This window comes from Ornithinicoccus halotolerans (assembly GCF_009602535.1).
Taxonomy (GTDB): domain Bacteria; phylum Actinomycetota; class Actinomycetes; order Actinomycetales; family Dermatophilaceae; genus Ornithinicoccus; species Ornithinicoccus halotolerans.
This window is the reverse complement of record NZ_WIQI01000005.1, coordinates 1-54457: the sequence shown is the minus strand read 5'-3', so window position 1 is coordinate 54457 and position 54457 is coordinate 1. Positions and strand designations below refer to the sequence as shown.

The window sequence follows — 54457 nt, the reverse complement described above, 5'->3', positions numbered from 1 at the left end:
TGCGGGTCCACCCGATCCCGATCACGCTGGGCACCCTCGCCCTGTTCACCGGCATCTCCACCGGGATCACTGGCGGTAGTACGCAGTACGGCACCGGCACCCTTGGTTTCCTCGGTCGCGGCACCCTCATCGGGGTCCCGGTGGCCTTCCTGACCCTGGTGGGGATCGTCGTGGCGCTGCACTACCTGACCGTGCGCACCCGGTTCGGCTTCCGGATGTACTCGGTCGGTGCCTCCAGCCGCGTCAGCCGCTACGCGCGGTTGCACGTCGAGCGCGTCCAGGTCCGCACCTACGTGCTCAGTGGGCTCATCGCCTCGACGGCGGGGCTGATCATGTTCGCCAGCACCAACGCGGCCAACGTCTCCTTCGGTTCCTCCTTCCTGATCCAGGCGATCCTGGTCGCGGTCCTGTCCGGCGTGAACCCCTACGGTGGGCGCGGCCTGGTGGTCGCCGTGCTGCTGGCCGTCGCGGCCATGCAGCAGGTGCAGACGGGCATCAACCTGGCGCTGGGCCGGTGGAGCGGTGCCAACTTCGCCGCCGAGTTCGCCTGGGGCGTCTTGCTCATCGCCGTGCTGGGGCTCAACACCCGGGCGCAGCAGCGCAAGCGGAAGACCGTGCCGCGGCAGCCGAGTCCACAGCAGGAGGCGTCTGCTTAGCACGTCCGTGGTCGCTCCTGGCCTTCGGCGCCAGCCACTACCGGGGTGTCGCGGCGGCTTGGCAGGATGACGGGGTGGCTGGGGACCGGGCAGCAAGTCCGCTGCGTCGCACCGTCCACCTGCTGATCGGGGGTGCGGTCGGCCTGGCCTGCCTGCTCGTGGCCAGTGCGGTCTACGCGGTGACCGCCCCGTCGACGGATCCGGTCCCGACCGGGTTCCTGCTGCTGGCGCTGGTGCTGGCCGTCGGCATCGGCCTGCTGCCCGGGGTGCGCGAGCTGCAGGTCGCCGGTGCCCGAGACCTCCTCGGCGTGGGGCGGTCAGCGGTGGTCACGCCGCAGCCGCTGCGCTGGGCCGACCGGTGGCGCACCGCGCTGTGGACGCTGCTGCACCAAGGGGTCGGCTTCGGGGTGGGTGCGCTGCTGACGTTCGTCATCGTCGCGCCCGCGCTGCTGGTGACCCTCGCCCTGGGCCGCGCGTCGCTGGACCCGGTGCTCCCGCAGAGCCGGCCCGGCTCCGCCCTCGGCTGGGCCGCCGTGGTCGCGGCCACGGTCGGCGGGATCGCCCTCGCGGTCCTCCTGGTGCAGCTGGCCGGACGGGCGGCCGCCTGGTCGGCGCCGCTGCTGCTCGGCCCCTCCGGGGAGGACCGGCTGGCCGAGGCGGAGCGGGCGCTGGCCACCGAACGGCGCTGGCGGCGGGTTTCCCGTGACCTGCACGACGGGGTCGGTCACTCGCTGAGCACCATCTCCCTGCAGGCCGCGGCCGCACGGCGGGTCATCACGGCCGGCAGCGGCACCGACCAGCGGGAGCGAGCCGCCGCGGCGCTGGCGACCATCGAGCAGCTGGCTGGTGACGCGGTGGCCGAGCTGGACCGGGCACTGCGGCTGCTCCGGGACGGCGAGGCGCCCCCCGCGGCCGGCTCCCTGGCGGACCTGCCCGGGCTGGTCGAGCGGCAGCGCGCGCTCGGCACGGAGGTGCTGGCGCGGCTTCCTGGCGGCCACGACCTGACCGGCCTGCCGGCCACGGTGAACGCGGTCGCCGCCCGGGTGTGCGCCGAGGCGCTGGCCAACGCCGGCAAGCACGGCGGCCCGGGACCGGTGCTGCTGGAGGTCCGCCGCGAGCGGCGAGGGCTGCGGGTCCTGGTCGAGAACCCCCGGGCTGAGCAGCCGCACCGTCGGCCCGGCGTGGGCGGGCACGGTCTGGCCGGCCTTCACGAGACGCTGGGGCTGCTCGGCGGCCGTCTCGAGGCGGGCCCGCAGGGGTCCCGGTGGCGGCTGGAGGCCTGGCTGCCGGCACCGACACGGGAAGGAGCCTGATGAGCACGACCGCACCGCCCATCCGCGTGCTCGTCGCCGACGACGAGCCGCTGGTGCGGCAGGGGCTGCGCACCATCCTGGAGACCGAGCCCGACATCACCGTGGTGGCCGAGGCGGCCGACGGGGCCGAGGCGCTCACCCAGGCACGCCGCTACTCCCCCGACGTGGCGTGCGTGGACGTGCGGATGCCCGGCGTGGACGGGATCCGGGCCACCGAGCGCCTGCTGGCGCTGGACCCGGCGCCGCGGGTGCTGGTGGTGACCACGTTCGACGCCGACGACTACGTGTTCGCGGCGCTCCGGGCCGGGGCGGCCGGGTTCCTGCTCAAGCGGTCCACCGCCGAGGCGATCGTGACCGCGGTGCGGACCGTGGCCGCCGGTGAGCACCTCGTCTTCCCCGAGGCGGTGCGCGCCCTGGCCTTGCAGCACGCGCCGGAACCGCGACGGTGGGCCGGCCCCGCCCTCACCGAGCGGGAGCAGCAGGTGCTCGAGGGGGTCGCCCGCGGCCTGTCCAACGCCGAGATCGCCGGCGAGCTGGTGCTGGGCGTGGAGACGGTGCGCACCCACGTCGCCCGGCTGCTGGCCAAGCTCGGTGCCCGCGACCGGACCCAGGCGGTGGTCATCGCCTACCAGTCCGGGCTGGTGCCGCTGCGCTGAGATCACCCTCGCGGGGTGCGGAATCACCCGCACGGGTGAGGCCACCGCCTCGGGCCCGCGGCGACGCTGCTGCCATGACACCGAACACGGATCTCAGGACCGCACCCACCACCGACTCGCCGGCCCGCCCGGTCGCCGGTCCGACCCTGCCCTGGCTGCCTCCGGTGGGCGCCGCCCTCGGGCTCGGGACGGCCGCCATGGCCGGCCCCGTCCTGCTCGGTGAGCAGCCAGTCTTCACCGCGGGGGGCGCGAGCCTGTTCGCCGACCCCACGCAGGCGCTGCTGCGCAGCTGGCTCAGCCCACAGGCCACCGCCGGGGTCGCCGTCAGCACCGGAGCGGTAGCGGCGGTACTCGGCCTCGCCGTCCCCGGGCGAGGCGACGGGCGCCGCCGGCCGGTGCCGGCGCTGCTGGCCGGTGCGGTCGCCGTCACCGCGGGTCTGGGTCTGCTGGGGATGACCGCCGTCATGGCCGTCGGCTACGCCCTGGCGCTCGCGCTGCCACTCCTGCTGCTCGCCGTGCCACTGCTGGGAGTCGCCGGCCGGATCGCTGCCGCAGCCACCGCCGCCGCGGCAGGTGGCCGTGGCCGTGGCCGGGTCATGGTGGCGCTGTGCTGCCTGGTCGGCCTGGTCCTGGTCGCCGTCGTGGCCGGGCTGTACCGGGCAGACATCACCGCCGCGCAGTGGTGGGTCTCCCTGGTGGCACAGGTCGTGGCCGAGGTCGGTCCGCTGCTGTGGCTGCTGGCCACCAGTGTCGCCTGGGCGGTCCTGGCGCTGGGGTGGGCCCGGGTCGAGGTCACCGCGGCGGGTGGCTGGGTGCACCGCCACCGGCGCGGGCTGACCGTGGCCGCCGCGCTGGCACCGGCGCCGTACGTGCTGGCCCGGCTGAGCTGGCTCACCCCGTGGCCCCTCCTGGCGCCTCGCGGCGGCCACACCCTGGAGACGGTCGCGATGGGGACGTTGCTCGGTGCGGCCGCCGTCGTGGGCGCGGTGCTGACGCTGGGGCTGGTGCAGCGCTGGGGCGAGCGGTTCCCGCGGTGGGTCCCGGTCCTCGGAGCGCGTGCGGTGCCGGTCGCGCTGGCCGTCGTGCCGGGGGCGTTCGTGGCGGTGGCGCTGTGCGCGGCGGCGGTACCGATGCCGCTGGCCTTCGCCCAGACGGACGGCAGGCTGGGGCTCGGCAGCATGGTGCTGCTGCCGTTCTGGGCGTGGGGTCCGCTGCTCGCCCTGGCGGTGTGCGGTTACGCGCTGCACCGGCGAGCCATGGCCCCCGGGCCGGCGGTCGCCGCCGGCGAGCCGGCGGCCTGAGGCCTGACCCGGAGATGAGTGGAGGGGTGGTGGCGGCGCGCTTCGTCGGCGGTGCACTCGACATCGCCGCGCCGCGGCGCGACGATGAAGGCGAGTGCTCCTGCCGTGGCGACCACGCCCGCGTGGAGCGAGCACGGAAGCGACGATGTGATGAGTGCGATGGTCTCGTTCGCGGCGCTGTGCGCAGCGCCGGCGCTGACCTTCTACGCCCTCGACCGGGCGCTGGTGTGGTGGGCCACCCACGAGAGCCCCGCCGGCCTCGGCGCCGTCCACCCCCTGCAGCGCGACCACCCGGCGCTGGAGCGGCTGGTGGCCGACCTGCGCCGGCTGGAGCAGGAGTCCGCCCGGGTGGAGGGTTCGGACGCCCCCGCCAAGGCCCACCGGCTGCGGGTGCTGGCGCTGGCCTACGACGACGTGCTGGCCGAGTGCTGCCAGGCGCTGCAGCTGCCGCCGCCGCGGACCCGGCCGATGAGCAGCTGGGACCGCATGCAGACCCAGCTCGAGCTCGCCCGCCACGGCCTCAGCTGGTAGCCGCACCCGGCCAGCCACGCGCCGGTCGAACGCCGGCGGCTCGCGTCCCGGGCACCTCAGCGGCTGCGGATGCGGGCCGTCCCACCCGGTCCTACGGTGCTTCCCTACGGTGACGCGGGAGGAAAGCGGTGACGGGTCACGCCTTCGTCGTTCCTGGGCGCATGGAGATCATGCCGTGGGACTGCGCCATCGTGCCCACGGACTCGGACTTCAACATCGAGCACAGCAACTGGTCCGGTGTGCTCGGCGATGTCCACGTCGACTCGCTGCGGCCCACCCGGTGGCGGGAGCAGCAGCCGTTCGGCCGCGCCGCGACCCGGGATGACATCTGGTTCCTCGACGTCACGGCCCCTCACACGCGGCATCCGGATGAGCTGATGCGCGACCTGCTGGCCACCCTGGAGGACATCGCCGCACGGATGCCCTCGCCCCGGAGGGGGCGGGTCAAGCCGCTCATCGCGCTGCCGGTGCTCGGGATCGGTGCGGGCGGGCTGCGGACGGACTCCGGGGACATCATCCGCCGGCTGCTGGAGACCACGATCTCCTTCACCCGGGAGCGCGACCTCGACGTGGTGGTGGTCGCTTCCCGCCGGTCGGCCTACGCCGCCCTGCAGGCGCAGCGGCGCCGCACCGGTGACTTCGCCCCGCTGGACGGCCGGCTGCTCAGCCAGGCCCGTACCCTCGGCGGCTACGCCCGGGAGGGAAGGCTGGCGCTGCTCATCGGCGGCGGCGTCAGCATCCCGGCGGGTGGCCCGTCGTGGCGGCAGCTGGTGGAGGAGATGCGCACCCACGCCGAGGACGCCGCTGTCCGCGACGGCGAGGCCTTCGGTCAGCTCGCGGCGCTGGAGCAGGCCGAGCTGTTGCAGCGGGAGCTGCGGGGCACGCTGACCGAGCTCGTCGCCGACCGCATGCGCCAGCTCGACAAGCCGGCCATCTCCCACGTCCTGCTGGCCGCGCTCGGCTGCCGGGAGGTGGTGACGACCAACTACGACCGCTGCTTCGAGGCTGCCGTGTCCGGGCAGGACGGCGACATCTCGGTGATGCCGTGGGAGGAACCGACGCCGGACCTGCCCTGGCTGCTCAAGCTGCACGGGGACCTGGAGCACCACGAGTCGATCGTGCTCACCCGGGGGCAGTTCGTCGGGTACGACGCCCGCTGGCGACCGGCCGCCTCGCTGTTCCAGGCGGTGCTCCTGACCAGGCACCTGATGGTCGTCGGGGCCTCGCTCACCGATGACAACATCCTGCGGCTGGCGCACGAGACCACGGAGTTCCGCCGTGCCCACGGGGTCACCACCAGGTTCGGCTCCGTCCTGGCCCTGGACGAGGAGCCGCTCAAGTCTCGGCTGTGGCGGGATGAGCTGGACTGGATCGGTATGGGCGGCGAAACCGAGGAGGAGCAGGCGCGCCACCTGGAGATCTTCCTCGACGCCCTGGCCACCCACGCCTGTCGCGACGCCTCCTTCCTGCTGGACCCGGACTTCCGCTCGCTGCTGTCCGAGCCGGAGCAGCAGCTGGCCGACGTCGCCGGGTCGATGGCGTTGCGGGCCACGTCGTTCGAGCAGGACGGCTGGGGCGACCTGGTGAGCGCGTTGCGTGCGCTGGGGGCCCGAGAGGAGGCCGGGACGGGGGGCGATGGGAGCCGGGCCGCCGGCGACGGGAAGGAACCGAGACAACCTGGCCCACAGCCGTAGACGTCCGCCCCGGGCCTCACCCAGAGACACCCGGCCGGCGACCGGGCACGCGCCGGCTGCCGGGCGCCTGCTGCGCCGTGCGCACGCGGCGAAGGACAGGAGCGCTCAGACGGGGCGCTCGAAGGTGACCAGGATCCCCTCCACCCCGCCGGGTCCGATCCGGCCCTTCACGTCCGCTGTCGTGATCGCCTTGACCTGCCAGCCCTTCCCGGCGTGGTCGTTCAGGACCTTCTCCAGCTTCTGCCCTGACATCTTGCCGCCGAGCAGCCCCTCGCGGAGCTCGACCACCTTGTACTCATAGCGCATGCTCGATCGTAGCCTCAGGCGGCGCGCACCACTCCGGGGCGGTCCACGGACTCACGCACCTCGGCGTCGGCCGGCACCACGGTGTCGGCGGCCAGGCTCACGCCGGCGGCCACCGTGGCTCGTGCCCCGATGCGGGTGCGCGCCCCCACGCGGACGTCACGGCCCAGGGCGGCCCCGGGGCCCAGGTGCGTGGCCTCGGCCATCGACACGTGCTCGCCCACGACCGCGTCGCGGTCCACCCAGGCGCCCCGACCCAGCCGGGCCCCGGCCTCCACCCGCGCACGGGGGTCGACGTAGGCCGAGGACTCCAGGTAGGCGCTCGCCTCGACCTGCGCGGTCTCCTCGACCATGCCACCACCGTTGACGTGCGGGAAGTACCGCAGCACGGCGTCGCCTTCCTCGATCTCCACGTAGTTGCGACGCTTCCTGGCCACGGCAACTCACCTCCTGCTCAGACCACCGTGGAGTGCGGGTCCTCCCGGCCCGCACTCATGTACACCAACGTCCCACGCGTCACTGCTGTTCCCAGTGGTGTCACCGGGACAGCACCATGCGGGGGTCCCTCCCCCCGGAGACGCAGCAACCCCCGACAACGGTTGGGATGCTGGATGTATGCCCACGCTGTCCGTGCAGGTCGCAGCCGAGCTGTGGTTCCTGCTGCCGCGGCCCCGGCGCACCGGCGAGGTGACCGCACCGGCCGCCCCGACCGATACTCTCGGGCACGTCGTGCAGTCCCTCGGCGTGCCGCTGACCGAGGTCGGACAGCTGCGGCTGGACGGGCGCGCGGTCCCACCGCAGACGCTGGTCGGCGACGTCACCCCCGGGCGCCGCGACAGCGGCCCGGAGGCGGTCCTGCAGGTACCGGACCGGCCGCGCCCGCAGCCGACCTCGGTGTGGCCGCCACGGTTCCTGCTCGACGTGCACCTGGGATCGCTGGCCCGCCGGCTGCGGCTGCTGGGCGTCGACACCGGCTACCGCACCGAGGCCGCGGACGCGGACCTGGTGCGCTGGGCCGCCACCGAGTCGCGGGTGCTGCTGACCCGGGACCGCGGCCTGCTGGCGCGGACCGCGCTCCCGGAGGGCGCCCTGGTGCGGCACGACTCCCCGGAGGACCAGCTGGTCGACGTGCTCGACCGGTTCGCTCCGCCGCTGGCGCCGTGGACCCGGTGCGGCCGCTGCAACGGTCTGCTGGCGCCCGCCAGCCACGCCGACGTCGCGGCCCGGCTCGAGCCGGGCACGCGCCGCAGCTACCAGCAGTTCGCCCGCTGCCGGGGCTGCGGGGCGGTCTACTGGCGGGGAGCGCACCGCCGCCGGCTCGAGGCGGTCGTGCGGCGCGCCGAGCAGGTCGTGGCCGCCCGCCAGGGAGGGCGTGGCCGCTGAGGTGCCCGCGCTCAGCCCTCGCAGCTGGCCAGCAGCATCGGGACCAGCAGCGAGTTGAGGTCGGGCACAGTCGCACCGGTCAGGTCCCGCCCGGTGACCCCGATGGAGAGCTGGCGGGAGCCGTCGGCCGAGGTCAGCGCGATGCTCAGCGTCCCGAAGGTGGCGCCGTCGTGGCCGTACAGCCACGGCTCCTGCCCGGGGGCCGGGCACGGGTCAGGCAGCCGGTAGACGCCCAGGCCGTAGTCCAGCTCCTCGAACGACCGGGGCGTCACCATGTCCTGCACCAGCGCGGGGTCGACCAGCTCGCCGGTGATGAGGGCCTCGGTGAACGCGTTCAGGTCGGCCGTCGTGCTGACCGCCGCGCCGGCGGCCTGGAAGACGTCCGGGTCGAACCCGGCCAGCGACTGCCAGCCGAGACCGCCGTCCTCCGGTACCCCGGTCCAGGCGGCTCCGACCAGGAACGGGCCGTTGGTGCCCGGGTCGACCGGGTAATCGGTGTGCCGCATCCCCGCGGGCTGGAACACCCGCTCCTGCAGCAGGTCAGCGAGGTCCTCCCCGGTCACGGTCTCCAGCAGCAGCCCCAGTGCCACGTAGCCGGCGTTGGAGTAGGAGAAGTCGGTGCCGGGTTCGAACAGCCAGGGCACCGCGTTGACCACCGAGAGGTAGTCCTGCGGCCCGTAGTCCTGCCCGAGCGCCTGGAAGAACTGCTCCCAGTCTGTCGGGTCCGACATCCGGCTCGCCAGGACCAGCCCTTCTCCGGTCTGGGCACCGGAGCGGTGGCTCAGCAGGTGCTCCACGGTCACGTCGGGGTGGGCCGGGAACATGCCGGGCACCACCTCGTTCACCGGCGTGTCCAGGGTGAACGTGCCCGCCGCTACCTCCTGCATCACCAGCGTGGCCACCATCGACTTGGTGATGCTGGCGACGCGGAACCGGTCCTGCGGCCGCGCCGGCGGGCGGCGGTCCAGCTCCCGCGCCCCCGCGGCTCCGCGCCACACGCCGTCGGGCCCCTCGACGCGGGCGGTGACGCCGACGGTTCCCTCGGTGTCGGCCAGCTGCCGGGTCGCGGCGTCCAGCGCGGCCGCCTCCTCCCCCTTCAGGGGCGGGCCACCGTGCCCTTGCGGGGCGGCCTGCCGCTGCGCGCTCGCCTGCCGGGCCGCCTCGGTGACCTGCTGAGTCACGTCCAGGTCGATGTCGGTGGGGCGGTCCTCGGGACCGGCCCGGTCAGGGCCGGCCAGCGCGGCGTTGACCGGCAGCACGAACGCTGCGACAGCGGCGACGGTGAGCATGGTCGGACGGCGCACGGGTTCCTCCCCCTGCCTCGAGAACAGTGACGTCTCCAGGCTGGCCGACCGACGGGTGCCAGTCATCACCCGCGAGGGTGAGATCGCTTCGGCGACTCCGCCCGCAGTCGGACCTCAGCCGGTGCGGATCTCGATGAGCGCTGGGCCCGGGTGCTGCCGGGTCTCGCGCAGGGCACGCGCGAAGCTGTCCGGCCCGTCGACCAGGTGGCCGGGCGCGCCGTAGGCCTCGGCCAGCGCGGCGAAGTCCGGGTTGGTCAGGTCGGTGCCGCTGACCCGGCCCGGGAAGCGGGCGTCCTGGTGGGCGCGGATCGTGCCGAGCCGGCCGTTGTTGACCACGACGACGGTCACGTCGAGCTCGTACCGCACTGCGGTGGCCAGCTCGTGCCCCGTCATCAGGAAGCAGCCGTCGCCCGCCCACGCGACCGCCGGCCGGTCAGGGTGGACCAGCGCCGCCGCGATCGCCGCCGGCAGCCCGAACCCCATCGACCCGGACTGGGTGCCCAGCTGGCTGGGGTAGACGCTGAACTGGTGGTACCGCTGCGGCCAGCGGGTGTAGGCGCCCGCGCCGCCGGACATGACGGTCCCGGCCGGGAGCACCTCCCGCAGGCCACGCAGGTAGGCCGCGGGCTCGCCCCGGTCCTGCGCCAGCTCCTCCTCGTAGCGGCGGCGCAGCTCGGCCGCCCACTCCGACGGCGGTCGCGGCTCGGCCTGCTCCGCCAGGACGGCGAGCGCCGGCGCCACGTCGGCGGTGACGGCGACGTCGGCGCGGTAGACCCGCTGCGGCCGTGCCGGCTCCGGGTGGACGTGCAGGACCCGCTGGTGCGGGCTGGGCGCCGAGAGCCAGCCGCCGTCGGCGGCCGTGAGCGGGTCCGGGTCGGCCCCGAGCAGCAGCACGACGTCGCAGCCGGAGACGCGCTCGCCCAGGCCCGGGGTGGTGTTCAGGCCGAGCGTCCCCACGTAGGAGGGCGAGGCGTTGTCGAGCAGGTCCTGCTGCCGGACGCAGGTGGCGACCGGCAGCCCCTCGCGCTCGGTCCAGGTGCGCAGGTCGGCGACGGCCTCCGGGGTCCAGCCGCTCCCGCCGACGAGCACGAGCGGGCGCTCGGCCGCGCGCAGCTGCTGCGCGACGCCGGCGAGCTGGGCGGGGTCGGGCACCGCCTGCGGGCGGGGACGAGCCGCGACGACCGGGGCCGCGGTCTGCTCCTCCAGGAGGTCCTCGGGCAGCTCGACGACCACCGGGCCGGGTCGCCCGGCCACCGCGACGGTGACAGCCCGCGCGACCTGCTCGGGTAGCCGGTCGGCGGACCGGACGGTGACGACCTCCTTGACCAGGCCGCCGAACATCTGCCCGTAGTCGACCTCCTGGAAGGCACCGCGGCCCAGCGCGGTCGTGGGCACCTGGCCGACCAGCAGCACCATCGGCGCCCCGTCCTGGGAGGCCACGTGCACACCGCTGCTCGCGTTGGTGGCGCCCGGCCCGCGGGTGACCAGGCACACGCCGGGCCGGCCGGTGAGCTTGCCGTACGCGGCGGCCATCATCGCCGCCCCGCCCTCGTGGCGACAGGTGATGAGCCGCAGCCGGTCCTGCACGTCGTGCAGGCCGTCCAGCACGGCGAGGTAGGACTCCCCCGGCACGCAGAACGCCAGGTCGACCCCTTCCTGCAGCAGCTGGTCCACCACGGCGTGCCCACCCAGTCGCGCGCTCATGAGGCCTCCCGCACCGGCTCCCACCGGTCCAGCAGGGCAGCGAGCGCCTGCCGGTCGGCGTCCGGCACCCGGCTGATCGGGGCACGGACGTCGGCCCGGCACAGGCCGAGCTGGGCCAGGCTCTCCTTGACGACCGAGACGTTCAGCTCGGACCCGTCGCGGGCACGCAGCTCCTCGAACTCCCGCAGCGCGCACCACTGCGCGCGAGCAGCGGGCATGTCCCAGGCGTGCAGGGACTCCAGCAGCCGCAGGCTCCGGCCCGGGTCCACGTTGACGAGGCCGGAGGTGAAGCCCTCGGCCCCGACCGCGGCGAACATCGGCGCCCAGTGCTCGGCGAGACCGCACAGCCAGGTGACCGGGAACTCGCTCAGCTCGTCGACGACGGCCCCGAACCGGAGAGGGTCCGGCACCGCGTACTTCACGGCGACCACGTCGGGGCACCGTCGCAGCAGCTCACGGAGGGTGTCGACATCGATACCAGCATCCTTCACGTACGGCACCAGGGGAAGGCCTGGTACGGCGTCAGCGATCGCCAGGTGGTACTCCAGCCAGCCCTGCCGCGTGCGGAAGGGGTGCACGGGCTGGTGGACCATGACCGCTGACGCGCCGGCCTCCTGCGCGTGCCGGGCGTCGGCGACCGCGGACGCCACGTCCAGGCCCACGCCGGGCACGACGAGCACCCCGCGGCCGGCGGCCGAGACCGTCAGGTCGACGCACCGGCGCCGCTCCTCCGGGCTCAGCGCGTAGAACTCGCTGGTGTTCCCGTTGGGTGTCACGGCGGTGACGCCGCCGTCCACCAGCCGGCGCACCAGCCGCCGGTAGGCCCCCGGGTCGACGGCGCCGGACTCGTCGAACGGCGTGACGGTGATCGCAACAACGGTCCGCAGGGCGGTGGCGAGACGCTGACCGGCCGTGGGCTGCTGGCTCATGGGGTCCTTCCTGTTGGGGGCTGCGCGCAGCGGGCCACCTCGCTGGCCCGTGCAGCAGCTGCCGCCCCGGTGAAGCGGCGCGGGCCGGTCAGTGGGCCTGGCTCACCGTCGACATCGTGAAGTCGGGGATGCGCAGCGCCGGCGCGACCGAGCGGGTGAACCAGTCGTTCCACTCCCGGCACAGCGTGTGCTCGGCGCGGCTGGCCTCGGTGACGCGGCCGAGCAGGTCGATGGGTGACTCGTTGTAGCGGAAGTTGTTGACCGCCGCGACGACCTCGCCGTCCTCGATGAGGTAGACGCCGTCGCGGGTGAGGCCGGTGAGCAGCAGCGTCTGCGGGTCCACCTCACGGATGTACCACAGGCAGGTGAGCAGCAGCCCGCGCTTGGTGGAGCGCACCATCTCCTCCAGCGTCGCGGTGCCGCCCGCGTCGACGATGAGGTTCTCGCTCGGGAACGGCAGCGGGCCCTCCGCGCCGGCCCGGCGCATCCCCGCGCGGGTGCGCACCAGGGCGGCGAGCTCGCCGTCCCGCAGCCACTCCACCCGGCCGACGGGGGCGCCGTTGTCGAACACCGAGGCCATCCCGGGCGCGGAGCTGGGGACCACCGCGAACGGCGCGACCGGCAGCCGCGGGTCGTGCGGGTCGCTGGCCATGGTGACCGGGAGCGGCGAGAGCCGCTCCCCGACCCGGGTCCTCCCCCGCTGCCGGCCCGCGTAGACGTTGCGCCCCTCCTCGGCGTCCCGGGCGCTCATCGTCCAGTACGCGTAGACCAGCAGGTCCACCACCGCCCCCGGCGGCAGGATGGTCTCGTACTCCCCCGGCGGCAGGTCCACGCGGCGCTGGCCCCAGCCCAGCCGCTGCTCCAGCTGGTCGTGCATCGCGGCGACATCGACGTCGGCGAAGTCGTTGCTCTGCGCACCCACCCAGGCGGAGTTGACCAGGTCGGGCGCCTTGGCGTTGACCTCGAGCCGGCCCATCGGCTCCACCGCCCGCCGTCGCAGCCCGACCGAGTTGCCCAGCCAGGTGGTGGTGCGGCGGTACTCCGAGAACCCGTACAGCAGGTGACCGGCCGCCTGCGCCCGCTGGAACGCCCGGCCCAGCTGCCCGGCCAGGGCAGCGAAGTCCTCGGGCCCGACCCGCTCGGCCGGGGCCGCGAAGTCCTCGTCCACGACGGACTCCTCCTCCGCGCTGCCCACCAGCGGCGTCGCCTCCTCGTCGGCGGGTGCCCCGGTAGCGGCCCGGTCGGCCTGCCGCACCAGCCGCAGCAGGTCCTCGCCCTGGGCCAGCGGCCCGGAGACGGAGACGGCCGAGACCCCGCCCTCGACCTCGGCGGTGCTGATGACGGTGGCCTCGCGCTGGGTCATCGTGCCGTTGGTCGTCAGCGCGTTGCCGGCCCACCGGAGGTTGACCTCGTGCGACTCGCGGACGAGGACGGTGCAGTCCCGGGCGGTCGAGGCCGCCAGCGCCTCCTCCAGCCACCGGGTCACGGGTGCGTCGGTCATCAGTGGCTCCCCTCCGCGCTGGTGTTGAGCACGTTCACGTCCCGGAAGCGGGCAGCCGGGCTGCCATGGCTCACCGGCGCGCCCTGCCCGGGCTGGCCCTTGCCGCAGTTGAACGTCCCGGCCAGCAGGTAGGTGCTCGGCCCGCCCACGGCGTCCATCGATCCCCAGAACTCGGTCGTCGTCGCCTGGTAGGCCACGTCCTTGACCTGCCCCGCCAGCCGCCCGTCCCGGATCCGGTAGAACCGCTGCCCGGTGAACTGGAAGTTGTAGCGCTGCATGTCGATCGACCACGACTTGTTGCCGACGACGTAGATGCCGTCGTCGACGTCGGAGATAAGGTCCGCCACGTCCGGGCCGTCGGGGTCGGCCTGCAGCGAGACGTTGGGCATCCGCTGCAGCGGGATGTGACCGGCCGAGTCGGCGTAGGCGCACCCGTTGGAGCGGCCGAAACCCTTCTCCTGGGCCATCTGCCGGTTCAGCTGGTAGCCCACCAGTACCCCGTCGCGGATGATCTGGAAGCTCTGCGCCGCTACCCCCTCGTCGTCGTAGCCGACGGTGGCCAGCCCGTGCTCGGTGACTCGGTCGCCGGTGACGGTCATGTGCTGGGACCCGTACTGCAGCGACCCCAGCTGGTCGAAGGTCGCGAACGAGGTGCCGGCGTAGGCCGCCTCGTAGCCCAGCGCCCGGTCCAGCTCGGTGCCGTGGGCCACCGACTCGTGGATGGTCAGCCACAGGTTGCTCGGCTCGATCACCAGGTCGTAGCGGCCGGCCTCGACCGAGGGCGCCGCGGCGTGCTCGGCGAGCCACTCGGGCAGCCGCTCGACCTCGTCGTCGAAGTCCCAGCCCGCGCCGGTGAGGTACTCCCAGCCTCGGCCAGCCGGCGGGGCCACGGTGCTCATCGTGACGAAGCCCTGCTCGCCCACGTGGACCGCCTCCAGGCTCGGCTCGACCCGGACCCGCTGCTGGGTGGTCGAGGTCCCGGCGAGGTCGGCGTAGAAGGTGTTCTCCTGCACGGCCAGCAGGGTCGTGGTGGCGTGGTGCACCGGGTCCGCGGCCAGCAGCCGCTCGGACAGCTCGGTGAGCCGGCCCAGCCGGTCGCTCTCGGGCACCTCGAAGGGGTTGACCTGGTAGGAGGAGACCCAGATCCGGTCCGCGTGCACCGGCTCGGGCGCCAGCTCCACCGGCCGCTGCACCAGCGGGCGCGCCACCGTGGCCATCGCGACGGCCTGCTCGGCCAGCCGGGCCGCCTCCTCCGGGGTCAGCACGACGCCGGCGGCGAAGCCCCAGGAGCCGTCGTGCACCACCCGCACGCTCAGCCCGAGCTCGGAGCGGTCACCGCTGGACTCCAGCCGGCTGTCGCGCAGCACCCGGTGCAGCACGTTGGTCCGCATGACGCGCAGGTCGGCGTGCGAGGCGCCCAGCGTCCGCGCCCGGTCCAGCGCGGCGTCGGCCAGCGCCCGCAACGGCAGCGCGGTGAAGGTGGGGTCCATCTCGGGCATGCCCAGGACACTACCGCCGCGCCCGCGCCACGCCACGCACGCCCCGGGCCCCCCGCCCGCACCTCGCCGGAGGACGACTCGCCGTAGGGCAAACGGTGCGCTCGAGCGCACTCGTTGTCCTACTCAGCCAGCGTTGCCGTTCGACAAGCGACGACGTGTACCGGCCGGGCGGGCCGGCCCGAACCTGGCGTGCACCGCGGGCGCGGCGTGCGCCATCGGCTCGGCCGCCGGCTCCGGCAGCCCCGACCACAGCAGCGGCGCTGTCAGGTCGCCGGTCACCGTGGCGTGGTGGAGCGGCCACGGCTCGTGCTCGACCGGCGTGTGCCACAGCACCCGGGCCCGGCGGTGGTAGGCCCACCAGCGACCGGTGACGCTGTCCAGCAGCGGCGTGCGCTGCTGCTCGGGCAGCGGCTGGCCGACCTCCACCTGTGCGGTGAACCACCGGTCACCCCGCCGGTGCAGCCACCCCGGCGTCCCGAAGCGGTAGCTCCACCGCCGCTCGTCGGCGTCCATCTCGCAGTTGGACAGCTGGTACGGCAGCCCGAGGCTGCGTAGCGTGGCCAGGAAGCTGGCCCGGGGCACCAGCATCCCGAGGAACCAGATCCCGTCCCGCCCGTGCTGGTCCCGCACGTAGGCGCGCACGTTCAGCTCCGGGAAGGCGTCCCAGCCCGGGGGCGGTGGCAGCCCGGGCAGGCGGACATCGCTCATCCGGAACGGGGTGATCCCGACCCAGGTGGCCCCGTCCCACTCCTGCACGGTCAGCCCGTCCGGCAGCAGCGGCTGCACCGTGGCCGCGTCGTAGCGCCAGTGCAGGAAGGTCAGCTGTTGCCAGGTCTGGTAGTTGACGGGGCGGCGCACCACGTGGTCGGGGTCGCGGCCGCTCATGGCCTCAGCGTAGGAACGCCGGGGCGGCCTCGCGCGTCACGCCGCCTGCGACGGAACTGCCTGCTGACCGGCGCTGACTGGGGCACCGCGGTGGCATGGGCGCGCACCCCGCCGCATCCTGGGGAGATGAATGATCCCGGTTCCGACCCGGTGCGCAGGGCCCGGCCGGACCACCACGACCCCACCGGTGGCCTCGGTGGAGCGGCACCCGCGGCGAGCGCGCTGACGCTGCGGCTGGTGCTGGCGACCTTCGGGCTGCTGGTGTGCGCCGGTGGCGCGCTCTGGTCACTGGCCGTGGACGGCCCGGTCTGGATCACGGTCGGGCTCGCGGTGCTGGCCGTCGTGGCGGTCGTCGACCTGGTCGTGGTCGCCCGGCGTAAGTCCCGCGGCGAGCCCGGCTGAGCCGGGCTGGCGCGCGTAGGGGATCGTCTGCGGGCCCTCCGGCAGCACGCACACGCGGGCACCCGGCCCGGCCGCGGCGAGCGCCTCCCGCACGGTGGCGCCGATGTCGTGGGTGTGCTCCAGGTGGGCCTTGGCCAGTTCCTCCTCGGCCAGCCGGGAGGTGTGCATGACGATCCGGGCGCGGGTCTGCAGCTTGGCCTGGACCTGCACCTGCCACTGGTCGGGGAGGGCCTGCGGCCGCGCCTCGATGCCGGCGAGCAGCGCCTGCGGGGAGTCAGCGCTCTGCAGCACCTCGCGGTAGCCGCCGTGGTCGGGGAAGCCGTCCCGGCACTCGGCCGCGCAGATGATGGTGCCGCCGTCGGCGAGCACGGTCGCCCCCGCGGAGATGCCCTTGACCGCCTGGTAGAGGTTCTGGTCCAGCGGGTACCCGGAGTTGGTCGTGACCACGACCTCGTAGCGGCCGTCGACCGGCGCCATCGCCAGCTCCCTGGCCGCCTCCCGGGCGGCGGCGTGCATGGCGAACAGCTCCCCGCCGAAGGCGTCCACGATCTGCTGGTCGCGGTTGAGGACGACGTCGAGGGCGAAGTCGACCCGGCCGGTGGCCGCGACGACGGCCCGGATGTCGTCGTGCACCGGGTTGCCCTCGCAGACCGCCCAGGTGGCTTCCGGGCTGCCGATCCGTCGGGCGTCGTGGAGGGTGAGCACCGTCTCGAGACCGGCCAGGCCGGGCACGACCAGCTTGGGGCCGCCGCTGAAGCCGGCGAAGAAGTGCGGCTCGACGAAGCCGGTGGTGATGCGCACGTCGGCCTCGACCCACGCGCGGTCCAGCCAGACCGGCACGTCCTCACCATGGGTCCCCATCCACACCAGCGTGGACTCGTCGCGGGCGTCGTGGTTGACGACGCGGACCCGGTCGGCGACGTCGCCGCCGAGCATGGCCCGGATCTCCTCGTCGGTGTTCCCCCGGTGGGTGCCGGTCGCCACCAGCACCACCACGTCCGCCGGGTCGACGGTGCCCTGCAGCTCGTCCAGGACGGCGGGGATCATCAGGTGCCGCGGCTGGGCGCGGGTGCCGTCGCACATCGAGATCGCCACCGTCTGCCCGGGCCGCACGATCTCACGGAGCGGAGGGCCGGAGACCGGGTGCCGCAGCCGCTCGCGCAGCAGCGCCCGCGGGTCGGGCGCTCCGGGCTGGTACCGCGGCTCGACCACCGTCGTGACGTCCTCGGGCAGGTCGACCACCAGGCCGGTCTCGCCGTACGCCAGTCGGACCTCCACGAGGCTTCCCTCCACTCTGCTGCTGATCGGTGCTGGTGAGCCTACCCGTGGGCAGGCCCTCGGTGCTCGTGGGCCAGCACCGACATCAGCACCGCGTCGTGCCACTCCCCGTCCCAGTGCAGTGCCTCGCGCAGCACGCCCTCGCGCCGGAAGCCCACCCGCTCATAGGCCCGAAGCGCACGGGAGTTGAAGTCATAGACCTCCAGCCCGACCCGGTGCAGCCCCACCGTGTCGAAGGCATGGTCCAGGACCAGCCGGGCGGCCGCGGATCCGTAGCCCTGGCCGGTCCTGGCCAGCCCGTGGAGCGCGATCCGGAAGCCGGCCGAGGCGTTGCCGGCGTCCAGGTCGTTCAGGGCGCACTCGCCCACCTGCTCCCCGGTCGCGCGGTCGACGATCACCCAGTCGCAGCGGTCGCCCTGCTCCTCCCGGGTGGCCACCCAGCGCTCCAGCTGCGCCCGGGTGAACGTCGCGTGCGTGCCGGTCAGCCGGCGCACCTCGGGGTCGAGGTCCAGCCCGGAGCGGATGAAGACGTCCCCGTTCGCCGGCGTCAGCGGGTCCAGCCGGACCCGCTCGCCGGTGAGGACAGGGGTCTGGCGCAGCGCATCGGGTGGGAGCACAGCCCGGAGCCTAGGCGAGGGCCCGCGCCCGCGCGCCGGTCGCCGCCAGGGCCGGCCGGGTCTGCTCCCCGACCAGCGCGGATGGCCGACCCAGAGGTGACCCGCGCCGCTACCTCACCTTGGGCAGCCGCTGGTCGTGGTGCAGCACCGGGCGGAACAGGTCCCCGACCTCCTCGAGCCGGTCGGGCAGGCTACGGATCGTCCACCGGTCCGGCCGTAGGTCGGGGTCGTCCAGCTCGTCCCAGCTGATCGGCACCGAGACCGGTGCACCCGGTGCCGGCCGGGGGCTGTACGGCGCGACGAGGGTCTTGTTGACCGCGTTCTGGGTGTAGTCCAGCCGCGCCCGTCCGTTGCGCTCCTTCAGCTGCCACTTCCAGCTGATGAGGTCGGGCAGCACTGTGCCGATGCTGCGGGAGACCTTCTCGGCCCACTCCCGCGTCTCGTCGAAGGAGGGTCCCGGGGCGATCGGCACCCACACCTGGATGCCGCGCTTGCCGGTGACCTTGGGGTAGGCGCGCACCTCCATGTGGTCGAAGGCGGTGCGGTGCAGCCGTGCCAGCTCCAACGTCTCCTCCCAGCCGGTGCGCTCGCCGGGGTCGATGTCGAACAGCACGTAGCTCGGCCGGTCCGGCGCCTCGGTCGGGGAGGTCCACGGGTGCCACTCCAGCGCCCCGTAGTTCGCCGCCCACACCAGCGCCGCCGCCTCGTCGACCACCAGGTAGGTCTGCGTCTCCCCCGGGTCGGCGTCCGGGTTGTCCCACCGAGGCAGCCAGTCCGGCGCGTGGTCGGGCAGCTCCTTGTGCCAGAACCCCTTGCCGCCGGCGCCCTGCGGGTACCGGTGCATGTTGAGCGCCCGGCCGGCCAGGTACGGCACCACCACCGGGGCGATCGCGGCCGCGTACCGCAGCAGCTCCCGCTTGCTGACCGGCTGCTCCCCCTCGCGCGCCGGGAACAGCTCCTTGTCGAGGTTGGTCACCCGCACCGTGCGGCCGAACACCTCCCAGTCGCCCTCCTCCCCCAGCGCGTCGAGCGCCTCCAGCTGCTCGAGGGTAGGGGCCTCGGGCGCCTCCGCCCGCAGCTCCACCGCGGCCTCGGCCGCCGGCAGGTCCGAGCGCCAGAGCCGGTCGGGGTCGGCCTTGACCTCGGCGTTGGTGCGGCGGGTCAGCACCGAGCGGGGGTGGTCCTCGGCGTCCCACCCTTCCACCGCGTGCTCGTCCTTCTTGTGCAGCAGCATCCACTGCTCCTTGTCCCCACCCGAGTCGCCCTTCTCGGTGCGCACCAAGACGAACCGGCCGGCCAGCTTCTCCCCGTGCAGGTCCAGGTGCAGCTCGCCCTCCCGGACCCCCGTGGCGGGGTCGTCGGGCTTGACCGGCTCCCAGCTCCCCATGTCCCACACGATCACGTCACCGCCGCCGTACTCCCCCTCGGGGATCACGCCCTCGAAGTGCAGGTACTCGATCGGGTGGTCCTCCACGTGCACCGCGAGCCGCCGGGCGCCGGGGTCAAGGGTCGGCCCCTTGGGCACCGCCCAGCTCACCAGGACGCCGTCGATCTCGAGCCGGAAGTCGTAGTGGCGCCGGGTCGCCCGGTGTCGCTGCACGACGAACCGCCGGTCCCCGTCCTCGGGCTCCGGCCGCTCCCCGCTCGGCTCGGGCGTCCGCGCGAAGTCGCGCATCCGCCGGTAGCGCTCCAGCGGGTCCTCGCCACCACGGCTGGCCATGCCGCCATGCTGGCAGCATTCGCCCGGTGATGCCGTGCGCCACTCGACGGGCACGCTGCGTACGGCACGGCCTGGCTGTGGCAGTCTTCCTCCCGGAGGGCGACCGGGGGGCGGCCTTCAGCCGCGCCCACCGGCACCCCCTCGGTCAGGATCAACGGTTCTCGCCGCTGCGGCGGGACGCGAGGGAGGTCATGCATGTCGGCGTCGGAGGAGTCACCGGGCCACGCCGGGTACCAAGCCGACGGGCGGCTCGGACCCGCACCGCGGCCGAGCGGGCGGAGCTCCGGTGCGCGACATGCGGTGCGAGGCATCCTGGCCGCCGTCCTGGCGCTCGCCGTCGTGGGTCTTCCCGCCGGGCAGGTAGCGCTGCTCGCCGTGTTCAGCTGGACCGGGTGCTTCATCGAGTGCGGCGACCCCGAGCCCGTCGTGGGCCTGATGTGGGCGGGACTGTCGATGAGCCTGTTCAGCGTGCCGGTCGTGGTGGGCCTGCTCGTCGCCGGCAAGCCGTTCCGGCGGATCTGGCCCCGGCTGCTGGTCGTGGCGGCCGTGGTGCTCGGCGGGCTGGTGCTGCTCCAGCGCGTGGCGTGATGCCGCTGCGCCCCGCTCCGCGCGGCAGGGTGGTCGGCGCGGCACGGTGATCGTCGCGGGGCACCCGGGTCTGCTAGGTTGATGAGGGAAAGCGCATTCCCAACTGGAGGGCACTCGTATGCCGACCGCGCCTCCCCGTCCCGACTCCGCTCCGCTCCGTGCCGGGATCGTCGGCACCGGGGGGATCGCCGCCGCCCACGCGCGGGCGCTCCGCGCCCACCGGGATGACGTCGAGCTCGCCGGCGTGGCCGACCTGGACCGCGGGCGCGCCGAGGAGTTCGGCCGGGAGCACGAGGCGGCCGCCGTTGCCGGGAGCCTGCAGGAGCTGCTGGCCAGCGGGGACGGCCTGGACGTCGTGCACGTGTGCACCCCGCCCGGCACGCACGTGGCGCTGGCCGCGGAGGCGCTGGCCAGCGGGGTGCACGTGCTGCTGGAGAAGCCGCCGGCGCTGTCGCTGGCGGACTTCGACCGGCTGGTCGCGGCCCAGGACGCCGCCCCGGCCGACCGGAGAGGCCGGCACGCGCGCGCCGGCGTGGTCTTCCAGCACCGGTTCGGCGCCGCCGCCGAGCGGCTGCGCCGGTGGCTGGGTGACGGCACCCTGGGCCGCTCGCTGCTGGCCACCTGCCACACCCAGTGGTACCGGCCGCCGTCCTACTTCGAGACGCCCTGGCGCGGGACCTGGGACGCCGAGGGCGGGGGCCCGACGATGGGCCACGGCATCCATCAGGTCGACCTGCTGCTGTCGGTGCTCGGCCCGTGGCGCGAGGTCCGCGCGGTCGCGGCCCGGCAGGCCCGCGACGTCGACACCGAGGACGTGTCGATGGCGCTGGTCACGATGGCCGACGGCACGCTGGTCAGCGTGGTCAACTCGCTGCTGTCCCCCCGGGAGAGCAGCGAGCTGCGGTTCGACACCGAGCACGCCACGGTCGAGCTGCACCACCTGTACGGCCACGGCGAGTCCGACTGGCGGCTCACCGCCGCACCCGGCCACGAGGAGCTGACCACCCGCTGGGCCGACGAGGCGGGCCGCAGCGCGCGCGACACCGTCGACCCCGTCGACCCGGTCGATGACGCCGACCCCGCCGAGGCGGCAGGGGCGGAGGTCGACCGCACCAGCCACCGCGGGCAGGTCGGCCGGGCGCTGGCCGCCATCCGGACCGGCGGGCCGCTGCCGGTGCCGCTCCCGGACGCCCGCCGCACCCTCGAGCTGAGTGCCGCCATCTACGCCTCGGCGTTCACCGACCGCACCGTGCGGGCCGGCGAGATCGCCCCCGGCCACGCCTTCTACGACCGGATGGACGGCGACGGCACGCCCTGGCCGGCCGCCGGCGCCGACGGCACGTCCAGCCGCCCCTAGCCACGCCGCTACCGACCCGGAGGAGACCCGCCCATGATCGAGCTGGTCGAGCACGACGAGGCGCTGGAGGCACGCAGCGGCGGCCGGCTGCTGTTCCGCTACGTGCACCGGCCCGCCGAGCCGCAGCTGGAGTCGCCCAAGCCGTACCTGCACCCGATCCACGACCTGGCCGGTCAGCTGGTCACCCTGTACCGGCCGCACGACCACGTCTGGCACAAGGGGATCTCCTGGGCGCTGCCGGTGGTCGGCCGGCACAACTTCTGGGGCGGCGGCGACTACGTGCCCGAGGTCGGCGGCTACCTCCAGCGGGACAGCAACGGGTCGATGGAGCACCAGCGCTTCACCCGGCTGGGCACCGACGGCGGGGCGCTCGCGGTCGAGGAGGAGCTGGTGTGGCGCACCCGGGCCGGCGCCGAGGTCGTGGCCGAGACCCGGACGCTCGGCGCCCGCGTGCTGGACGAGGCGACCTGGGTGCTGACCTTCACCTCGAGCATGCGCAACAGCAGCGAGGAGCCGCTGCCGATCGGCAGCCCCACCACCAAGGGCCGGGAGAACGCCGGCTACGGCGGGCTGTTCTGGCGCGGGCCGCGGTCGTTCACCGGCGGGCAGGTGCTGTCCGCGGGCGTGGCCGGTTCGGGTGAGGACGTGCGCGGCAGGCGCGCGTCCTGGTGTGGCTACAGCGGCCGGCACGACGGCACCGGGACCAGCTCGGGCATCGTCATGGTCGACGGGCCCGGCAACCCGGCTTGCCCGCCGCAGTGGTTCGTGCGCAGCGAGCCGTTCGCCGCGCTGTGCCCCGCACCGTTCTTCAGCGAGGAGGTCGGCTTCGACCCCGGCGCGACGCTGACGTTCCGCTACGGGGTCGCGGTCCATGCCGGCGCGCTGGACACTGGGACGTGCCAGGACCTGGTGCAGCGGGTCCACGACGTGCTGGAGGGCGGCGATGGCTGAGTCGGGCTTCCCGGGGGCGGTGAACGTGAGCCACCTGCAGGTCTACGACTTCCCGGTGCCGGACGCCGACCACATCCTGGCCGGCGAGCTGGGGAGCGGCCCGGGCGCCGGGACGGCCCTCGACTGGGAGCTGGTGGGTGGGGGGACCCCGCACCTGCACACCGTGTCGGCCGAGGCCTACGTCGTGCTCGCCGGCAGCGGCGCGGTGCAGACCCTGGACGGTAGCGGCGCCGGCCAGCACGCCCTCGCACCCGGCGAGGTGTTCTGGTTCACCCCCGGCACGGTGCACCGGCTGGTCAACACCGGCGGCCTGGAGATCGTGGTCATCATGCAGAACCGCGGCCTGCCCGAGGCCGGTGACGCCGTGCTGACCTTCCCGCCGGACGTGCTGGCCGATCCCGACCGCTACCAGCAGGCGGTCCGGCTGCCCTCGTCGGACGCCGGCCCGGACGCCGTGGCCGAGGCCGCCCGCCGCCGGCGGGACCTGGCCCTGGAGGGTTACCTCGTGCTCCGGGACCGGGTCGAGCAGCACGGCCCGGAGGCGCTGGAGCCGCTGCACCAGGCCGCCGCGGTGCTGGTGAAGCCCCGGCTGGAGGAGTGGACCGAACGGTGGGAGCAGGGCGCCCGCGCCCAGGCCGACCGCACCGGCCAGCAGCTGGCCCGGCTGGCGGCCGGTGACGCCAGCTACCTGGCCGACGCGCGTCACGACCACGCCGAGGGGCACCCCGGGCCGCGGCGCGCCGGGATGTGCGGCTGGCTGCGGACGTTCCCGCTCGGGCCTGGCTGACCCGCGGACGGCGGGCAACCGGGCAGAGGTAGCGGCCGGGCCGGGTGACCGGTCAGGCCTCCGGTGGGTCGCCGGCCGGGCCGCACAGCACCTCGCCGTGCAGCAGGCAGAACCACGCGTCCGGCTCCCCCGCCCACTCCCGCCAGCCGTCGGCGAGCGCGGCCAGCTCGTCCTGGTCGGCCAGGCCCCGCTCCAGGGCCGTGCGGGCGAAGGTGCCGGCAGGGTCGCTGACCCGGTCGGCCCACAGCTCCCCCCACCACCGGGCCTCCTCCCCCACGTGCAGCCAGGTGCTGGTGCTGGGCACCACCCAGGCCGCGCCGGCGGCCCGGGCCCAGGCGTACAGCGCCCGCCCCGCGTCCGGGTCCCCGCCGCCGGCGCGCGCGACGCTCTGGTAGAGGCGCATCCAGCGGTCCAGCGCCGGGTGGCGCGGGTACCAGGCGAACGCGGCGTAGTCGGCGTCCCGCGCCGCGACGACGCCGTCCGGGCGGCACACCCGGAGCATCTGCCGCAGTACCGCGACCGGGTCGGCCACGTGCTGCAGCACCTGGTGGGCGTGCACCACGTCGACGGAGTCGTCCGGGAGCGGCAGGTCCGTGGCGTCGCCCACCAGCAGCCGGGGACCGGCCACCCGCTGCCGCTCCAGCTCGGCCCGGGTGAGCGCGAGTGCGTCCTCAGTCCGCTCCAGCGCGGTGAGGTGCTCCGGGCCCACCAGGCGGGCCAGGTCGGCGGTGATGGTGCCCGGCCCGGAGCCCACGTCGAGCAGCCGGTGGCCGGGGCGCAGGTAGGGCAGCAGGTAGGCCGCCGAGTTCTGCACCGTGCGCCACCGGTGGGAGCGCAGCACCGGTTCGCCGTGGCCGTGGATGTAGGTCGCCGCCATAACAGACCTGTGTACCGGATGAGCCACGTTGTGTACAGAACTTGGCAAAATCCCGACGGCTGGGGTTGACGGTCGCCTCTTTGTATACAAGCCTTCGGTGGGTCCGACCACGAAGGGATCAACGATGACCCACCAGCGCGCGGTGCCGCCCGCCCGTGAACCCATCTCGCGACCGCTGCTGTGGATCCTGCTGGCAGTGGCCATCCTGGCGGGAGTCCCCTGGTACGTCCCTGCCGGGACGGTGGACCCGTTCGTGCTGGGCCTGCCCGCCTGGTTCTGGGTCTCGGTCCTGGCGGCCGTGGCGCTGTCGGCGATCACCTGCTGGGCCTGCCTGACCCAGTGGCGGCTGGAGGACGTCGAGGACGCCAGCGGCCAGCAGGGTGGGGAGGGGGACCGGTGAACCTCACCTTCGGAGGCGCCAGCGGTGTCATCATCCTGCTGGTCTACGCCGCGATCATGCTCGCCCTCGGCTGGGTCGCGGGTCGCCGGCGGCCCCGGGCCAAGGAGTCGCTGGCCGGCTACTTCCTGGCCGGCCGGGACCTGGGCCTGGTCGCCCTGTTCTTCACGCTGTACGCGACCCAGTACAGCGGCAACTCGGTCGTGGGCTACGCCCCGACCGCCTACCGCACGGGGTTCTCCTGGTGGATGTCGGTGCCGTTCATGACCGCGGTCGTGGTCGCGTACCTGCTGTTCGCGCCGCGGTTGTACATGGTCGCCCGGCGCCACCACTTCGTCACCCCCATCGACTGGATCCACCACCGGTTCGGCTCCCGGGCCCTCGCAGGGGTGGTGACCTTCCTGCTGCTGTGGGGGCTGGGCAACTACCTGCTGGAGCAGCTGGTGGCCATGGGGCAGGGCATCAGCGGGCTGACCGGCAACACCGTCCCCTACCAGGTGGGCGTGATCGGCTTCGTGCTGGTCATGCTCACCTACTCCTGGGTGGGCGGGATGCGCGCCGTTGCCATGACCGACGTCATGCAGGGCATCGCGCTGCTGCTGGGGGTGCTGGCGCTGCTGCTGGGCGGCCTGTACCTGGCCGGCGGCACCCCGGGCGCGGTCACCGAGTACCTGCACACGCAGGCGCCGGACAAGATCGCCACCCCGGAGTGGCCCGGCCTGGTCGGCTGGCTGTCGATGATCGTCATGGTCGGCCTCGCCGCGGCGATGTACCCCCACGCCATCCAGCGCGTCTACGCGGCGCGCAGCGAGCAGACGCTGCGCCGGTCCCTGGCCGGCATGGCCTGGATGCCGCTGGTGACGACCGCGTTCGTGTTCGTCATCGGGATCATCGGCATCACCCTCTACCCCGGGCTGACCGAGGGCGAGTCCGAGCAGCTGGTCGGCCGGATGGCCAACGACGTCGCCGCCCTGCACCCGGTGATGTACCTGCTCATGGTGGTCTTCTTCGGCGGCGTCGTCGCCGCCATCGTGTCCACCGCCGACTCGGCCCTGCTGGCGTTCGGCTCCATGATCTCCCGCGACGTCTTCGGGCAGACCGCGATCGGCCGCCGGGCCGACGAGGCGACCCAGGTCAAGGTCGGCAAGTGGGTGAGCGTGGCGGCCGTGGCGGTGCTGCTGATGATCGCCTGGAACCCGCCGGGCACCCTCTACCAGATCTTCGTGCTCAAGCTGGAGCTGCTGGCCCAGATCGCACCGGCGTTCATGCTGGGGCTGTACTGGAAGCGGATGTCCGCCACCGGCGCCCTCGTCGGGGCCGCGGTCGGGGCGGTGCTCGCGGGCGGGCTGACGTTCGCCGGCTACGAGAGCCCGTGGGGCCTGCCCAACGGCATCATCGGCCTGCTCGCCAACGTGGCCTTGGTCGTGGTGCTCTCCTACCTCCGGCCGGACCCGCGCACCCCCGACACCGCCCCCGTGCGGACCGAGCAGGTAGCGGCGTGAGCCCGACCTCGACGGCCGAGAGCTACCAGCGACTGCGCGAGCTGGTGCTCTCCGGGATCTGGGGGCCGGACGAGCCGCTGCGGGAGGAGAGCGTGGCCCAGCTGCTCGGCACCAGCCGCACCCCGGTGCGCGACGCGCTGCGCCGGCTGGAGAGCGACGGGCTGGTGCGGATCACCCCGCGTCGCGGGGCGCGGGTGGTCTCGCACTCCGCCGCCGAGGTGGACGCGATCTTCGACCTGCGGGCACTGCTGGAGGGCCATGCCGCCCGCCGGGCCGCCGAGACCGGCGGCTGCGGCGACCTGGCCGAGCTGGAACGGCTGGCGAACGCCATGGAGGAGGAGCTGGCCGCCAACGGCCCCACCGCGGAGGTGACCCGGCTGAACCTGGCCTTCCACCGCCACATCCACGACGGCTCGGGCAACCCGCTGCTGACCCACCTGCTGGAGAGCGTCATCGCGACCAGCCTCGTCCACAGCGCCTTCGCCTCCTACGACGCGCAGGAACGCGAGCGCAGCGTCCGCCACCACCGTGAGCTCATCGAGGCGATCCGGGCCCGGGACGGCGGCTGGGCCGGGTCCGTCATGGCCGGCCACATCCGCGCCGCCCACCACGTCATCCGCCGCACCCGTGAGGAGGGCCCCACCCCGTGACCACCACCCCCGACACCCCTGCTCCCCCCGACTCCGGCCCGCTGGCCGGCATCCGCGTGGTCGAGATGGGCACCCTCATCGCCGGTCCGTTCTGCGGGCAGCTGCTCGGCGACTTCGGCGCCGAGGTCGTCAAGGTCGAGGACCCCAGCTCCGGTGACCCGATGCGGCGCTGGGGCGTGGAGGAGGGCGGCGACACCTCGCTGTGGTGGCCGGTCATCGCCCGCAACAAGAAGTCGGTCACCTGCAACCTGCGCACCCCCGAGGGCCAGCAGCTGGCCCGGGAGCTCATCGCGCAGGCCGACGTGCTCGTCGAGAACTTCCGGCCCGGCACCCTGGAGCGCTGGGGGCTGGACTACGACACCCTCGCCGGCGACAACCCGGGACTGGTGATGGTGCGCGTCACTGGCTACGGCCAGACCGGGCCGTACGCCGAGCGGGCCGGCTTCGGCTCGGTCGGTGAGGCCATGGGCGGGCTGCGCTACATCACCGGTGACCCGTCCGCGCCGCCGAGCCGGGTCGGGGTCTCGATCGGGGACTCGCTGGCCGGGCTGTTCTCCGCGCTCGGGGCCACCATGGCGCTGGTGCAGCGCTCCCGCTCCGGCCAGGGCCAGGTCGTGGACACCGCCATTTACGAGGCGGTGCTGGCGATGATGGAGGCGCTGGTCCCGCAGTACGCCCACGGCGGCGTGATCCGGGAACGGACCGGGTCCATCCTGCCCGGCGTGGCCCCCAGCAACGTCTACCCGACCGCCGAGGGCGACCAGGTCGTCATCGGCGCCAACCGCGACACCGTGTTCGCCCGGCTGGCGCAGGCCATGGGGCGGCCCGACCTGCTCACGGACGGCCGCTACCGGGACCACGACGCCCGCGGCCGGCACCAGAGCGAGCTGGACGAGCTCATCACGGAGTGGACCTCCGCGGTCCCCACCCAGCAGCTGCTGGGGCGGCTCCACGAGGAGGGCGTGCCGGCGGGGCTGCTGTACACGGCCAGGGACATGCTCGGTGACGAGCACTTCCGCGCCCGGGAGGCGATCACGACGCTGGTCCACCGGACGCTGGGCGACTTCCCGCTGCAGAACGTCACCCCCCGGCTGTCCCGGACGCCCGGCCGGCTGCGGTGGCTGGGACCGGAGCTGGGTGAGCACAACGACGAGATCTGGGGTGGGCTGGTGGGCCTGGACGAGAGCCGCCGGCAGCGGCTGGCAGCTGAGGGAGTGGTGTGAGATGGCCGCTGACGTGGTGCAGCTGGTCGAGGTCGGGCCGCGGGACGGCCTGCAGAACGAGCCGGAGCACCTCTCCCCCGCGGTGCGGGCGGAGCTGGTGTCGCGCCTGGCCGGGACCGGGCTGGGCCGCATCGAGGTGGGCAGCTTCGTCAACCCGAAGCGGGTGCCGCAGATGGCCGGCGTCGAGGAGGTCATCGCCACCGGTCACGCGCCCGGCGTCACCCGAGGCGCTCTCGTGCTCAACCCGCGCGGCTACGAGCGGCTGCGGGAGGCACCGGTCGAGGAGGTGCACCTGGCGTTCTGCGTGACCGAGACGTTCAACCAGCGCAACCAGGGCCGGCCGGTCGAGCAAAGCATCACCGAGACCAACGAGCTGGTAGCGGCCGCGCGCGCCGACGGCAGGCGGGTGACCGTCACCCTCGCGGCCTCGTTCGGGTGCCCGTTCGAGGGGGCGGTCGACCCGGGTCTCCCGCTGCAGGTGGCACACCGGATCGAGGGCGCCGACGAGCTGCTCTACGCGGACACCATCGGCGTCGGCACGCCTCGCCAGGTCCGGGCGCTGCTGCGGGGGTCCCAGGACCTCGGCGTGCCGGTGGGGCTGCACCTGCACAACACCCGCAACACCGGGTACGCCAACGCCTACGCCGCGCTGGAGGAGGGGGTGGCCGTGCTGGACGCCTCCGTCGCCGGGCTCGGCGGGTGCCCGTTCGCGCCCGGGGCCACGGGCAACATCGCAACCGAGGACCTGTGCTACCTCCTGGAGAAGGAGGGGGTCGAGCACGGTGTGGACCTGGACGCGCTGCTGGCGGTCGCGCGCTGGGTCACCGGCGTCCTCGGGCGAGACCTGCCCGGGCAGCTGGTGCGGGCCGGCCGGTTCCCCGGCGCCTAGCCGCAGCCGGTCCGTGCCGCTACCGGCGCGGGGTGCGCCGCGCGGCCTCCTCGACCAGCGCTGCGATCCCGGGCCGGTCCAGCTCGGTCTCGTCGTGGAACCGGATGTGGCGCGCCCGCTTGCCGGTGCCCTCGAGCAGGCCGTGGCGGTCGACCTCGGTGAGCTCGGCGCCGCGTGCGAACAGCAGGTTCACGTGCGTGGTGTGCGGCACGACCGCCACGATGAGGCCGTCGGAGGTGCCCGGGTGGTAGGTGAAGGCCAGCAGCCGGGCCGTGGTGTCCACCTCCTCCTGCGCGTCCGGCAGCAGCGAGGCGACCAGGTCCTGGATCCGCACGGTGAGGTGGCGGACGCGCTGGTTCAGCCCGGCCAGCAGGAGCTCCGCCTCCGAGGCGCTCATGGAGCGAGCCTAGCCCCGCGGCGAGACCACGCGGGAGGTCATCTGCCGCCGTGGTCGTCTCCCACTACGGTGAGGCGAGACGGGTACCCGAAGGAGCCTCGATGCCCACCTCGCCACCACGTCCCGTGCTCGCGGGCGCGGTCTGCCGTGGTCAGCGCCTGACCGGGCCGGGCCGATGAAACGGCTGCTGGTGGTCCACCACTCCCCCACTCGCGGGGTGCGCGCGCTGACCGAGTCGGTGCTGGCCGGCACCCGCGACGACCTCATCGAGGGCGTCGAGGTGCTCGAGCGAGGAGCCATCGCGGCCAGCGCGGAGGATGTGCTGGCCGCCGACGGCTACCTGCTCGGGACACCGGCCAACTTCGGCTACATGTCCGGGGCCCTCAAGCACTTCTTCGACAGCACGTTCCTCCAGGTCGGTGGCGCGCTCTCGGCCAGCGGAGCGGCCGACGAGTCGGTCGGGGCCACGCACGGGCGCCCGTTCGGGCTGTACGTGCACGGCCGCTACGACACCGCTGGCGCGGTGCGCTCGGTCAGGTCGATCGTCGGCGCGCTCGGCTGGCGGCAGCAGGCCGAGGTGCTGGAGGTCGTCGGCGACGTCACCGACGAGCACCGGGAGGCCGCCTACCAGCTGGGCGGCACGCTGGCGGCACTGCTCGCCGAATAGCGGCCGCCGGCCGGCTGACCTGCACGGAACCTTCACAGTTCGCTCGCTCTCTCCGTCCCGCCTCGGACCTAGCGTTCCAACCATGATCAGCGTGCGATCCCTCAGCAAGCAGTACGGCAGCGTGCGGGCCGTCGACGGCGTCTCCTTCGACGTCGAGCCGGGCAAGGTCACCGGTTTCCTGGGGCCCAACGGGGCGGGCAAGTCGACGACGATGCGGGTGGTGATGGGCCTGGACCGACCCACCAGCGGCACGGCCACCATCCATGGCAGGCGGTACGTCGACCTCGCGGCACCGCTGCGCGAGGTCGGGGCCCTGCTCGATGCCGGGGCGATGCACCCAGGCCGGACCGGACGCGCCCACCTGCGGATCGGGGCGCGGAGCAACGGCATCGCGCGTTCCCGGGTCGAGGAGGTCATCGCGGAGGTCGGCCTGGGGAAGGCCGCCGGGCGGCGCATCAAGGGCTACTCGCTCGGGATGCGGCAGCGGCTGGGGATCGCCGCCGCGCTGCTCGGCGATCCGCCGGTCCTGCTGTTCGACGAGCCGGTCAACGGTCTCGACCTCGACGGCGTCCGCTGGGTCCGCACGCTGCTGCGTGGCTTCGCCGACGAGGGGCGCACCGTGCTGGTCTCCAGCCACCTGATGAGCGAGATGCAGCTGATCGCCGACCGCGTCGTCATCATCGGCCGGGGACGGCTGATCGCCGACGCCGACATCGACCAGGTGCTGCGCGGGCTGGGCGGGCAGCGGGTACGGGTCAGGACGCCACGGGCCGACGCGCTGGGTCAGCTCCTGGCCGACCGTGGCGTCGTGGAGCGCACCGCCCCGGGAGAGCTGGAGGTCACCGGCCTGCCCGCCAGCGAGATCGGCGACCTCGCCCACGCCCGCGGTGTCCCGGTGCACCACCTCGCCGAGGTCGAGCAGTCACTCGAGCACGCCTACCTGTCCCTCACCGAGGACAGCGTCGACTACCACGGCCGCCCGGCCGAGCCGATCGCGAACGGAGCGACCCGATGAGCACCGTGACCGTCCTCACCCGCACCGGCCGGGCCGAGTGGGGCCGGATCTGGAGCGTCCGCTCCAGCTGGGCCTTCGTCGGTGCGATCACCGTCGCGGTGGTCGGTGTCGGCACGCTCATGGGCTACGACGCCTCCGGCGACCCCGCGGGCGTCCCTCCGGGCGCCAGCGCCTGGGACGCCGGCCGGCAGACTGCCATGTTCGCGCTCTTCGGGATCACCGCGATGTCCGTGGTCACCGGCGCGGCCGACGACGGCACCGGTGGCATCGTGCCGACCCTGCAGTGGACGCCCCGGCGTGGTGTGCTGCTGGCCGCCCGAGCCGGTGTGATCGCTGCCACGGCGAGCGTGCTCGCGCTGGTCCTGGTGGCGTCCGCGAGCGTGGTGGTGTGGCTGTTCGTGCCCGAGTCCGGGTTGCCGGTGAGAGCGGGCGCGGAGATGCTCGCCGGGCTGGGGCTCGTCTTCGGCTGTGGCGCGCTGCTGGGGGTCGGGCTGGCGCTGGTCACCCGCAGCACCGCGGCCGGCCTGGTCAGCGTGCTCGCGCTCATGCTGGTGCTCCCGCTGCTGCTGGCGCAGCTGGGATACCCGTGGGCCGTCACCGTCGCCGCTCACCTGCCCGGAGCGGGCGCGCTGTTCCTGGTCTTCGGCGAGGGGCCGAGCGACGACATGACCACGACGTCGGCACGGCTCACCCTCGCCGCGTGGGCGGTCGCGGCGCTGGCCGGTGGCGGGTGGCGCCTGCTGCGCACCGACGCGAACCGGTGAGCACCCACCGTCGCCTGACCCCCAGGCCGCCACCTCGCCACCTCGCTGAAACGACGCCTGGGGTCCGGGGCCGCCAGCTGGCCGGCGACGACGCGCACCGGCTGCTGGGCCGAGCCCGGCGGCAGCGCGTTGCCGCCCCGGCCCCGGCACCGCCAGACTGACCGGATGAGCACCCGCCCAGCCGCCGCCCGTCGGCTCCTCAGCCGAGTCAGCGGCCGCGGCGGCTAGCCGGAGGGCGAGGTGAAGGCCGTCGTCTACGAGCGGTACGGGCTCCCCGAGGTGCTGCACGTCAAGGAGGTGCCCGTGCCCTCCCCGGGCCCGGGGCAGGTGCGGGTGCAGGTCGCCGCGACCTCGGTCAACCTCAGCGACTGGGAGGCGCTGCGCGGGAGACCGGCGTACCGCGGATGGGCGGGCTGAGCTCCCCCTCACGCCGCACGCTGGGCTCCGACATCGCCGGCGTGGTCGACGACGTGGGCGAGGGGGTGACCCGGTTCCGGTCCGGAGACGAGGTGTATGGGGACAACCTCGCGCTGAAGGGTGGCTTCGCCGAGTACGCGGTCGCGCCGGAGTCCGTCCTCGCCCGCAAGCCGGCGCGGCTGTCGTTCGCGGCCGCCTCGACCATCCCGCAGGCGGGGGCCATCGCCCTGCAGGGCACCACGCCCGCCACCCGGGGCAGCCGGGTCCTGATCAACGGCGCTGGCGGCGGATCCGGATCGTTCGCGATCCAGCTCGCCAAGCGGCTGGGCGCTCACGTCACCGGCGTCGACAACGCCGGCAAGCTGGACTTCATGCGGTCGGTCGGGCCGGACGAGGTCATCGACTACCGCCGGAACGACTTCACGCGCACGTCCGAACGGTACGACCTGGTCCTGGACCTGGTGGCGCACCGGTCGGTGTTCGCCTACCGCCGCGCGCTGGCGCCCGGCGGCACCTACCGGTGCGTCGGTGGGTCGGTGCGCACGCTGCTGCGCGTGCTCACCGTCGGGTGGCTGGCGGGGCGGCTCACCGGTCGTTCGATCGGGGTGCTGGCGGTCAGGGAGGGACCGCCCCACTTCGAGCCGCTCGCCGCGCTGTGCGTGGCGGGGGACGTCACCATCCACATCGACCGCACCTTCACGCTCGACGAGGTCCCGGCAGCGCTCGCTCACGTGGGCGAGGGACGCGCGCTCGGCAAGGTGGTGGTCGGGTAGCGACACCGGCTCGGCTCCCATCCCCGCAGATGAGTTCAGCACCCAGCGGGGGTCGACATGAGCATCAACGTCGGCACGACGAGCGAGGAGGAGGTCGCGCGATGGGTGAGCTGCACGTCAACATGATCACCACGCTCGACGGCGTGATCCAGGCCAACGGTGGCCCCACCGAGCAGGACGGGGACTTCGCGTACGCCGGCTGGGAGCGCCCGTTCTGGGGCTCACAGTCCGGCAGCCAGCTGGCGGCGCACGTGCAGGCATCCGACGCGCTGCTGCTCGGTCGCACGACGTACGACATCTTCCGTGGCTACTGGCCGGGCCAGCCCGACGAGATCGGGCAGGTCTTCGACCGGGTCCCCAAGTACGTCGCGTCCCGCGGCACGCCGGAGCTGTCCTGGGAGGGCAGCACCCACATCACCGACGTGGCCGCCGACGTCCCCGCGCTGCGGCAGCGGCATGAGCAGGTCCACACCTGGGGCAGCGCGAACCTGCTGCACACCCTGTTCCGCGAGGCCCTGGTCGACCAGGTGAACCTGTGGGTGTGCCCGGTAGTGCTCGGGCAGGGCAAGAAGCTCTTCCCCGAAGGCACCGCAGCCACCCGGTTCGCTCAGCTGGAGCCACCACAGTCGTTCCCCGAAGGGCTGGTGCTGCTGCGCTACCGGTGCCTCGAGGGCCGCCCGGAGACCGTCACCGTGGCCGAGAACGGCAACGCTGCGCACTAGCCTGGTCCGACGGCTCCCGCCGTCGGTCGCCGTCCTGGTGCCCCACGTTGAGCACGCGCTCGAGGACCGGCTGGGGCTGCCGCCTCGCGCCCCGGGTCAGCGGTTGTAGCGCGGCATCGGCCCGCGCAGCCGGTCCCCGACGTCGTCGCAGGCCCGCTGCACGTCCTCCGGTAGCGGCCCGCGCGCCAGCGCGTCGAGGTTCTGCCGCAGCTGGGCGGTCCGGGAGCTGCCGATGAGCACGGAGCCGGTGGCGGGGCGCCCGAGCAGCCACCGCAGCGACAGCTCCACCAGCGACAGCCCGGCCTCCTCGGCGACGCGGGTCAGCTCGGCGACCGCCGCGAACGTCTGCTGGTTCCAGTAGCGGTCGCGGTACCGCTCCGCCATCGCCGAGCTGCCGAAACGGCCGTCGACCGGTTCCTCGTCGGGCTGGTAGCGCCCGGTGAGCAGCCCACCGGCCAGCGGGTTGTAGGCCACCGTGTGCAGCCCGGTGGTCGCGGCGAACTCGGCGTACTCCTCCTCCAGCCGCCGGCCCACCACGTTGTAGAGCTGCTGGGCCACGACCGGACGCGGGCAGCCCGCTTGGTCGGCGACGGCGTTGACGTCCGCGATCTGCCAGGCGGCGTGGTTGGACACCCCGACCGCGCCGACGCGGCCCTCGCCGACGAGGTCGGCCAGCGTGGCCATCGTCTCGGTCACCGGGGTGTCCCGGTCCGGCTTGTGCAGGTAGAACAGGTCGACGCGGTCGCGACCGAGCCGCCGCAGGCTGGCCTCCAGGCAGGCCCGCAGCCCGGCGGCCGACAGCGGGGCGTGGTCGCCGGCGTCCGGGTGCGGCATGCCGGCCTTGGTGGCGAGCAGCACGTCGTCCCGGTCGCGCAGGATGTCGGCCAGGATCCGCTCGGTCTCGCCACCGGCGTAGACGTTGGCCGTGTCCAGCGACGTGATGCCCGCCTCCAGGGCCGCCTCCACCATCGCCGCCGCCTCCCGGGCGTCCGCGGTGTCACCGAACGTCATCGTCCCCAGCACCACCCGCGACCACGGCCGTTCCAGTCCCGCCAGCTGCACCGTCTCCATAGCGGGCACCCTACGCAGCGCGGCGCTAGGTTGGGGACACCCCTTGGCCGTCCGGCCGATCCGGCACCCGTGGAGGTCCCCGTGCACGTCCTCGTCGCCGGCGCCGCCGGCTACGTCGGGTCCCGGCTGGTGCCGGCCCTCCTCTCCGAGGGCCACACCGTCACCGCCGGCATGCGCGAGCCGGCCCGCGCGAGCCGCTACGCGTGGAGTAGCAGCCCGGACGTGCGCGTGCTCGGGCTCGACCTGCTCGAGGAGGACAGCGTCGAGCAGGCGGTGACCGGTGTCGACGCGATCTTCTACCTGGTGCACTCGATGGGCGACGGCGAGGGCTTCGTCGCCCGCGACCGGCGGGCGGCCTACCAGCTGGCCCGTGCCGCCGAGAGCGCGGGCGTGCAGCGGCTGGTCTATCTCTCCGGGATCCTGCCGCCCGCGGTGCCCGACGAGCAGCTGTCGGTCCACCTGCGCTCCCGGCACCAGGTCGAGGAGATCCTCGTCAGCGGCGGGGTGCCGGCCCTGGTGCTGCGGGCGGCGATCGTCATCGGCGCCGGCTCGACGTCGTTCGAGATCCTGCGCCAGCTCAGCGAGCGGCTGCCGGTCGTCCCCGTGCCCGCCTGGCTGACGAACCAGGTGCAGCCGATCGCGATCGAGGACGTGGTGCGGCTGCTGCTCGCCGGCCTGCGCGGGGAGCCGCGACACGGCCACTACGACATCGGCGGCGACGAGGTCCTCAGCTATGCGGAGCTGGTCGAGCGGTACGCCGAGGTGGCCCGGCTGCAGCGGGTGCAGGTGCGGGTGCCGATCCCCCAGCGCAGGCTCGCGGGCGCGGCCGCCGGCCTGGTCGCCGGCGTCCCGGCGGGCACGGTCCAGGCACTGTTCGACAGCCTCGGCCACGACCTGGTGTGCGGCGACCACGTCGTGCGCGAGGTGCTCGACGGCGCGGAGGGGCCGTACCTGTCGGTGCGGGAGGCCCTCGAGCGCTCGCTGGCCGAGCACCCGTTACCTGACGACAGCCAGGCGGCCCGGGAGGGCGACCCGCCGTGGACCGGCGGCAACGTCTCCCTCGACGAGGGCCGGGCCCACCGCAGCGGCTCGCTGCTGGACCGGCTGCTGCTCGGCCTGCCGCGCCGCTGACGGGTGACGGTCCCTCACACTGGCGTGATGGACCGGGCGCGGGTGAGGGACTGGCTGATCGGTGCCGCGGGGGCGGTCCTCATCCTCCTGCTCCTCGGGGCGGTCCTGTGGTGGGCGGTGACCGAGCCGGTGGGCCGGGACGGCGAGGGACCGGACGCCTCGCCGGGCACCCCGGAGCCGGTGCCGGGCGCGGACCCGCCCGCGGGCCTGGACGAGGAGGAGGTCTGGCTCGACGAGCTCACCCTGGACGCCGGGACCGTGGTGACCGCCAGCAGCAGCCTGCGCGAGGTCTCCGCCACCGGGCAGGACGTGCTCACCGGCCCGGACGGGCTGGTCGCCGCCCACGTCGCCGTGGCCGCCACGGTTCCGTTCCCGGTCGTCGCCGACGAGCTCGGGGCCGGGACCACGGTCCGCGCCGGCGACGGCGGGCAGGCCGTCGTCGAGCGCACCGTCGAGGTGTGGGGCCGACAGCTGCGCGTCGTGGCGACCGGGACCGTCGAGGTCGAGTCGGGCACGCTCGTCGTCGAGCCACGACACATCGACGTCGGCGGGCCGGACCTGCTCGGTGACGCGATCGCCGCCGCCGCCCGCGGGCTGGTGACCATCGAGCACGAGATCGAGGGACTGCCCGAGGGACTGGAGCTGCAGGACGTGGCCGTGCAGCAGGACGGCTTCCGGGCTCAGCTCGCGGGCGAGGACGTCAGCCTGCTGCCGTAGCGGGCCTCAGCCCAGCAGCCCCGCCATGTCGGCGAAGTAGAGGCCGGCGAACCCGGTGTAGAAGATCCCCGCCAGGGCCATGGCGCCGGCCGCGGCCAGCCCGGGCCGCACCGGCTGCGGCACCCGGCGGTTGACCGCCAGGGTGGCGAACACGATGAACGGGGTGTGGATCGTCGCGACCACCCCGGAGGCGGACATGATGACGACCGGGTCGCGCACCAGCACGATCACCACGGCCGGGAGCACCCCGGTCACCACCGTGGCGAACAAGATCGTCAGCGCCTGCCTCGGGCGCATCCCACGCGGCCGCCAGGACAGCAGCCGCGACAGCCAGCCGTTCTCCTCCACCGGCGTCTCGCTGGCGGGGTCGCCACCGCGCCCGCGCCGCAGCAGCAGGACGATGTCGGCGAACGACCGCGACCAGCCGTCCTGGTTGGCCAGCACGCTGCCGCCGAGCGCGGTCACGATGGCGGCCACCATCAGCCAGTGACCGGCCTCGCCCCACACGTCCGACAGCAGCCGGGTCAGCTGGTCGGCCACGTCGGTGCCGGCCGGCATGATGCCCTCCGGCGCCAGCAGCTCGGCGCCCAGCACCAGGAACGCGGTGATCACCACGGTGCCGGTGACCACGCCGACGGCCGCGGTGGCGGACATGGTGCGCAGCCACGCCGCTACCCGCCGGGTGGTGGCGGCCTCGGGCAGCGCCTCCGAGCCCGGTGGCGGCTCGGACTCCTCCGCGGTGCCGCCGCCGAAGCCGCGGGCGGCCGTCCAGTACGAGAACCAGATGATGCCCATCGAGCCGGCCAGGATGGTGCCGATCCAGGGCAGCACGAACGGCACGTCCAGCTGCCCCGGGACGCCCGGCACCAGCCCGGCCGCGGCGTCGCCGGGCGAGGCGAACACCCCCACCGCGGCGGCCACCATGACCGACACCAGGACCAGTGCGAGCACCAGCGCTACCCGAGAGACCGCCCGGAAGCCGCCGCTGACCACGATCCCGAGACCGGCCGCGAGCACCACGAGCGACCACAGCAGCAGGTCGCCGGGTAGCTCCGCGGCCAGCGCGCTGCCCACGAGAGCACTGAGCCCGCCGACACCGGCGACGGCAGCCACCAGCTGCGGCACGAGCACCAGCCACAGTGCCCAGTGGCGGGGACCGGGCAGGGTCGAGTAGCCGTCCAGCAACGTCCGCCCGGTGACCACGGCGAACCGGCCCGCCTCACGGATCATCACCCACATCAGCAGCGCGACCAGCCACAGCAGCCAGAGCAGCTCGTAGCGGTACTCCGACCCGATGCGGGGGGTGAACAGCACCGACCCGGACCCCACCGCCGACATCGCCCACAGCAGCCCGGGGCTCCACCACCGGAACCGCTCGGAGCCCTGCGGTGGTTCCGGGGCGTAGGACCGCAGCCCCACCGTGGCTCGGGCGGGCTGCTGTGTTCTCGGCTGCTGTTCCGACCGGGTCATCGGCACCGAGCCTAGGTCCGGGGCCGCGAGGACGCCGCTCGTCTGCGTGGCCTACCCGAACTCGCCGGTGACGGCGCCCAGCCGGATCCGGGCGTGCACCGGGGCCCCCGGACCGCTCAGGTGAGGAAGCCACGCAGCAGAGCGGCGGTCCCCTGGAGATGGTCAGTGATGACCGCCTCCGCCGCGACCGGGTCGCCCTGCTCGAGCGCTTCGAGCAGGGCGGCGTGCTGCTGCGTCGAGTGGTCCAGGTTCGGAGGCAGCAGCGGGATCCGGTCCAGCAGCCGGTTGACCTGGTTGCGCACGTCGGCGACCACGGCGACCAGGCTCGGCGTCCCCGACAGCCGCGCCACCTCCAGGTGGAACCGGGAGTCCAACGGGCGGTACGCCTCGACCGGCACGCCCACCAGCTGCTCGTGCGCCTCCTGCACCCGAGCCAGCTGCTTTGCCCGCGGCAGCCGCTCGGCGGCGAGCCTGGCGGCGGCCGGCTCCACGACGGCACGCAGCGTCAGCACGTCCTCGACTTCGGCGGCGTCCAGCGTCGGGACCTCCGGCGCCTGCGGTGCGGGCAGGACCGGGGCGACGTAGGTGCCCCCGTAGCGGCCACGACGCGCCTGCACGTACCCGGCCTGCTGCAGCTCCGCGAGCGCCTCCCGGAGCGTGGTGCGGGAGACCCCGAGGGCCTCGGCAAGCTCACGCTCCGGGGGCATCCGCGTCCCGGGCGGGAACTGGCCCAGCCGCAGCAGCCGCAGCAGGTGCTCCATCGTCTCCTCGAAGACGTTGCCCGACCGCACCGGTGCCACGTCAGCGAGCAGACGAGAGTCGCTGGCCATGCGGCCACAGTACTGTCACCCCCCGCCCCGGCGGACCCGGCCCGGAAGGGGGGGTTGACGGCCCGCCCCCGCCGCGCGACACTGCCGCGCAGGCCTAAAGGTCTACAACTGATCCTTTGAGAGACGGGACCGACACATGGCCACGAAGTCGCGCGTCGACTACACGACGGTCACGGAGGACTACCACCGCCACCGGCAGCTCAAGCGCGGCGCGGCGGGCTGGGTCCTGCTCGCCGGGCTCGGGGTCTCCTACGTGATCTCCGGCGACTTCGCCGGCTGGAACTTCGGCCTCGGGCAGGGCGGCTGGGGCGGCCTGCTGATCGCGACCGTGCTGATGGGCGTCATGTACACCTGCATGGTCTTCGGACTGGCAGAGATGTCCTCCACGCTGCCCACCGCGGGTGCCGGCTACGGCTTCGCCCGGCGCGCGCTCGGACCCCTCGGCGGGTTCGCCACCGGCGTGGCGGTCCTCATCGAGTACGCCGTCGCCCCGGCCGCCATCTCCGTCTTCATCGGCGGCTACGTCGAAGCCCTCGGCCTGTTCGGCCTCACCAGCGGCTGGCCGATCTTCCTCGCCGCCTACGTCCTCTTCGTCGGCCTCCACCTCTGGGGCGTCGGCGAGGCGCTGAAGATCATGTTCGGCATCACCGTGATCGCCGTCATCGCGCTGGTCGCCACCGTCGTCGGGCTGCTCCCCCACTTCCGGGTCGCCAACCTGTTCGACATCGACCCGGACGGCTCCGCGCTGTCCAGCGCCTTCCTGCCCATGGGCATCGCCGGCGCCATGGCCGCCCTCGTGTACGGGATCTGGTTCTTCCTGGCCATCGAGGGGGTGCCCCTCGCCGCCGAGGAGACCGCCGACCCCAAGCGGGACATGCCCCGCGGGATCATCGTCGGGATGCTCATCCTCCTGGTGTTCGCGGCGTTCATGCTGGTGCTCGTGCCCGGCGCCGCCGGCTCCTCGCTGATGGCCGAGTCGGACAACCCGCTGCCCGAGGCGCTGCGGGCCGCCCTCGGGGAGAACTCGGCCCTGGCCGGGTTCGTCAACTACGCGGGCCTGGCCGGGCTGGTCGCCAGCTTCTTCTCGATCATCTACGCCTACTCGCGGCAGCTGTTCGCCCTCTCCCGGGCCGGCTACCTGCCCCGTTGGCTGTCCCTGACCGGCGGCCGCAAGACCCCCTACGTCGCGCTCCTGGTGCCCGGCAGCATCGGCTTCCTGCTCGCCGCCATCACCGAGAACGGCGCGCTGCTGATCAACATCGCGGTCTTCGGCGCCACCGTCTCCTACGTGCTGCTGAACCTCTCCCACATCCTGCTGCGGCGGCGGGAGCCCGACCTGCCCCGCGGCTACGTGACCCCCGGCGGGACGGTCACCACCGGCATCGCCCTCGTGCTGAGCGTGATCGCGGTCATCGCCACCTTCTTCGTCGACGTCCAGGCCGCGGCGATCACCGCCGCCGTGTTCGTGGCCGCCGTGGCCTACTTCTGGTTCTACAGCCGCCACCACCTGGTCGCGAGCGCCCCCGAGGAGGAGTTCGCCCAGATCACCCAGGCCGAGTCGACACTGCGCTGACGGCCCCGACGGAGGTCCCATCCATGACCGCATCACCCAGCACCCACCCCCGGTCGGGCAGGATGCTCACCCTCGACCAGCTCCGCGACGACATCAGGCGCGGCGATATCGAGACGGTGATCGTCGCCTTCACGGACATGCAGGGCCGGCTGCAGGGCAAGTACCTGCACGCTCCCTACTTCGTCGACCACGCGCTCGGTCACGGAGTGGAGGGGTGCAACTACCTGCTGGCCGTGGACACCGACATGAACACCGTCGACGGCTACGACATGACCTCCTGGGAGTCCGGCTACGGCGACATGGTCTTCGAGCTGGACCTGGACACGATCCGGCGCCTCCCATGGCAGGACCGGACCGCGCTGGTCCAGTGCGACCTGGCGCGCACGGACGGCCAGCCGGTCCCGATGAGCCCGCGCAGCATGCTGCGCCGACAGGTCGAGCGGGCCGCCGGCCACGGCTGGCGGGCCGTCGCCGGCACCGAGCTGGAGTTCATGGTCTACGACGACACCTACGAGCAGGCGTGGGAGCGCGGCTACCGGGACCTGCGGCCGGCCAACCAGTACAACGTCGACTACTCCATCGTCGGGTCCGCCCGCGTGGAGCCGCTGCTGGGCCGGATCCGGCGCGAGATGTACGCCGCGGGCATGACGGTCGAGTCAGCGAAGGGCGAGTGCAACTTCGGCCAGCACGAGATCGGCTTCCTCTACGACGACGTGATCACCACCGCGGACAACCACAGCGTCTACAAGACCGGCGCCAAGGTGATCGCCGCCCTGGAGGGCAAGGCCATCACCTTCATGGCCAAGCCCAACGAGCGCGAGGGCAACTCCTGCCACATCCACCTGTCGCTGCGCGGGCCGGATGACAGCATCGTCTTCTGGGACGCCGAGCGCCGCACCCGCACCCCGCTGTACGACCACTTCATCGCCGGGGTGCTGGCGACGATGCGCGAGCTCACCCTCTTCTACGCGCCCAACATCAACTCCTACAAGCGGTTCGCGGTCGGCTCGTTCGCGCCCACCGCGGTCGCCTGGGGCATGGACAACCGGACCTGCGCCGTCCGGCTGGTCGGGCAGGGGGCCTCGGCGAGGCTGGAGAACCGGCTCCCCGGCGGGGACACCAACCCCTACCTGGCGCTGGCGGCGATGCTGGCCGGCGGCCTGCACGGCATCGAGCAGGAGCTGCCGCTCGAGCCGGAGACGACCGGCAACGCCTACACCTCGCAGGCCCCGCACGTGCCCCGCACGCTGCGGGAGGCCCGCGACCTGTTCGCCGCCTCCGACGTGGCCAAGGCCGCCTTCAGCGAGGAGGTGGTGCGCCACTACGTGAACTTCGCCGACGTGGAGATCGAGGCCTACGACGCGGCCGTCACCGACTGGGAGCTGCGCCGGGGGTTCGAGCGGCTATGACCCGGCGTCCCCTCATCGGGCTCACCACCTACTACAAGGAGGCCGCCTGGGGCGACTGGCGGCGCCCCGCAGCAGTCGTCCCGGCCGCCTACGTGGAGGCGGTCGTGGCCGTCGGCGGGTCCCCCGTGCTGCTGCCGCCGCGGGGCCTGGAACCGACCGTGGTGGACGCGATCGACGGCCTCGTGCTGGTCGGGGGCGCCGACATGCACCCGGACAGCTACGGGCAGCAGCGCGGCCCGCACACCGAGCCCGAGCCGTACCGCGACGACTACGAGCTCGCGGTCACCCGGGCCGCGCTGGCGCACCGCACCCCCGTGCTGGCGATCTGCCGGGGGGTGCAGGTGCTCAACGTGCTGCTCGGGGGCACCCTGCACCAGCACGTCCCCGACGTGGTCGGCCACGAGCAGTACCGGCCTGCCCCCGCCACCTACGGGCAGGTCAGCTTCACCACCGAGCCGGGCTCGCGGGTGCGCGAGATCCTCGGTGAGCAGACCAGCGCCCCGTGCTACCACCACCAGGCCATCGACCAGGTAGCGGCCGGGCTCTGGGCGACGGCGCGCTCGGCCGACGGGCTGGTCCAGGCCGTCGAGCCCGATGGCTCAGGGCTGCTGCCGCCCGGCGGTTGGGTGGTCGGCGTGCAGTTCCACCCCGAGGAGAACCACGAGGACCTGCGGCTCTTCGCCGCGCTCGTCGAGGAGTGCCGGCGTCGCGCCGGCAGCGAACCTGGCCGCGAGGCCCTCGCCCACCATGCGACCCGATCCCAGGAGGCGACCCGCGCATGACCACGACCACCAGCGTCCGCAACCCGGCGACCGAGGAGGTGCTGCAGGAGGTCGAGCTGCTCGACGAGGCCGCGACCGACCGCGCCATCGAGGCTTCGGCCCGGGCGCTGGAGAGCTGGCGCCGGGTCTCCCCCGCTGACCGCGCCCGGCTGCTGCAGCGGTTCGGCGACGTGGTCGATGAGCACCTGGAGGAGCTCGCCCAACTGGAGGTGCGCAACGCCGGCCACGTCATCGGCAACGCCCGCGGCGAGGCCGCGAACGTGCGCGACGTCCTGCGCTACTACGCGGGATCCCCGGAGCGGCACGGGGGGCGCACCATCCCCGTGGCCGGCGGTGTGGCGATGACCTTCCCGGAGCCGCTCGGCGTCGTGGGCGTCATCGTGCCCTGGAACTTCCCGATGCCGATCGCCGGCTGGGGGTTCGCCCCGGCGCTGGCGGCCGGGAACACGGTCGTCCTCAAGCCGGCCGAGCTGACGCCGCTGACGGCCATCCGGCTCGGCGAGCTCGCCCTGGAGGCGGGGCTGCCTGCGGGGGTGCTGCAGGTGCTGCCCGGCAAGGGCTCGGTCGTGGGCCAGCGGTTCGTCACCCACCCGGCGGTGCGCAAGGTGGTCTTCACCGGCTCCACCGAGGTGGGCCGCGGGATCATGCGCGGCTGCGCCGACCAGATCAAGCGGCTCACCCTGGAGCTGGGCGGCAAGAACGCCAGCATCGTCTTCGCCGACGCCGACCTGGCGGCCGCCGCCGCCGGGGCGCCGGGTGGGGCGTTCGACAACTCCGGACAGGACTGCTGCGCCCGCTCCCGGATGCTCGTCCATAAGGACGTCCTCGACGAGGTGCTGGAGCTGCTCCGCGCCCCGGTCGAGGGCTTCCGCGTCGGCGACCCCGCCGACGAGGACAGCGCGATGGGCCCGCTCATCTGCGCCGACCACCGCGCCAAGGTCGCCTCCTACCTCGACGGCCGGGACGTCCTGCTGCAGGGCTCGTGCCCGCAGGGCAGCGGCTACTGGATGCCGCCGACGGTGCTGCGCGCGGAGTCGCCGCAGGACCCCGCCTTCACCGAGGAGATCTTCGGCCCGGTGATCAGCGTGCTGCCGTTCGCGGACGAGGACGAGGCGGTGAGGGTCGCCAACGACACCGAGTACGGCCTGTCCGGCTCCATCTGGACCCGGGACATCGGCCGCGCGCTGCGCGTCGCCCGGCGGGTGGAGGCCGGCAACCTGTCGGTGAACTCCCATGCCTCAGTGCGGCACAACACCCCGTTCGGTGGCTTCAAGCAGTCCGGTCTGGGACGGGAGCTCGGGCCCGACGCGCTCGAGGCCTTCTCCGAGACCAAGACCGTCTTCGTCGCCACCGACTGACCTGTCCCTCGTCGCCACTGCCACGGCCGGCCGCCCACCCGGGCCGCCGCGCCGGAAAGGATTATCCGTGAGCCAGCACACCCAGCCCTACGCCCGCCGCCTCGAGGGACGGGTGGCCGTCCTGACCGGCGGGGCGAGTGGCATCGGCCTCGCCAGCGCCCGCCGGCTCGCCGCCGAGGGGGCCCACGTGGTCATCGCCGACCTCGACGACGAGCGCGGCAAGGAGGCCGCTGCCGAGGTCGACGGCCTGTTCGTGCGGACCGATGTGACCAGCTGGGACGACGTCGTCGCGCTCTACCGCACGACGGTGGACGCCTACGGCTCGGTCGACGTGGCCTTCAACAACGCCGGCATCTCACCACCCGAGGACGAGTCCATCCTGGACACCGACGTGGAGGCCTGGCGCAGGGTGCAGGAGGTCAACCTCACCAGCGTCTACTACTGCTGCAAGGCGGTGCTGCCGCACATGATCGAGCAGGGCCGTGGCTCCATCATCAACACCGCGTCCTTCGTCGCCGTGATGGGCGCCGCGACGTCACAGATCTCCTACAGCGCCTCCAAGGGTGGCGTGCTGTCGATGTCCCGGGAGCTGGGCGTGCAGTTCGCGCGCCAGGGCGTCCGCGTCAACGCCCTCTGCCCGGGTCCGGTGAACACGCCGTTGCTCGAGGAGCTCTTCGCCAACGACCCCGAGAAGGCACAGCGACGACTGGTGCACGTCCCGATGGGGCGGTTCGCCGAACCCGCGGAGCTCGCCGCGGCGGTCGCCTTCCTCGCCAGCGACGACTCCTCGTTCATCACCGCCAGCCAGTTCCTCGTCGACGGCGGCATCACCTCGGCGTACGTGACACCGCTCGACGGCTGAGGAGCCGCCTCAGTCGGCGACGGCGTTGCCGTCGATGTCGACCATCCAGGCCTGCCCGAACCGGTCGGTGCACATGCCGAACTCGTCGCCCCACATCTGCTTCTCCAGCGGCATCGTCACCTGGCCGCCCTCGGAGAGCCTCGTGAAGTAGCCGCGCAGCTGCTCGACGTCGTCGCCGGAGATGCTGATCGCCGTGGTGCCGGCGACGTACTGCATGCCCTGCGGGGTGTCCCCGGCCATCAGGGTGTAGCCGGCGTCCGTCTCGAGCATCGCGTGCATGACCTTCTCCGCGTCGGCGCCCTCGGCGCCCATCTCGCCGAACGTCGAGATCGTCAGCTCGCCGCCGAACACGTCGCGATAGAACTCCATCGCCTCCCGAGCGTTGCCGTCGAAGGACAGGTAGGGGTTGAGTCGTGACGCCATGGTTCCTCCTCCGTGCCGCCGGTCCCTCCGGGGCGATGACGCCAGTCTGCTCCTGGGCACCGACAACCGGTAGGGGCGCGGCTCAGCCGCGTAGCCGCTCCAGCCGTGCCCGGAGCGCGTCCATCCGGTGGGCGTTGCCGGTCAGCTGCACGTACCGCTCGCCGAAGATGGCCAGCAGCGCGTCGTCGAGGCGGCGCACCGCGCCGGGCGGGTACTTGTAGGCCATCCGCTCGCTGATCGCGGCGCTGTCCACGGAGGTCAGCAGCCCGGCCAGCTCCTCCAGCGAGGTGATGCCCAGCTCCAGGAGCAGCCCCGAGACCCAGGCGTAGTGGTCGGTGCGGGACCAGCCGGCGTCGGCGAAGTTGCGGGACAGGAAGCTGGCCAGCTCCTGGGCGCTGATCCGCGGGTCGGTCGGGTCGTGCTCGGCCGGCTGGTCGCCCATCGACTCCTGCAACCGGTCCCGGATCATGGAGAACTCCCGGTCGGCCAGCTCCAGCAGCCCCGCGGCGAGGGTGAACCGGCGGTCCAGGTCCGAGGCGTGCTCGGCCGGGACGGTGCCCTTGTACCGGATGTCGTGCTCGAACTCGGCCCACGCGTGCTGCAGCACGGTGCGCACCTGCACCGACGCCGGTCGCAAGGCCAGCTCGGCCATGTCCTCCTCCGTGGTCGCCCGGCCGGCTCCGGAGACCAGCAGGTGCCGGCTGGCGTAGCCGAACCGGCCGGCCCGGGCGGTCTCCTGCCCCAGGTCTCGGTCGTCGAGCATCCGGAACTGGTCGGCCAGCAGGTCGGCCACGGCGTCGACGTCGCTCTGGATGTAGGTGATCACCCGCAGCCCGACCTGGTCGGTGATCTGCGTCAACGGGTCGGTGAACCGGGGCGCGCCGTCGACGTGCTGACCGGCCTTGCCCGCGAACGAGGCCACCGACTTGGTGCGGCCGGTCACGCTCAAGTAGTTGATGCCTGCGTCGTCCAGCAGGCCGGTGACCAGGGCCACGTACCGGTCGGTCACCGCCGTCAGGCTCGGGTAGAGCGCCGCGTAGGACTGCACCGCCCGGTGCACCAGCGCGCGGCCGGTGGGCACGGCCGCGACCTCCCGGGGCTGGGGCACGAGGTCCTCCGGGAGCGCGGGGGTGACGATGTAGCCGCTGCCGAGGTCACCGTAGGTGCGGGTCCGCTCCGGCGCCTCCTGGGCGAACCGGGCGAGGTAGGCGCACAGCACCGCGTCGACCTGGTCCTCGACCTGGCGCAGCTGGCTCTTGCCCTCGGCGGTCTCGGCCGCTGCGCGCAGCGCGTGCCACGCCGGGCTCTGCACCAGGTGCAGCGACGGGACCGACCCGGCCAGCCCTTCCAGGTGCCCCATGAGGGTGAGCAGCGCCGCCCGCAGCTGCTCGAACGAGCGCGCGGTGCGCTGCTTGTACTTCAGCGTCCGGCCCAGCCGGAACAGCGCGACGGTCGCCGGGTGCGGGTACACCTCGATCGCCCGCCGGGCCGCGCTCGACCTCGGGTCGATGTCGAGGTCCAGCAGCCCGGCCAGCCGTGCCCCGCGGGGCACGCCGGCCAGCCAGGGACGTGCGGTGTTGGAGGGGTGCGCTCCGGCGTCGAACCGGCCGAAGTCCCGGTTGAGCTCGGCCTCGCAGGGCCGGGAGCCGGTGGCGTTGGCCACCACCAGCGGCGCGTCGATCGCGACCAGGCACGGGCCGTCCAGGTGCGGGGTCAGCGCATCGACGATCGCCTCGTCGGTCGTGGAGGTGGCGACGTGGCGCAGCCGGCCCGCCTCGTCCAGCACCGCCAGCCCGGTCCGGTTGCGGTCGCCCCAGGCGAGGTCGACTCCCACGTAGCGCATGCCACTACTGTGCCTGGTCGGTGCCGGGGTCAGCGCCGCGGCAGCCGGTGGAGCACCAGATCCTCGACCCGGCCCTCCTGCAGCCGCAGCGTCAGGTAGGTGCAGGCGGGCTGGCGCCGCCGGTCGGTGGGCGAGCCCGGGTTGAGCAGCCGCAACCCTTCGTACTCGCTGTCCCAGGGGATGTGGCTGTGCCCGAAGACGAGTAGGTCCAGGTCGGGGAAGGCGGCACGCATCCGGCGCTCCCGGCCCTGCTTCTGCCCCGTCTCGTGGACCACACCGACCCGCAGCCCGGCCAGCTCTGCGGTGGCCACCTCGGGCAGCCGCCGCCGCAGCTCGGCACCGTCGTTGTTGCCGTAGCAGCCCAGCAACTGCGACGAGCGCTCCAGCAGCTGGTCGAGCAGCTCGGGCACGACCCAGTCCCCGGCGTGGACCACGAGGTCGGCCCGCTCCACCTCCTCCCACACCGGCGTCGGCAGCCCGCGGGCGCGCACGGGGACGTGGGTGTCGGCAAGCAGCAGCAGTCGCACCGCTCCAGTGTGGCGGCTCCCGCCGTCACGGGGGGCTTGCGTCGCCGGTAGTCAGCGTTACTATGTACTAGTACTAAGCGGCATTGAGTAGCGGAGGAGACATGGCCAAGCTGGCGACGGAGATGCTCAAGGGAACGCTCGAGGGCGTCGTCCTGGCCATCCTGTCCGGACGGCCCGCGTACGGCTACGAGATCACCGCGTGGCTGCGGGAGCAGGGCTTCTCCGACATCGCCGAGGGCACCGTCTACGCACTGCTCGTCAGGATCGAGCAGCGCGGGCTCGTCGACGTGGAGAAGGTCCCGTCGGAGAAGGGGCCGCCGCGCAAGGTGTACTCCCTCAACGCTCAGGGGCAGGCATACCTCGAAGAGTTCTGGAGGACCTGGAGCTTCCTCACCGAACGACTGGAACAGCTCCGCGAAGGAGGCACGTAGACATGGCCGCACGGTGGATCGAGCAGCTCACGGGGTCGTTCGAGGACAAGCGGCGCTATCGGCAGTACAAGGCGCGGGTCACGCAGCTTCCCGAAAGCTATCGGACCGCGGTCGAGGCGCTGGACCGGTACCTGATGTACCGCGGGGCGATCACGAAAGGGGACGTCCTGCTGTCGATGCTGGACGATCTCGCCTCGCTGTTCGAGCAGAGCGCGGCGGACGGCACCCCGATTCGCGACATCGTCGGGGACGACCCGGTGGACTTCGCTGAGACGTTTCTGCAGAACTACTCGGATGGTCAGTGGATCAACAAGGAGCGGCAGCGGCTGACGAACGCCATCAATGCTGCCGCGGACGACCAGGCGTGACAGCGGCGCGGGAAGGGGCCTCCAGATGACAACCCAACTCCAGGACCACGCGGTCCGCGTGCAGGGCCTTGAGAAGTCGTACCAGGAGCTGACGGTGCTGCGCGGCGTGGACTTCGACGTGGCGCGGGGCAGCATCTTCGCGCTGCTCGGCTCGAACGGGGCCGGCAAGACCACGGTGGTGAGGATCCTGGCGACGCTGCTCAGGGCCGACGCGGGGTCCGCGACCGTGAACGGCTTCGACGTCGCCACGCACCCGGGGCAGGTGCGGGAGTCCTTCAGCCTCACCGGGCAGTTCGCAGCCGTCGACGAGGTCCTCACCGGGCGCGAGAACCTCGTCCTGGTCGCCAGGCTGAGGCACCTCACGGACCCGGGCAGGATCGCGGACGACCTGCTCGACCGGTTCTCACTGACCGAGGCGGCCGGGCGCAAGGTCTCGACCTACTCGGGTGGCATGCGCCGCCGGCTCGACATCGCGATGAGCCTCATCGGGGACCCGCCCGTCATCTTCCTCGACGAGCCGACGACCGGACTGGACCCGCAGGCCCGTATCGAGGTGTGGCAGGCCGTCAAGGCGCTCGCCGAGTCCGGCACGACGGTGCTGCTCACCACGCAGTACCTGCAGGAGGCCGAGCAGCTCGCCGACCGGATCGCGATCCTCCACCAGGGCCGGATCATCGTCAACGGCACCCTGGCCGAGCTCAAGCAGCTGCTCCCGCCTGCCGAGGTCGAGCACGTCGAGAAGCAGCCGACCCTGGAGGACGTCTTCCTCTCCCTCGTCGGTGACCGTCCGCACGGCGACACCGGCCAGCACCGCAACGTCGGTCCCCACGAGTAAGGAACCACGATGACCACGCACGTCCTCACCGACAACGCCGTCCTGCTGGGACGGTCCCTGCGCCACATCTCGCGCAGCCCGGACACCATCATCACCACCGCGGTCACCCCGATCGCCATGATGCTGCTGTTCGTCTACGTGTTCGGCGGAGCCATCAGCACCGGCACCGACGGCTACGTGAACTACCTGTTGCCCGGCATCCTGGTCATCACCATCGCCTCCGGCATCGCCTACACGGCCTACCGGCTCTTCCTGGACATGCAGAGCGGCATCCTCGACCGGTTCCAGTCCATGCCGATCGCGCGCTCCTCCGTGCTGTGGGCCCACGTGCTGACCTCGCTGGTCGCCACCACCGTCTCGCTCGTGGTCGTCGTGCTCGTCGGTCTCCTCATGGGCTTCCGCTCCGGTGCGGGAGTGCTGGCGTGGCTCGCCGTCGCCGGCATCCTGTTCCTGCTCACGCTGGCGCTGACGTGGGTCGCCGTCATCCCTGGTCTCACCGCGACGTCCGTGGACGGGGCCAGCGCGTTCTCCTACCCGCTGATCTTCCTGCCGTTCATCAGCTCAGCATTCGTCCCCACCGACACCATGCCGGGCCCGGTCCGCGTGTTCGCCGAGAACCAGCCGGTGACGGCCATCGTCGACGCGATCCGCGACCTGCTCGCCCAGCAGCCGGTGGGCACCGACATCTGGATCGCCCTGGTCTGGTGCGTCGGCATCCTCGTCGTCGCCTACCTCGTCGCCATGGTCACCTACCGACGCAAGACTGCGTAGGACGGGCCTGCTAGCCCCCGGCGTCGGTGACCGCGAAGGTGCCCGCCCGCCGGTCGTCCTCGGCGCCGCGGATGACGCCCTCGTCGTGGTCGACCTCGAGTGCCTGCACCGACCCGAAGTAGTAGTCCCACGGCGGCTGCTCGCTCACCGTGTAGCCCTGCTCCGCGAGCTGCCCGGCGGCCCCGTCGGGCAGCTGCTCGGTGTAGAGCACCCCGCCCTCGTAGTGGAAGCGCGGCCCGTCCACCGCCGCCTGCAGCGACTGCCCGGCGAAGCCCCATCGCAGGATCACCGCGGCGAGCAGGTTCGGGATCCGCGAGCCGCCCGGCGTGCCGATGACCAACACCGGACGGCCCTGCGCGTCGGCCACGATGGTGGGCGACATGTAGCTGGGCGCCCGCTGCCCGGGCTGCGGCGTGCCGCTGGCCTCGCTGATCTCGAACCGCCGCAGCCGGTCGTTGAGGAAGAACCCGCCGATCTCCTGCCCGGACCCCCAGAAGTTCAGGATGGTGTTGGTCATCGACACCGCCGTGCCGTCGGCGTCGACCACGCTGATGTGGGTGGTGTTGCCGGCGCCGCCGCTACCGGCCGGCTCCGGTAGCGGCTCGCCGCCCACCAGCTGCGCGTTGCGGTCGGCGTCGGTGAGCCTGGCGACCGGCACGTCGACGAACGACGGGTCGGCGACCTCGGTGCGCAGCGCCTCGTCGGCGTGCCGCCAGCCGGTGATGACCGCGTCCACGAACGGCGCGGACCCCGGCTCGGCCTCGCCGGCGCCGAGCGCGGTGGCCACCTGCAGCAGCTGGATCAGCGTCACGCCGGTGAGCGGCAACGGCGCACCGAGCACCCGGTACGGACCGACCCGGCCGGTGGGCGGACGGGACGTCGCTACCTCGTAGGCCGCCAACGACCCCGCGTCGATGCCGTCGACCTCGGTCAGCCGGCCCCCGAGCGCGTCCTCGTAGAAGGCCGGGGCGCCTCCCTCCGCGACCGCCCGGAGGCTGTCGGCGAGCTCCGGCTGCAGCAGGGTGTCGCCGGTCGACAGCGGCACCCCACCGGGGAAGAGCTGCTCGAGCTCGCCGACCGGCAGCCGGTGCGCGCCGCTGCGCAGCTGGTCGGCCAGGATCTCGGTGGTCGGGACGCCGTCGTCGGCCAGCTCGATGGCCGGGTTCACCAGCCGACGCCAGCCCAGCTCGCCGTGGTCGGTGTGGACGCGCTCCATGCCGGCGACGAACCCGGGGATCCCGGTGTCACTGGCCGGGAGGTGCCCGTCCTGGGCCACCACCTCGGTGTACTCGTAGGCCTGCGGCCGCTCCCCCGGCTTCTGCACCAACACCGCGCCGCCGCCTCCCAGGCCCGAGGAGAACGGCTCGACCACGCCCATCACGAACGCGGCCGCCACCGCCGCGTCCACCGCGGTGCCACCCTCGCCCAGGGCCGCCATGCCTGCCTCGACCGCGGCCGGGTGCCCGGCCGAGACCGCGACCGACCCCACCGGCGGCGGACCGGTGTCGGGCGCCCGCGTGGCCGTGGCCGCGTCACGGGGTGACTCGGTCGGCTCGGTGCAGGTGGCTGGGTTCGCGGACGCGTCCGTGGCGGTCGGGGGCTGCATCGGCCCGGCGCCGCCGTTCTCGCCGTCACCCCCGGTACAGGCGGCGACCACCAGCATCACTGCCGTGGCGACAATGCCCGGTCGCGTGGATCGGCGCTCCCGCATCGTCCCATAGTCCCGGAGCCCTCGGTCCGGGTCCACGCCGCGCCGCGTGGTCAGCCCAGCGAGGCCTTCCAGGCGTCCAGCCCCTGCTGGATCTGCTCGTCGGTCCTGGGGACGGTGCGGGTCAGCAGCGTCCACCGGACGCCGAAGGGGTCCTGCACCGAGGCGAAGCGGTCACCGGTGACCTCGAAGTCAGCCGGCTCCTCGCGCACCCTGGCGCCGCGCTCCCGTGCCTGGGCCGTGGCGGCGTCCACGTCGGGGACGTAGGCGGCGATGCTGAACGACACGTCGTCGGAGGCCGGGTCGGACGCGACGGTGTGGAACTGCTCGTGGGGGTCCATCAGCTGCAGCCGCCCCGCCTCCAGCTGGAGCTCGCAGTGCCAGACCGACCCGTCGGGTCCGTCCATGCGGGTGACGACTGTCGCGTCCAGCACCGCCTGGTAGAAGCCGATGGCCTCGCTCGCTGGGGAGACGACCAGCAGCGGTGTCACCGAGCTGAAGCCGGTGGGCCGGTACGTGGTGTTGTTCGTGCTCGTGGTCATGCCCTCCAGCCTCATAGAGTCGGCCGGGTGGGGCTTGAAGATTCGCGACAGGGACGGGTCCCCCTGCGCGGGCGTCCCCGGCCCCGGCCAGCCGGCGTGCTCTGGCCGGATGCCGGACAGGAGGTGTTCGACGCCGACCGCCAGCCCCTGCCCGAGCCGCTGTCCCTCGTGGTGCACCACTACTGGTGGGTGGCGTGGCGCCGCGACCGGGTGACGCCGTTCCGCGCCCAGGTGCTCGCCGACCCGGTGCAGCACCTGACAGTCGAGGATGCCGAGGGACCGATGCACGGGCACCCGATGCCGGCCGACCTGGTCCACGGACTGGTGACCCGGGTCTTCACCGTCGACCTCCCGGTGGCGGGCCGGGTGGCGGGGACGGCCTTCCAGCCCGGCGGCCTCGCTGCGCTGCTGGACACGGACGTCGCTGCCCTCACCGGTCGGGTGGTGCGCGCCCAGGAGCTCTTCGGTCGCGAGGTCAGCGAGCTGGCGCGGACCGTGCTGGCCGAGCCCGACGAGACCGCCCGGGCCGGCCTGTTCACCGAGTACCTGACCGACCTGCTGCGGCCGCAGCTCGAGCGGGTCACCGGGGACAGCGGCTACCGCACGGTCCGTCAGGCGGTGGAGCTGATGCGGTCCCGGGAGCAGCTGCGGCTCGCCCCGGTCGCCGAGGCGGTGCACGTCTCGCCGCGGACGCTGCAGCGGCTGTTCTCCCGCTATGTCGGGGCCTCACCGCTGTGGGTGCTGCGCCGCTACCGGCTGCGGGACGCGGCCGCGGCCATCGACGCCGGGCTCGGCCAGGACCTGGCTGCGCTCGCAGCGTCGCTGGGGTTCTCCGACCAGGCGCACTTCAGTCGCGAGTTCGCCGCGGTGATCGGGGCTACCCCGTCGGCCTACCGGCGTGGCCCCGGCCACGAGTAGCCGTCGACACGGCTGGCCGAAGGTCGCCGGCCGCGGCTGCCGGCGGAAGGACAGCGATAGCCTCGGGGACGTGCCGGAGCAGAGCACCTGGATGCAGCGCGTCGCGGAGGACCCCGAGTTCTCCCGCAGCTACGTGCAGCGGTTCCGCGACCTGTCGGCCCGCGGTGAGGACATCGTCGGTGAGGCCCGGCTGGTCGACGCCATGCTCGCGCGCCGGTCCCGGGTGCTGGACGCCGGCTCGGGGGCCGGACGGATCGGCGGCTACCTGCACCGGTGCGGCCACACCGTCGTGGGCGTCGACGTCGATCCCGAGTTGGTAGCGGCCGCGCGCGCCGACTACCCCGACGTCACCTGGCTGGTAGGCGACCTGGCCGAGCTCGACCTGCCCGCGCAGGGCCAGGCCGAACCGTTCGACGCGGCAGTGTGCCCCGGCAACGTCATGCTCTATGTCGCACCGAGCACCCGAGAACTGGTCCTGCGGCGGGTCGCGGCACACCTGCGGCCCGGGGGACGACTGGCGATCGGGTTCGCACTCGGCCGTGGTTACCCGCTCGAGGAGTTCCGCGCCGACTGCCACGCGGCGGGCCTGGAGGAGCAGCTGCTTCTGGCCGGCTGGGACCTGCGGCCGTGGCGGGAGGACGCCGACTTCGTCGTGGCCCTGCTCGGGCGTCCGGGCGCCTGACGGCTGAGGCGCCGCGCCCGCATCTCCCGCAACGCGTGCGGCCTCGGCGCCGTGACAGGACTCGCCGCTGTTGTCCACAGCGAGGAGTGTTGACGTGGGTTGTCCCCAGGCTTGGCCTGGATGCGGGCTTTGTCGGAGCCGGGTGGGATGCTGGACACGTGTTCGGAGATGAGCGTGGTGGTGGGTCCGGCAGGGGCCGCGGGCAGGGGGATGCCGGCGGTGGGGACACGCTGCTGCTGGACCGCCCCGGCGGCCAGGACGGGCCCGGCCGGGGATCGGACGCTCAGGCGGGGGCGGGTCAGGGGTCGTTCGTGGCGACCGAGACGACTGAACCGGTGCAGGGGCCGTTGGCGCGGGCCAGGGTGGCGCTGGCAGCAGCCAAGCACGAGGCGAGCCAGCTGGCCCGTGCCACGACCGGGCAGCTGCAGGCCCGGATGGGCGAGGCGGCCCAGCTCCGCACCGACCTGGACCAGGTCACCGTCCGGGTCGCCCTCGAAGCAGCCGGCCGCGGGCTGCACCTGGACGAAGGCATGAGCCTGTATGACTGGCTCACC

58 protein-coding genes (1 of these 58 cut by a window edge) are annotated in these 54457 nt (G+C 73.6%); 37 read left to right on the top strand and 21 right to left on the bottom strand.

Annotated elements, in window-relative coordinates:
* The 6 genes from GFJ45_RS02365 to GFJ45_RS02340 form a co-directional block, all read left to right on the top strand.
* On the top strand, positions 1-656 hold the 3' portion of the coding sequence (locus tag GFJ45_RS02365; protein WP_194288468.1) for an ABC transporter permease. It extends 364 nt beyond the left edge of the window; only the last 656 of its 1020 coding nucleotides appear in the window; the start codon falls outside the window, past its left edge; its stop codon occupies positions 654-656.
* A 74-nt stretch (positions 657-730) separates the two neighbouring features.
* Complete coding sequence (locus tag GFJ45_RS02360; protein ID WP_153393740.1) at positions 731-1969, top strand: sensor histidine kinase; 1239 nt, start codon at positions 731-733, stop codon at positions 1967-1969.
* Positions 1969-2625: a response regulator transcription factor gene (locus tag GFJ45_RS02355; protein WP_153393738.1), complete on the top strand. Its 657-nt coding sequence runs from the start codon at positions 1969-1971 to the stop codon at positions 2623-2625. The genes GFJ45_RS02360 and GFJ45_RS02355 overlap by 1 nt, the downstream gene beginning before the upstream one ends.
* A 74-nt stretch (positions 2626-2699) precedes the next feature.
* Entirely contained in the window at positions 2700-3926 is a 1227-nt protein-coding gene (locus tag GFJ45_RS02350) for a hypothetical protein (protein ID WP_153393736.1), read from the top strand.
* Positions 3927-4076: 150 nt separating this feature from the next.
* The gene (locus GFJ45_RS02345) at positions 4077-4457 is read left to right on the top strand and encodes a hypothetical protein (protein ID WP_153393734.1); all 381 of its coding nucleotides are present in this window, start codon (positions 4077-4079) and stop codon (positions 4455-4457) included.
* 128 nt (positions 4458-4585) lie between these two features.
* Positions 4586-6151, top strand: a complete 1566-nt coding sequence (locus GFJ45_RS02340) for an SIR2 family protein (RefSeq protein WP_153393731.1) — start codon at positions 4586-4588, stop codon at positions 6149-6151.
* Between the two features lie 105 nt (positions 6152-6256).
* Here the strand turns inward: GFJ45_RS02340 and GFJ45_RS02335 are convergent, their stop codons facing one another.
* Both GFJ45_RS02335 and GFJ45_RS02330 read right to left on the bottom strand, forming a co-directional pair.
* On the bottom strand, positions 6257-6457 hold the full coding sequence (locus GFJ45_RS02335) for a DUF4177 domain-containing protein (protein WP_153393729.1): 201 nt from the start codon (positions 6455-6457) through the stop codon (positions 6257-6259).
* A gap of 14 nt (positions 6458-6471) precedes the next feature.
* Positions 6472-6891: an LbetaH domain-containing protein gene (locus tag GFJ45_RS02330; protein WP_153393727.1), complete on the bottom strand. Its 420-nt coding sequence runs from the start codon at positions 6889-6891 to the stop codon at positions 6472-6474.
* A 178-nt stretch (positions 6892-7069) separates the two neighbouring features.
* Between GFJ45_RS02330 and GFJ45_RS02325 the strand changes: the two genes are divergently transcribed.
* Positions 7070-7837, top strand: coding sequence for a Mut7-C RNAse domain-containing protein (locus GFJ45_RS02325; RefSeq protein ID WP_153393725.1), 768 nt, complete (start codon positions 7070-7072; stop codon positions 7835-7837).
* Positions 7838-7848: 11 nt separating this feature from the next.
* On the opposite strand, the gene GFJ45_RS02320 is transcribed toward GFJ45_RS02325, so the two are convergent.
* The 6 genes from GFJ45_RS02320 to GFJ45_RS02295 form a co-directional block, all read right to left on the bottom strand.
* Positions 7849-9207, bottom strand: coding sequence for a serine hydrolase domain-containing protein (locus tag GFJ45_RS02320; RefSeq protein WP_153393723.1), 1359 nt, complete (start codon positions 9205-9207; stop codon positions 7849-7851).
* 48 nt (positions 9208-9255) lie between these two features.
* Complete coding sequence (locus tag GFJ45_RS02315) at positions 9256-10845, bottom strand: thiamine pyrophosphate-dependent enzyme (protein WP_153393721.1); 1590 nt, start codon at positions 10843-10845, stop codon at positions 9256-9258.
* Positions 10842-11774, bottom strand: coding sequence for a dihydrodipicolinate synthase family protein (locus tag GFJ45_RS02310; RefSeq protein ID WP_153393719.1), 933 nt, complete (start codon positions 11772-11774; stop codon positions 10842-10844). The genes GFJ45_RS02315 and GFJ45_RS02310 overlap by 4 nt, the downstream gene beginning before the upstream one ends.
* Before the next feature lie 88 nt (positions 11775-11862).
* The gene (locus GFJ45_RS02305) at positions 11863-13275 is read right to left on the bottom strand and encodes a metallopeptidase TldD-related protein (RefSeq protein WP_153393717.1); all 1413 of its coding nucleotides are present in this window, start codon (positions 13273-13275) and stop codon (positions 11863-11865) included.
* Entirely contained in the window at positions 13275-14774 is a 1500-nt protein-coding gene (locus GFJ45_RS02300; protein WP_153393715.1) for a TldD/PmbA family protein, read from the bottom strand. The genes GFJ45_RS02305 and GFJ45_RS02300 overlap by 1 nt, the downstream gene beginning before the upstream one ends.
* Before the next feature lie 123 nt (positions 14775-14897).
* Entirely contained in the window at positions 14898-15659 is a 762-nt protein-coding gene (locus tag GFJ45_RS02295) for a YqjF family protein (RefSeq protein ID WP_153393713.1), read from the bottom strand.
* 126 nt (positions 15660-15785) lie between these two features.
* On the opposite strand from GFJ45_RS02295, the gene GFJ45_RS02290 reads away from it, so the two are divergent.
* Positions 15786-16061 carry a DUF6343 family protein gene (locus GFJ45_RS02290; RefSeq protein ID WP_153393711.1) on the top strand — a complete coding sequence of 92 codons (276 nt, stop codon included), beginning with the start codon at positions 15786-15788 and terminating at the stop codon, positions 16059-16061.
* On the opposite strand, the gene larA is transcribed toward GFJ45_RS02290, so the two are convergent.
* From larA to ligD, 3 genes are all read right to left on the bottom strand, one after another.
* Positions 15945-17339: a nickel-dependent lactate racemase gene (gene larA, locus GFJ45_RS02285; RefSeq protein ID WP_153393709.1), complete on the bottom strand. Its 1395-nt coding sequence runs from the start codon at positions 17337-17339 to the stop codon at positions 15945-15947. The genes GFJ45_RS02290 and larA overlap by 117 nt on opposite strands.
* A 41-nt stretch (positions 17340-17380) precedes the next feature.
* Positions 17381-17956: a GNAT family N-acetyltransferase gene (locus GFJ45_RS02280; protein ID WP_153393707.1), complete on the bottom strand. Its 576-nt coding sequence runs from the start codon at positions 17954-17956 to the stop codon at positions 17381-17383.
* Positions 17957-18065: 109 nt separating this feature from the next.
* Complete coding sequence (gene ligD, locus GFJ45_RS02275; RefSeq protein WP_153393705.1) at positions 18066-19676, bottom strand: non-homologous end-joining DNA ligase; 1611 nt, start codon at positions 19674-19676, stop codon at positions 18066-18068.
* Positions 19677-19976: 300 nt separating this feature from the next.
* Between ligD and GFJ45_RS02270 the strand changes: the two genes are divergently transcribed.
* From GFJ45_RS02270 to GFJ45_RS02255, 4 genes are all read left to right on the top strand, one after another.
* Positions 19977-20264 carry a hypothetical protein gene (locus tag GFJ45_RS02270; RefSeq protein ID WP_153393703.1) on the top strand — a complete coding sequence of 96 codons (288 nt, stop codon included), beginning with the start codon at positions 19977-19979 and terminating at the stop codon, positions 20262-20264.
* A 118-nt stretch (positions 20265-20382) separates the two neighbouring features.
* A complete protein-coding gene (locus GFJ45_RS02265; RefSeq protein ID WP_153393701.1) occupies positions 20383-21621 on the top strand; it encodes a Gfo/Idh/MocA family protein in 1239 nt (412 codons plus the stop codon).
* Between the two features lie 33 nt (positions 21622-21654).
* Positions 21655-22572, top strand: a complete 918-nt coding sequence (locus tag GFJ45_RS02260) for a DUF6807 domain-containing protein (protein ID WP_153393699.1) — start codon at positions 21655-21657, stop codon at positions 22570-22572.
* Positions 22565-23359 carry a cupin domain-containing protein gene (locus tag GFJ45_RS02255; protein ID WP_153393697.1) on the top strand — a complete coding sequence of 265 codons (795 nt, stop codon included), beginning with the start codon at positions 22565-22567 and terminating at the stop codon, positions 23357-23359. Before GFJ45_RS02260 ends, GFJ45_RS02255 begins: the two co-directional genes overlap by 8 nt.
* 52 nt (positions 23360-23411) lie before the next feature.
* Here GFJ45_RS02255 and GFJ45_RS02250 read toward each other — a convergent pair whose 3' ends face one another.
* Positions 23412-24236, bottom strand: a complete 825-nt coding sequence (locus GFJ45_RS02250; RefSeq protein ID WP_153393695.1) for a class I SAM-dependent methyltransferase — start codon at positions 24234-24236, stop codon at positions 23412-23414.
* A gap of 124 nt (positions 24237-24360) precedes the next feature.
* Here GFJ45_RS02250 and GFJ45_RS02245 point away from each other — a divergent pair, with 124 nt between their 5' ends.
* From GFJ45_RS02245 to GFJ45_RS02225, 5 genes are read left to right on the top strand one after another with little or no spacing between them, the layout of a single operon-like run.
* On the top strand, positions 24361-24636 hold the full coding sequence (locus tag GFJ45_RS02245) for a hypothetical protein (protein ID WP_153393693.1): 276 nt from the start codon (positions 24361-24363) through the stop codon (positions 24634-24636).
* Entirely contained in the window at positions 24633-26135 is a 1503-nt protein-coding gene (locus GFJ45_RS02240; protein WP_153393691.1) for a sodium:solute symporter family protein, read from the top strand. The genes GFJ45_RS02245 and GFJ45_RS02240 overlap by 4 nt, the downstream gene beginning before the upstream one ends.
* Complete coding sequence (locus GFJ45_RS02235; protein ID WP_194288467.1) at positions 26132-26785, top strand: GntR family transcriptional regulator; 654 nt, start codon at positions 26132-26134, stop codon at positions 26783-26785. The genes GFJ45_RS02240 and GFJ45_RS02235 overlap by 4 nt, the downstream gene beginning before the upstream one ends.
* The gene (locus tag GFJ45_RS02230) at positions 26782-28008 is read left to right on the top strand and encodes a CaiB/BaiF CoA transferase family protein (RefSeq protein ID WP_153393687.1); all 1227 of its coding nucleotides are present in this window, start codon (positions 26782-26784) and stop codon (positions 28006-28008) included. Before GFJ45_RS02235 ends, GFJ45_RS02230 begins: the two co-directional genes overlap by 4 nt.
* Position 28009: 1 nt before the next feature.
* On the top strand, positions 28010-28897 hold the full coding sequence (locus tag GFJ45_RS02225) for a hydroxymethylglutaryl-CoA lyase (protein WP_153393685.1): 888 nt from the start codon (positions 28010-28012) through the stop codon (positions 28895-28897).
* A gap of 19 nt (positions 28898-28916) precedes the next feature.
* On the opposite strand, the gene GFJ45_RS02220 is transcribed toward GFJ45_RS02225, so the two are convergent.
* Complete coding sequence (locus tag GFJ45_RS02220) at positions 28917-29294, bottom strand: DUF1801 domain-containing protein (RefSeq protein WP_153393683.1); 378 nt, start codon at positions 29292-29294, stop codon at positions 28917-28919.
* A gap of 175 nt (positions 29295-29469) precedes the next feature.
* Here GFJ45_RS02220 and GFJ45_RS02215 point away from each other — a divergent pair, with 175 nt between their 5' ends.
* The 6 genes from GFJ45_RS02215 (at position 29470) to GFJ45_RS02195 (ending at position 33652) form a co-directional block, all read left to right on the top strand.
* Positions 29470-29961 (top strand): flavodoxin family protein, encoded by a 492-nt coding sequence (locus GFJ45_RS02215; protein ID WP_153393680.1) that lies wholly within the window; start codon positions 29470-29472, stop codon positions 29959-29961.
* 82 nt (positions 29962-30043) lie between these two features.
* A complete protein-coding gene (locus tag GFJ45_RS02210) occupies positions 30044-30976 on the top strand; it encodes an ABC transporter ATP-binding protein (protein WP_153393678.1) in 933 nt (310 codons plus the stop codon).
* The gene (locus GFJ45_RS02205; RefSeq protein WP_153393676.1) at positions 30973-31740 is read left to right on the top strand and encodes a hypothetical protein; all 768 of its coding nucleotides are present in this window, start codon (positions 30973-30975) and stop codon (positions 31738-31740) included. The genes GFJ45_RS02210 and GFJ45_RS02205 overlap by 4 nt, the downstream gene beginning before the upstream one ends.
* A 240-nt stretch (positions 31741-31980) precedes the next feature.
* Positions 31981-32157: a hypothetical protein gene (locus GFJ45_RS16640; protein WP_228386373.1), complete on the top strand. Its 177-nt coding sequence runs from the start codon at positions 31981-31983 to the stop codon at positions 32155-32157.
* Positions 32145-32930 (top strand): NAD(P)-dependent alcohol dehydrogenase, encoded by a 786-nt coding sequence (locus tag GFJ45_RS02200; RefSeq protein WP_228386372.1) that lies wholly within the window; start codon positions 32145-32147, stop codon positions 32928-32930. Before GFJ45_RS16640 ends, GFJ45_RS02200 begins: the two co-directional genes overlap by 13 nt.
* Positions 32931-33031: 101 nt before the next feature.
* Positions 33032-33652, top strand: a complete 621-nt coding sequence (locus tag GFJ45_RS02195; RefSeq protein WP_153393674.1) for a dihydrofolate reductase family protein — start codon at positions 33032-33034, stop codon at positions 33650-33652.
* Positions 33653-33748: 96 nt separating this feature from the next.
* Here the strand turns inward: GFJ45_RS02195 and GFJ45_RS02190 are convergent, their stop codons facing one another.
* Entirely contained in the window at positions 33749-34723 is a 975-nt protein-coding gene (locus tag GFJ45_RS02190; protein WP_153393672.1) for an aldo/keto reductase, read from the bottom strand.
* Positions 34724-34804: 81 nt separating this feature from the next.
* Between GFJ45_RS02190 and GFJ45_RS02185 the strand changes: the two genes are divergently transcribed.
* Both GFJ45_RS02185 and GFJ45_RS02180 read left to right on the top strand, forming a co-directional pair.
* Positions 34805-35854 carry an NAD(P)H-binding protein gene (locus GFJ45_RS02185; RefSeq protein WP_194288466.1) on the top strand — a complete coding sequence of 350 codons (1050 nt, stop codon included), beginning with the start codon at positions 34805-34807 and terminating at the stop codon, positions 35852-35854.
* A gap of 27 nt (positions 35855-35881) precedes the next feature.
* The gene (locus GFJ45_RS02180; RefSeq protein WP_153393668.1) at positions 35882-36571 is read left to right on the top strand and encodes an LmeA family phospholipid-binding protein; all 690 of its coding nucleotides are present in this window, start codon (positions 35882-35884) and stop codon (positions 36569-36571) included.
* 6 nt (positions 36572-36577) lie between these two features.
* Here the strand turns inward: GFJ45_RS02180 and GFJ45_RS02175 are convergent, their stop codons facing one another.
* The gene (locus tag GFJ45_RS02175) at positions 36578-38041 is read right to left on the bottom strand and encodes an Nramp family divalent metal transporter (protein ID WP_153393666.1); all 1464 of its coding nucleotides are present in this window, start codon (positions 38039-38041) and stop codon (positions 36578-36580) included.
* 116 nt (positions 38042-38157) lie between these two features.
* Entirely contained in the window at positions 38158-38871 is a 714-nt protein-coding gene (locus tag GFJ45_RS02170; RefSeq protein WP_228386371.1) for a FadR/GntR family transcriptional regulator, read from the bottom strand.
* 136 nt (positions 38872-39007) lie between these two features.
* On the opposite strand from GFJ45_RS02170, the gene eat reads away from it, so the two are divergent.
* The 5 genes from eat to GFJ45_RS02145 all read left to right on the top strand — a co-directional run bounded on the left by eat (position 39008) and on the right by GFJ45_RS02145 (position 44855).
* The gene (gene eat / locus GFJ45_RS02165) at positions 39008-40444 is read left to right on the top strand and encodes an ethanolamine permease (RefSeq protein WP_153393664.1); all 1437 of its coding nucleotides are present in this window, start codon (positions 39008-39010) and stop codon (positions 40442-40444) included.
* 23 nt (positions 40445-40467) lie between these two features.
* Positions 40468-41853 carry a glutamine synthetase family protein gene (locus GFJ45_RS02160; RefSeq protein ID WP_153393662.1) on the top strand — a complete coding sequence of 462 codons (1386 nt, stop codon included), beginning with the start codon at positions 40468-40470 and terminating at the stop codon, positions 41851-41853.
* A complete protein-coding gene (locus GFJ45_RS02155; protein WP_153393660.1) occupies positions 41850-42635 on the top strand; it encodes a gamma-glutamyl-gamma-aminobutyrate hydrolase family protein in 786 nt (261 codons plus the stop codon). The genes GFJ45_RS02160 and GFJ45_RS02155 overlap by 4 nt, the downstream gene beginning before the upstream one ends.
* Positions 42632-43993 (top strand): aldehyde dehydrogenase family protein, encoded by a 1362-nt coding sequence (locus tag GFJ45_RS02150; RefSeq protein WP_153393658.1) that lies wholly within the window; start codon positions 42632-42634, stop codon positions 43991-43993. Before GFJ45_RS02155 ends, GFJ45_RS02150 begins: the two co-directional genes overlap by 4 nt.
* A 67-nt stretch (positions 43994-44060) precedes the next feature.
* Positions 44061-44855, top strand: a complete 795-nt coding sequence (locus GFJ45_RS02145; protein WP_153393656.1) for a 3-oxoacyl-ACP reductase — start codon at positions 44061-44063, stop codon at positions 44853-44855.
* A 9-nt stretch (positions 44856-44864) separates the two neighbouring features.
* Here GFJ45_RS02145 and GFJ45_RS02140 read toward each other — a convergent pair whose 3' ends face one another.
* The 3 genes from GFJ45_RS02140 to GFJ45_RS02130 form a co-directional block, all read right to left on the bottom strand.
* Positions 44865-45278 carry a VOC family protein gene (locus tag GFJ45_RS02140; protein ID WP_153393654.1) on the bottom strand — a complete coding sequence of 138 codons (414 nt, stop codon included), beginning with the start codon at positions 45276-45278 and terminating at the stop codon, positions 44865-44867.
* Between the two features lie 82 nt (positions 45279-45360).
* A complete protein-coding gene (locus GFJ45_RS02135; protein WP_153393652.1) occupies positions 45361-47121 on the bottom strand; it encodes a DUF429 domain-containing protein in 1761 nt (586 codons plus the stop codon).
* Positions 47122-47150: 29 nt separating this feature from the next.
* The gene (locus tag GFJ45_RS02130; RefSeq protein WP_153393650.1) at positions 47151-47648 is read right to left on the bottom strand and encodes a metallophosphoesterase family protein; all 498 of its coding nucleotides are present in this window, start codon (positions 47646-47648) and stop codon (positions 47151-47153) included.
* Between the two features lie 101 nt (positions 47649-47749).
* On the opposite strand from GFJ45_RS02130, the gene GFJ45_RS02125 reads away from it, so the two are divergent.
* The 4 genes from GFJ45_RS02125 to GFJ45_RS02110 are packed head-to-tail and all read left to right on the top strand — an operon-like array spanning position 47750 to position 50053.
* Entirely contained in the window at positions 47750-48079 is a 330-nt protein-coding gene (locus GFJ45_RS02125; RefSeq protein ID WP_153393648.1) for a PadR family transcriptional regulator, read from the top strand.
* A 2-nt stretch (positions 48080-48081) separates the two neighbouring features.
* Positions 48082-48447 carry a DUF1048 domain-containing protein gene (locus GFJ45_RS02120; protein ID WP_153393646.1) on the top strand — a complete coding sequence of 122 codons (366 nt, stop codon included), beginning with the start codon at positions 48082-48084 and terminating at the stop codon, positions 48445-48447.
* Positions 48448-48472: 25 nt separating this feature from the next.
* Positions 48473-49282, top strand: a complete 810-nt coding sequence (locus GFJ45_RS02115; RefSeq protein WP_153393644.1) for an ABC transporter ATP-binding protein — start codon at positions 48473-48475, stop codon at positions 49280-49282.
* Positions 49283-49291: 9 nt separating this feature from the next.
* Positions 49292-50053 carry an ABC transporter permease gene (locus GFJ45_RS02110; protein ID WP_153393642.1) on the top strand — a complete coding sequence of 254 codons (762 nt, stop codon included), beginning with the start codon at positions 49292-49294 and terminating at the stop codon, positions 50051-50053.
* Between the two features lie 10 nt (positions 50054-50063).
* On the opposite strand, the gene GFJ45_RS02105 is transcribed toward GFJ45_RS02110, so the two are convergent.
* A complete protein-coding gene (locus GFJ45_RS02105; RefSeq protein WP_153393640.1) occupies positions 50064-51764 on the bottom strand; it encodes a gamma-glutamyltransferase in 1701 nt (566 codons plus the stop codon).
* A 50-nt stretch (positions 51765-51814) separates the two neighbouring features.
* A complete protein-coding gene (locus tag GFJ45_RS02100; RefSeq protein WP_153393638.1) occupies positions 51815-52303 on the bottom strand; it encodes a VOC family protein in 489 nt (162 codons plus the stop codon).
* A gap of 96 nt (positions 52304-52399) precedes the next feature.
* On the opposite strand from GFJ45_RS02100, the gene GFJ45_RS02095 reads away from it, so the two are divergent.
* From GFJ45_RS02095 to GFJ45_RS02085, 3 genes are all read left to right on the top strand, one after another.
* Positions 52400-53221: an AraC family transcriptional regulator gene (locus GFJ45_RS02095; RefSeq protein ID WP_153393636.1), complete on the top strand. Its 822-nt coding sequence runs from the start codon at positions 52400-52402 to the stop codon at positions 53219-53221.
* 70 nt (positions 53222-53291) lie between these two features.
* Positions 53292-53903 carry a class I SAM-dependent methyltransferase gene (locus GFJ45_RS02090; protein ID WP_228386370.1) on the top strand — a complete coding sequence of 204 codons (612 nt, stop codon included), beginning with the start codon at positions 53292-53294 and terminating at the stop codon, positions 53901-53903.
* A gap of 311 nt (positions 53904-54214) precedes the next feature.
* On the top strand, positions 54215-54457 hold a 243-nt coding region (locus tag GFJ45_RS02085; protein ID WP_153393634.1), incomplete at its 3' end, for a hypothetical protein.

Coding starts and splice junctions, on each gene's coding strand:
- GFJ45_RS02245 (WP_153393693.1), top strand. CDS start 24,361: ATGACCCACCAGCGCGCGGTGCCGCCCGCCCGTGAACCCATCTCGCGA.
- GFJ45_RS02345 (WP_153393734.1), top strand. CDS start 4,077: ATGAGTGCGATGGTCTCGTTCGCGGCGCTGTGCGCAGCGCCGGCGCTG.
- GFJ45_RS02155 (WP_153393660.1), top strand. CDS start 41,850: ATGACCCGGCGTCCCCTCATCGGGCTCACCACCTACTACAAGGAGGCC.
- GFJ45_RS02310 (WP_153393719.1), bottom strand. CDS start 11,774: ATGAGCCAGCAGCCCACGGCCGGTCAGCGTCTCGCCACCGCCCTGCGG.
- GFJ45_RS02180 (WP_153393668.1), top strand. CDS start 35,882: ATGGACCGGGCGCGGGTGAGGGACTGGCTGATCGGTGCCGCGGGGGCG.
- GFJ45_RS02335 (WP_153393729.1), bottom strand. CDS start 6,457: ATGCGCTATGAGTACAAGGTGGTCGAGCTCCGCGAGGGGCTGCTCGGC.
- GFJ45_RS02205 (WP_153393676.1), top strand. CDS start 30,973: ATGAGCACCGTGACCGTCCTCACCCGCACCGGCCGGGCCGAGTGGGGC.
- GFJ45_RS02190 (WP_153393672.1), bottom strand. CDS start 34,723: ATGGAGACGGTGCAGCTGGCGGGACTGGAACGGCCGTGGTCGCGGGTG.
- GFJ45_RS02100 (WP_153393638.1), bottom strand. CDS start 52,303: ATGACCACGAGCACGAACAACACCACGTACCGGCCCACCGGCTTCAGC.
- GFJ45_RS02355 (WP_153393738.1), top strand. CDS start 1,969: ATGAGCACGACCGCACCGCCCATCCGCGTGCTCGTCGCCGACGACGAG.
- GFJ45_RS02210 (WP_153393678.1), top strand. CDS start 30,044: ATGATCAGCGTGCGATCCCTCAGCAAGCAGTACGGCAGCGTGCGGGCC.
- GFJ45_RS02110 (WP_153393642.1), top strand. CDS start 49,292: ATGACCACGCACGTCCTCACCGACAACGCCGTCCTGCTGGGACGGTCC.
- GFJ45_RS02150 (WP_153393658.1), top strand. CDS start 42,632: ATGACCACGACCACCAGCGTCCGCAACCCGGCGACCGAGGAGGTGCTG.
- GFJ45_RS02265 (WP_153393701.1), top strand. CDS start 20,383: ATGCCGACCGCGCCTCCCCGTCCCGACTCCGCTCCGCTCCGTGCCGGG.
- GFJ45_RS02115 (WP_153393644.1), top strand. CDS start 48,473: ATGACAACCCAACTCCAGGACCACGCGGTCCGCGTGCAGGGCCTTGAG.
- GFJ45_RS02350 (WP_153393736.1), top strand. CDS start 2,700: ATGACACCGAACACGGATCTCAGGACCGCACCCACCACCGACTCGCCG.
- GFJ45_RS02305 (WP_153393717.1), bottom strand. CDS start 13,275: ATGACCGACGCACCCGTGACCCGGTGGCTGGAGGAGGCGCTGGCGGCC.
- GFJ45_RS02140 (WP_153393654.1), bottom strand. CDS start 45,278: ATGGCGTCACGACTCAACCCCTACCTGTCCTTCGACGGCAACGCTCGG.
- GFJ45_RS02215 (WP_153393680.1), top strand. CDS start 29,470: ATGAAACGGCTGCTGGTGGTCCACCACTCCCCCACTCGCGGGGTGCGC.
- eat (WP_153393664.1), top strand. CDS start 39,008: ATGGCCACGAAGTCGCGCGTCGACTACACGACGGTCACGGAGGACTAC.
- GFJ45_RS02225 (WP_153393685.1), top strand. CDS start 28,010: ATGGCCGCTGACGTGGTGCAGCTGGTCGAGGTCGGGCCGCGGGACGGC.
- GFJ45_RS02300 (WP_153393715.1), bottom strand. CDS start 14,774: ATGCCCGAGATGGACCCCACCTTCACCGCGCTGCCGTTGCGGGCGCTG.
- GFJ45_RS02315 (WP_153393721.1), bottom strand. CDS start 10,845: ATGAGCGCGCGACTGGGTGGGCACGCCGTGGTGGACCAGCTGCTGCAG.
- GFJ45_RS02250 (WP_153393695.1), bottom strand. CDS start 24,236: ATGGCGGCGACCTACATCCACGGCCACGGCGAACCGGTGCTGCGCTCC.
- GFJ45_RS02290 (WP_153393711.1), top strand. CDS start 15,786: ATGAATGATCCCGGTTCCGACCCGGTGCGCAGGGCCCGGCCGGACCAC.
- GFJ45_RS02220 (WP_153393683.1), bottom strand. CDS start 29,294: ATGAGCGCCTCGGAGGCGGAGCTCCTGCTGGCCGGGCTGAACCAGCGC.
- GFJ45_RS02320 (WP_153393723.1), bottom strand. CDS start 9,207: ATGACTGGCACCCGTCGGTCGGCCAGCCTGGAGACGTCACTGTTCTCG.
- GFJ45_RS02120 (WP_153393646.1), top strand. CDS start 48,082: ATGGCCGCACGGTGGATCGAGCAGCTCACGGGGTCGTTCGAGGACAAG.
- GFJ45_RS02175 (WP_153393666.1), bottom strand. CDS start 38,041: ATGACCCGGTCGGAACAGCAGCCGAGAACACAGCAGCCCGCCCGAGCC.
- GFJ45_RS02325 (WP_153393725.1), top strand. CDS start 7,070: ATGCCCACGCTGTCCGTGCAGGTCGCAGCCGAGCTGTGGTTCCTGCTG.
- GFJ45_RS02295 (WP_153393713.1), bottom strand. CDS start 15,659: ATGAGCGGCCGCGACCCCGACCACGTGGTGCGCCGCCCCGTCAACTAC.
- GFJ45_RS02260 (WP_153393699.1), top strand. CDS start 21,655: ATGATCGAGCTGGTCGAGCACGACGAGGCGCTGGAGGCACGCAGCGGC.
- GFJ45_RS02170 (WP_228386371.1), bottom strand. CDS start 38,871: ATGGCCAGCGACTCTCGTCTGCTCGCTGACGTGGCACCGGTGCGGTCG.
- GFJ45_RS02255 (WP_153393697.1), top strand. CDS start 22,565: ATGGCTGAGTCGGGCTTCCCGGGGGCGGTGAACGTGAGCCACCTGCAG.
- GFJ45_RS02160 (WP_153393662.1), top strand. CDS start 40,468: ATGACCGCATCACCCAGCACCCACCCCCGGTCGGGCAGGATGCTCACC.
- GFJ45_RS02195 (WP_153393674.1), top strand. CDS start 33,032: ATGGGTGAGCTGCACGTCAACATGATCACCACGCTCGACGGCGTGATC.
- GFJ45_RS02125 (WP_153393648.1), top strand. CDS start 47,750: ATGGCCAAGCTGGCGACGGAGATGCTCAAGGGAACGCTCGAGGGCGTC.
- ligD (WP_153393705.1), bottom strand. CDS start 19,676: ATGGCCAGCCGTGGTGGCGAGGACCCGCTGGAGCGCTACCGGCGGATG.
- GFJ45_RS02105 (WP_153393640.1), bottom strand. CDS start 51,764: ATGCGGGAGCGCCGATCCACGCGACCGGGCATTGTCGCCACGGCAGTG.
- GFJ45_RS02135 (WP_153393652.1), bottom strand. CDS start 47,121: ATGCGCTACGTGGGAGTCGACCTCGCCTGGGGCGACCGCAACCGGACC.
- GFJ45_RS02200 (WP_228386372.1), top strand. CDS start 32,145: ATGGGCGGGCTGAGCTCCCCCTCACGCCGCACGCTGGGCTCCGACATC.